The organism is uncultured Xylophilus sp. (genome assembly GCA_913776965.1).
Lineage (GTDB): Bacteria > Pseudomonadota > Gammaproteobacteria > Burkholderiales > Burkholderiaceae_C > Xylophilus.
The window spans coordinates 1-54,841 of record CAJYQL010000078.1; the positions used below are offsets into that span (position 1 = coordinate 1).

The 54,841-nt window shown below is 71.1% G+C and carries 52 protein-coding genes and 2 pseudogenes (1 of these 54 cut by a window edge); 22 read left to right on the plus strand and 32 right to left on the minus strand.

Annotated elements, in window-relative coordinates; genetic code table 11:
- A partial coding sequence (locus QZ500_RS19570) for a LysR family transcriptional regulator (RefSeq protein ID WP_366763060.1) occupies window positions 1–173 on the minus strand: 173 nt, incomplete at its 3' end.
- Between the two features lie 66 nt (window positions 174–239).
- Here QZ500_RS19570 and QZ500_RS11595 point away from each other — a divergent pair.
- Window positions 240–725 (plus strand): cupin domain-containing protein, encoded by a 486-nt coding sequence (locus tag QZ500_RS11595; RefSeq protein ID WP_295855403.1) that lies wholly within the window; start codon window positions 240–242, stop codon window positions 723–725.
- A gap of 32 nt (window positions 726–757) precedes the next feature.
- On the opposite strand, the gene QZ500_RS11600 is transcribed toward QZ500_RS11595, so the two are convergent.
- From QZ500_RS11600 to QZ500_RS11610, 3 genes are all read right to left on the minus strand, one after another.
- Window positions 758–967, minus strand: a complete 210-nt coding sequence (locus QZ500_RS11600) for a DUF3820 family protein (RefSeq protein WP_295855405.1) — start codon at window positions 965–967, stop codon at window positions 758–760.
- A gap of 40 nt (window positions 968–1,007) precedes the next feature.
- On the minus strand, window positions 1,008–1,379 hold the full coding sequence (locus tag QZ500_RS11605; protein WP_295855550.1) for a translation initiation factor Sui1: 372 nt from the start codon (window positions 1,377–1,379) through the stop codon (window positions 1,008–1,010).
- An 89-nt stretch (window positions 1,380–1,468) separates the two neighbouring features.
- Window positions 1,469–1,945, minus strand: a complete 477-nt coding sequence (locus QZ500_RS11610) for a peptidylprolyl isomerase (RefSeq protein ID WP_295855407.1) — start codon at window positions 1,943–1,945, stop codon at window positions 1,469–1,471.
- A 150-nt stretch (window positions 1,946–2,095) separates the two neighbouring features.
- Here QZ500_RS11610 and QZ500_RS11615 point away from each other — a divergent pair, with 150 nt between their 5' ends.
- Both QZ500_RS11615 and QZ500_RS11620 read left to right on the plus strand, forming a co-directional pair.
- A complete protein-coding gene (locus tag QZ500_RS11615) occupies window positions 2,096–2,554 on the plus strand; it encodes an Rrf2 family transcriptional regulator (protein WP_295855410.1) in 459 nt (152 codons plus the stop codon).
- Window positions 2,532–3,488, plus strand: coding sequence for an NAD(P)/FAD-dependent oxidoreductase (locus QZ500_RS11620; protein ID WP_295855412.1), 957 nt, complete (start codon window positions 2,532–2,534; stop codon window positions 3,486–3,488). The genes QZ500_RS11615 and QZ500_RS11620 overlap by 23 nt, the downstream gene beginning before the upstream one ends.
- A 68-nt stretch (window positions 3,489–3,556) precedes the next feature.
- Here QZ500_RS11620 and QZ500_RS11625 read toward each other — a convergent pair whose 3' ends face one another.
- Window positions 3,557–4,159, minus strand: coding sequence for a glutathione S-transferase family protein (locus QZ500_RS11625; protein WP_295855414.1), 603 nt, complete (start codon window positions 4,157–4,159; stop codon window positions 3,557–3,559).
- A 92-nt stretch (window positions 4,160–4,251) separates the two neighbouring features.
- Between QZ500_RS11625 and QZ500_RS11630 the strand changes: the two genes are divergently transcribed.
- Window positions 4,252–5,037 carry a YafY family protein gene (locus tag QZ500_RS11630; protein WP_295855416.1) on the plus strand — a complete coding sequence of 262 codons (786 nt, stop codon included), beginning with the start codon at window positions 4,252–4,254 and terminating at the stop codon, window positions 5,035–5,037.
- 4 nt (window positions 5,038–5,041) lie between these two features.
- On the opposite strand, the gene QZ500_RS11635 is transcribed toward QZ500_RS11630, so the two are convergent.
- Window positions 5,042–6,082, minus strand: a complete 1,041-nt coding sequence (locus QZ500_RS11635; protein WP_295855417.1) for a pirin family protein — start codon at window positions 6,080–6,082, stop codon at window positions 5,042–5,044.
- A gap of 126 nt (window positions 6,083–6,208) precedes the next feature.
- On the opposite strand from QZ500_RS11635, the gene QZ500_RS11640 reads away from it, so the two are divergent.
- Entirely contained in the window at window positions 6,209–7,660 is a 1,452-nt protein-coding gene (locus QZ500_RS11640) for a sensor histidine kinase (protein ID WP_295855418.1), read from the plus strand.
- Here QZ500_RS11640 and QZ500_RS11645 read toward each other — a convergent pair.
- From QZ500_RS11645 to QZ500_RS11680, 8 genes are all read right to left on the minus strand, one after another.
- Window positions 7,612–8,247: a hypothetical protein gene (locus QZ500_RS11645; RefSeq protein WP_295855421.1), complete on the minus strand. Its 636-nt coding sequence runs from the start codon at window positions 8,245–8,247 to the stop codon at window positions 7,612–7,614. The two genes, QZ500_RS11640 and QZ500_RS11645, sit on opposite strands and share 49 nt — an antisense overlap.
- 127 nt (window positions 8,248–8,374) lie before the next feature.
- Window positions 8,375–8,692, minus strand: a complete 318-nt coding sequence (locus QZ500_RS11650) for a hypothetical protein (RefSeq protein ID WP_295855426.1) — start codon at window positions 8,690–8,692, stop codon at window positions 8,375–8,377.
- A 283-nt stretch (window positions 8,693–8,975) separates the two neighbouring features.
- Window positions 8,976–9,662, minus strand: coding sequence for a response regulator transcription factor (locus QZ500_RS11655; protein WP_295855428.1), 687 nt, complete (start codon window positions 9,660–9,662; stop codon window positions 8,976–8,978).
- 310 nt (window positions 9,663–9,972) lie between these two features.
- Complete coding sequence (locus QZ500_RS11660) at window positions 9,973–10,728, minus strand: nitroreductase (RefSeq protein ID WP_295855431.1); 756 nt, start codon at window positions 10,726–10,728, stop codon at window positions 9,973–9,975.
- Window positions 10,725–12,023 carry a DUF2254 domain-containing protein gene (locus QZ500_RS11665; protein ID WP_295855432.1) on the minus strand — a complete coding sequence of 433 codons (1,299 nt, stop codon included), beginning with the start codon at window positions 12,021–12,023 and terminating at the stop codon, window positions 10,725–10,727. Before QZ500_RS11665 ends, QZ500_RS11660 begins: the two co-directional genes overlap by 4 nt.
- Before the next feature lie 25 nt (window positions 12,024–12,048).
- Window positions 12,049–13,047 (minus strand): SDR family oxidoreductase, encoded by a 999-nt coding sequence (locus tag QZ500_RS11670; protein WP_295855435.1) that lies wholly within the window; start codon window positions 13,045–13,047, stop codon window positions 12,049–12,051.
- 141 nt (window positions 13,048–13,188) lie between these two features.
- Complete coding sequence (locus QZ500_RS11675) at window positions 13,189–13,893, minus strand: glutathione S-transferase N-terminal domain-containing protein (protein WP_295855438.1); 705 nt, start codon at window positions 13,891–13,893, stop codon at window positions 13,189–13,191.
- A 53-nt stretch (window positions 13,894–13,946) separates the two neighbouring features.
- Complete coding sequence (locus tag QZ500_RS11680) at window positions 13,947–14,510, minus strand: ATP-dependent Clp protease proteolytic subunit (RefSeq protein ID WP_295855441.1); 564 nt, start codon at window positions 14,508–14,510, stop codon at window positions 13,947–13,949.
- Between the two features lie 217 nt (window positions 14,511–14,727).
- Between QZ500_RS11680 and QZ500_RS11685 the strand changes: the two genes are divergently transcribed.
- Window positions 14,728–15,810 carry an ROK family protein gene (locus tag QZ500_RS11685; protein ID WP_295855444.1) on the plus strand — a complete coding sequence of 361 codons (1,083 nt, stop codon included), beginning with the start codon at window positions 14,728–14,730 and terminating at the stop codon, window positions 15,808–15,810.
- Here the strand turns inward: QZ500_RS11685 and QZ500_RS11690 are convergent.
- Window positions 15,797–17,188 (minus strand): chloride channel protein, encoded by a 1,392-nt coding sequence (locus tag QZ500_RS11690; RefSeq protein ID WP_295855447.1) that lies wholly within the window; start codon window positions 17,186–17,188, stop codon window positions 15,797–15,799. The two genes, QZ500_RS11685 and QZ500_RS11690, sit on opposite strands and share 14 nt — an antisense overlap.
- Window positions 17,189–17,235: 47 nt before the next feature.
- Window positions 17,236–18,213: a tripartite tricarboxylate transporter substrate-binding protein gene (locus QZ500_RS11695; RefSeq protein WP_295855450.1), complete on the minus strand. Its 978-nt coding sequence runs from the start codon at window positions 18,211–18,213 to the stop codon at window positions 17,236–17,238.
- A gap of 137 nt (window positions 18,214–18,350) precedes the next feature.
- On the opposite strand from QZ500_RS11695, the gene QZ500_RS11700 reads away from it, so the two are divergent.
- The gene (locus tag QZ500_RS11700; protein ID WP_295855452.1) at window positions 18,351–19,112 is read left to right on the plus strand and encodes a GntR family transcriptional regulator; all 762 of its coding nucleotides are present in this window, start codon (window positions 18,351–18,353) and stop codon (window positions 19,110–19,112) included.
- A gap of 55 nt (window positions 19,113–19,167) precedes the next feature.
- On the opposite strand, the gene QZ500_RS11705 is transcribed toward QZ500_RS11700, so the two are convergent.
- Window positions 19,168–21,936 carry an excinuclease ABC subunit UvrA gene (locus QZ500_RS11705; RefSeq protein WP_295855453.1) on the minus strand — a complete coding sequence of 923 codons (2,769 nt, stop codon included), beginning with the start codon at window positions 21,934–21,936 and terminating at the stop codon, window positions 19,168–19,170.
- Between the two features lie 129 nt (window positions 21,937–22,065).
- Between QZ500_RS11705 and QZ500_RS11710 the strand changes: the two genes are divergently transcribed.
- From QZ500_RS11710 to QZ500_RS11725, 4 genes are all read left to right on the plus strand, one after another.
- Complete coding sequence (locus tag QZ500_RS11710; RefSeq protein WP_295855456.1) at window positions 22,066–22,659, plus strand: DNA-3-methyladenine glycosylase; 594 nt, start codon at window positions 22,066–22,068, stop codon at window positions 22,657–22,659.
- A gap of 109 nt (window positions 22,660–22,768) precedes the next feature.
- Complete coding sequence (locus tag QZ500_RS11715) at window positions 22,769–23,890, plus strand: catalase family protein (RefSeq protein ID WP_295855459.1); 1,122 nt, start codon at window positions 22,769–22,771, stop codon at window positions 23,888–23,890.
- A 27-nt stretch (window positions 23,891–23,917) separates the two neighbouring features.
- Complete coding sequence (locus QZ500_RS11720; RefSeq protein ID WP_295855461.1) at window positions 23,918–24,832, plus strand: gamma-glutamyl-gamma-aminobutyrate hydrolase family protein; 915 nt, start codon at window positions 23,918–23,920, stop codon at window positions 24,830–24,832.
- 152 nt (window positions 24,833–24,984) lie between these two features.
- Window positions 24,985–26,583 (plus strand): methyl-accepting chemotaxis protein, encoded by a 1,599-nt coding sequence (locus QZ500_RS11725; RefSeq protein WP_295855463.1) that lies wholly within the window; start codon window positions 24,985–24,987, stop codon window positions 26,581–26,583.
- A gap of 71 nt (window positions 26,584–26,654) precedes the next feature.
- On the opposite strand, the gene QZ500_RS11730 is transcribed toward QZ500_RS11725, so the two are convergent.
- From QZ500_RS11730 to QZ500_RS11750, 5 genes are all read right to left on the minus strand, one after another.
- Window positions 26,655–28,055: an MFS transporter gene (locus tag QZ500_RS11730; RefSeq protein WP_295855465.1), complete on the minus strand. Its 1,401-nt coding sequence runs from the start codon at window positions 28,053–28,055 to the stop codon at window positions 26,655–26,657.
- A gap of 346 nt (window positions 28,056–28,401) precedes the next feature.
- Complete coding sequence (locus QZ500_RS11735; protein WP_295855469.1) at window positions 28,402–29,604, minus strand: PHB depolymerase family esterase; 1,203 nt, start codon at window positions 29,602–29,604, stop codon at window positions 28,402–28,404.
- 59 nt (window positions 29,605–29,663) lie between these two features.
- Window positions 29,664–30,089, minus strand: a complete 426-nt coding sequence (locus tag QZ500_RS11740; RefSeq protein WP_295855472.1) for a CopG family transcriptional regulator — start codon at window positions 30,087–30,089, stop codon at window positions 29,664–29,666.
- A 63-nt stretch (window positions 30,090–30,152) separates the two neighbouring features.
- A complete protein-coding gene (locus QZ500_RS11745; protein WP_295855475.1) occupies window positions 30,153–32,135 on the minus strand; it encodes a hypothetical protein in 1,983 nt (660 codons plus the stop codon).
- A gap of 406 nt (window positions 32,136–32,541) precedes the next feature.
- Window positions 32,542–33,456, minus strand: coding sequence for a LysR family transcriptional regulator (locus tag QZ500_RS11750; RefSeq protein ID WP_295855478.1), 915 nt, complete (start codon window positions 33,454–33,456; stop codon window positions 32,542–32,544).
- Window positions 33,457–33,618: 162 nt separating this feature from the next.
- Between QZ500_RS11750 and QZ500_RS11755 the strand changes: the two genes are divergently transcribed.
- The 3 genes from QZ500_RS11755 to QZ500_RS11765 all read left to right on the plus strand — a co-directional run bounded on the left by QZ500_RS11755 (window position 33,619) and on the right by QZ500_RS11765 (window position 36,924).
- The gene (locus QZ500_RS11755; RefSeq protein WP_295855481.1) at window positions 33,619–34,848 is read left to right on the plus strand and encodes a CaiB/BaiF CoA-transferase family protein; all 1,230 of its coding nucleotides are present in this window, start codon (window positions 33,619–33,621) and stop codon (window positions 34,846–34,848) included.
- Window positions 34,845–35,858 (plus strand): hydroxymethylglutaryl-CoA lyase, encoded by a 1,014-nt coding sequence (locus QZ500_RS11760; RefSeq protein WP_295855484.1) that lies wholly within the window; start codon window positions 34,845–34,847, stop codon window positions 35,856–35,858. Before QZ500_RS11755 ends, QZ500_RS11760 begins: the two co-directional genes overlap by 4 nt.
- Before the next feature lie 61 nt (window positions 35,859–35,919).
- The gene (locus QZ500_RS11765; RefSeq protein ID WP_295855488.1) at window positions 35,920–36,924 is read left to right on the plus strand and encodes a tripartite tricarboxylate transporter substrate binding protein; all 1,005 of its coding nucleotides are present in this window, start codon (window positions 35,920–35,922) and stop codon (window positions 36,922–36,924) included.
- Window positions 36,925–37,332: 408 nt separating this feature from the next.
- On the opposite strand, the gene QZ500_RS11770 is transcribed toward QZ500_RS11765, so the two are convergent.
- From QZ500_RS11770 to QZ500_RS11805, 8 genes and pseudogenes are all read right to left on the minus strand, one after another.
- Window positions 37,333–39,000 (minus strand): UdgX family uracil-DNA binding protein, encoded by a 1,668-nt coding sequence (locus tag QZ500_RS11770; RefSeq protein ID WP_295855491.1) that lies wholly within the window; start codon window positions 38,998–39,000, stop codon window positions 37,333–37,335.
- Between the two features lie 86 nt (window positions 39,001–39,086).
- Window positions 39,087–40,391, minus strand: a pseudogene (locus QZ500_RS11775) (putative DNA modification/repair radical SAM protein).
- 67 nt (window positions 40,392–40,458) lie between these two features.
- Window positions 40,459–41,454 (minus strand): tripartite tricarboxylate transporter substrate binding protein, encoded by a 996-nt coding sequence (locus QZ500_RS11780; protein ID WP_295855494.1) that lies wholly within the window; start codon window positions 41,452–41,454, stop codon window positions 40,459–40,461.
- Window positions 41,455–41,507: 53 nt separating this feature from the next.
- A complete protein-coding gene (locus tag QZ500_RS11785; RefSeq protein ID WP_295855498.1) occupies window positions 41,508–42,239 on the minus strand; it encodes a Sua5/YciO/YrdC/YwlC family protein in 732 nt (243 codons plus the stop codon).
- A 220-nt stretch (window positions 42,240–42,459) separates the two neighbouring features.
- Complete coding sequence (locus QZ500_RS11790; RefSeq protein ID WP_295855500.1) at window positions 42,460–43,455, minus strand: lysylphosphatidylglycerol synthase domain-containing protein; 996 nt, start codon at window positions 43,453–43,455, stop codon at window positions 42,460–42,462.
- Between the two features lie 11 nt (window positions 43,456–43,466).
- Window positions 43,467–44,717: a cardiolipin synthase ClsB gene (clsB, locus tag QZ500_RS11795; protein WP_295855504.1), complete on the minus strand. Its 1,251-nt coding sequence runs from the start codon at window positions 44,715–44,717 to the stop codon at window positions 43,467–43,469.
- Between the two features lie 14 nt (window positions 44,718–44,731).
- Window positions 44,732–45,496 (minus strand): endonuclease/exonuclease/phosphatase family protein, encoded by a 765-nt coding sequence (locus QZ500_RS11800; protein ID WP_295855508.1) that lies wholly within the window; start codon window positions 45,494–45,496, stop codon window positions 44,732–44,734.
- Window positions 45,497–45,619: 123 nt separating this feature from the next.
- Window positions 45,620–46,180 carry an acyloxyacyl hydrolase gene (locus QZ500_RS11805; RefSeq protein ID WP_295855511.1) on the minus strand — a complete coding sequence of 187 codons (561 nt, stop codon included), beginning with the start codon at window positions 46,178–46,180 and terminating at the stop codon, window positions 45,620–45,622.
- Between the two features lie 238 nt (window positions 46,181–46,418).
- On the opposite strand from QZ500_RS11805, the gene QZ500_RS11810 reads away from it, so the two are divergent.
- Window positions 46,419–46,805 carry a DUF4148 domain-containing protein gene (locus QZ500_RS11810; protein ID WP_295855514.1) on the plus strand — a complete coding sequence of 129 codons (387 nt, stop codon included), beginning with the start codon at window positions 46,419–46,421 and terminating at the stop codon, window positions 46,803–46,805.
- Window positions 46,806–46,898: 93 nt separating this feature from the next.
- Here the strand turns inward: QZ500_RS11810 and QZ500_RS11815 are convergent, their stop codons facing one another.
- On the minus strand, window positions 46,899–47,465 hold the full coding sequence (locus QZ500_RS11815; RefSeq protein ID WP_295855515.1) for a Spy/CpxP family protein refolding chaperone: 567 nt from the start codon (window positions 47,463–47,465) through the stop codon (window positions 46,899–46,901).
- Window positions 47,466–47,713: 248 nt separating this feature from the next.
- On the opposite strand from QZ500_RS11815, the gene QZ500_RS11820 reads away from it, so the two are divergent.
- The 5 genes from QZ500_RS11820 (at window position 47,714) to QZ500_RS11840 (ending at window position 52,766) form a co-directional block, all read left to right on the plus strand.
- Window positions 47,714–48,703 carry a recombination-associated protein RdgC gene (locus tag QZ500_RS11820; RefSeq protein WP_295855518.1) on the plus strand — a complete coding sequence of 330 codons (990 nt, stop codon included), beginning with the start codon at window positions 47,714–47,716 and terminating at the stop codon, window positions 48,701–48,703.
- Between the two features lie 186 nt (window positions 48,704–48,889).
- Complete coding sequence (locus tag QZ500_RS11825) at window positions 48,890–51,148, plus strand: TonB-dependent siderophore receptor (RefSeq protein ID WP_295855520.1); 2,259 nt, start codon at window positions 48,890–48,892, stop codon at window positions 51,146–51,148.
- Between the two features lie 22 nt (window positions 51,149–51,170).
- On the plus strand, window positions 51,171–51,863 hold the full coding sequence (locus tag QZ500_RS11830; RefSeq protein WP_295855522.1) for a Fe2+-dependent dioxygenase: 693 nt from the start codon (window positions 51,171–51,173) through the stop codon (window positions 51,861–51,863).
- Window positions 51,864–51,885: 22 nt separating this feature from the next.
- Complete coding sequence (locus QZ500_RS11835) at window positions 51,886–52,185, plus strand: PepSY domain-containing protein (protein ID WP_295855525.1); 300 nt, start codon at window positions 51,886–51,888, stop codon at window positions 52,183–52,185.
- Between the two features lie 2 nt (window positions 52,186–52,187).
- The gene (locus tag QZ500_RS11840) at window positions 52,188–52,766 is read left to right on the plus strand and encodes a cytochrome b/b6 domain-containing protein (RefSeq protein WP_295855528.1); all 579 of its coding nucleotides are present in this window, start codon (window positions 52,188–52,190) and stop codon (window positions 52,764–52,766) included.
- A gap of 58 nt (window positions 52,767–52,824) precedes the next feature.
- On the opposite strand, the gene QZ500_RS11845 is transcribed toward QZ500_RS11840, so the two are convergent.
- On the minus strand, window positions 52,825–53,226 hold the full coding sequence (locus tag QZ500_RS11845) for an HPF/RaiA family ribosome-associated protein (protein ID WP_295855531.1): 402 nt from the start codon (window positions 53,224–53,226) through the stop codon (window positions 52,825–52,827).
- 195 nt (window positions 53,227–53,421) lie between these two features.
- Here QZ500_RS11845 and QZ500_RS11850 point away from each other — a divergent pair.
- Window positions 53,422–54,003: pseudogene (locus QZ500_RS11850) on the plus strand (DUF502 domain-containing protein); the annotation flags it as partial.
- A gap of 392 nt (window positions 54,004–54,395) precedes the next feature.
- Window positions 54,396–54,841, plus strand: the 5' portion of a protein-coding gene (locus QZ500_RS11855) for a 5'-3'-deoxyribonucleotidase (protein WP_295855534.1). It continues 136 nt past the right edge of the window; only the first 446 of its 582 coding nucleotides appear in the window; the start codon lies at window positions 54,396–54,398; the stop codon falls past the right edge of the window.

The following is a 54,841-nucleotide window of genomic DNA, read 5'->3' on the forward strand; positions in this document are numbered from 1 at the left end:
GCGCGGGTGGAGCGCTGCAATAGCCGCACGCCCAGCCGCGCCTCCAACGCCGCCACCTGCGCACCGACGGTCGCGCGGCCGATGCCCAGCGCGTCCGCCGCGGCGGTGAAGCTCGACCGCTCGGCGACCGCCAGGAATGCGGCCACGCCGGCCATCGCGTCGAGTGTCTTCATCAGCACGATCTTCGGTACAACGATGCGCGATTCTCGGGCTTCCGGCCGCGCGGGCCGGCGCGAAGAATGGCGATCTTCTCCACTCGCTCTCCTGCCCGCTTCACCATGGCCGACCACCTCTGGTTCACCACCGCCCGTCTCTCCATCCTGCTGTCGAAGACGCAGAACACCGGCGGCATCTCGCTGATCGAACACCGCATGCCACGGGATTTCGCCGTGCCGCTCCATGTGCACGTCGACGAGGAGGAGAGTTTCTGCATGCTTGACGGCGAGGTGCGCATCCGCGTGGGCGAGGAGATCCGCCTGCTCACGCCGGGCGAGTCGCTGGCGGTGCCGGCCGGGCTGCCGCATTCGTTCCGGGTGGTGTCGGGCGAAGCCCGTTTCCTCACCGTCACCACCGGCCGGTTCGAGGACATGGTGCGCAGCCTCGCACGGCCTGCCCAGGGCCCCGGCCTGCCGCCGCAGGAGGCGCCGACGGCCGATCAGATCGACGCGCTGGTGGCGGCCTGCGCGCGACACGGCATCGAATTCCGCGGCCCGGCGGTGGACTGACGGGCGCCTTGCAGGGCCCCGGTAAGCGGCGGTCAGCGACGCAAGGGCGCCAGCAGCGGCCGCAGGCCGTTGTGGTCGATCTCGAACATCAGCGCGAGCAGCCGTCCGGTCTCGCCCGGCGGGAATCCCTCGCGGGCGAACCAGTGCAGGTAGTTCGCCGGCAGGTCGGCGATGACGCGTCCCTGGTGTTTGCCGAAGGGCATTTCGCGGGTGACGAGCTTCTGCAGGTCGTCGGGGTTCATCGCGGCATTCTGCAGGGCCGGACGGAGGCGTCCGGCATGCTCAGCCCCCGGCCCGCTTCGGCGCGTAGCCCTGCTGCTCCAGCAGCGCCATCACCGTGTCGCGGTGGTCGCCCTGGATCTCCAGCACGCCGTCCTTCGCGGTGCCGCCGGCGCCGCAGGCGGTGCGCAGGCGCTTGCCGAGCGCGGCCAGGTCGTCGGGCGCCAGCGGCAGGCCTCGCACCACCGTCACGCCCTTGCCGCCGCGGCCCTTGGTCTCGTGCAGCACCCGCACCCGGCCGTCGCCGCGCACGGCGGCCGCGGCCTGCGCGCGGCAGGTGCAGCCGGCCACCGGCTGGCGGCAGTCGGGGCACATGCGGCCGGCCTCGGTCGAATAGACCAGGCCGCCGCCACCGGTGCTGCTGCGGTCACGCATCGCCATGGTGTCGTCTTGTCAGGTTTTTCGGAAGGAAATCGGCCTCCTGCGCAGGCGGGACCTGCGCAGACTGCTATCGAAACGGGAGCTCAGTGGTGGTGGCCGTGTTCGCCGTGCACGTGGCGATGGGCGATCTCATCGGCCGAGGCGGCGCGCACGTCGGCCACCTTGAAGCTGAAGCGCAGCGCCTTGCCGGCCAGCGGATGGTTGCCGTCCAGGTGCACCTCCGGTCCCTTGATCTTCACCACGTTGAAGACCTGCGGCTGGCCGTCGGCGCCGGTGCCCTGCAGCTGACCGCCGACCTTCACGCCCGGCGGGAATTCGCTCTTGGGGATGACGCGCACCAGGCTCTCGTCGCGGGCGCCGAAGGCCTCCTCGGCGCTCAGCTCCAGCGTGCCGGCATGGCCGGGCTCCTGGCCTTCCAGCGCTTCCTCGACCTTCGGGAAGATGTTCTCGTAGCCGCCGTGCAGGTAGACCAGCGGGGTCTTGCCCTCGTCGAGCGTGCGGCCGTCCGCGCCGGCGATCTTGTAGCGGAGGGTGACGGCGGTGTCCTTGGCGATTTTCATGGTGTGCTGGGGTGCGGCGGCGCAGCGCGGCGCGATGGGCAAAGCGCCGATTCTCGCCGTGCGGATCGGCGCCTGCAGCCGCCGCCGCGAAAACGCCCCCGGCCAGCAGGCTGCGTCCGATCCTGCTAATCTCGCAACATGCAGAGTTACATGAAATCCGGAAGCCGGTTGTCGGCGGTGCTGCACGCGCTGCTGCACATGGCCGAGCATGCGGGCCCGATGACGTCGGAGGCGCTGGCCGCCTGCATGCGCACCCATCCGGTGGTCGTGCGCCGCACCATGGCCGGGCTGCGCGAGGCCGGCTTCGTTGTGTCGGAGCGCGGCCACGGCGGCGGCTGGGTGCTGGCGCGCGACCTCGCCTCGGTCACCCTGCTCGACGTGCAGCTGGCGGCGGGCGACGCCGCGTCGCCCACCGCCGCGCCACCGCAGCCGGACTGCCTGGTCGAGCAGGCGGTGCAGCATGCGCTGCACGACAGCCTGCAGGCGGCCGAGGCACTGCTCGCAGCCCGCCTCTCCCAGGTCACGCTGGCCGACCTGTCGGCCGATTTCCACCGGCGCCTGCAGCGCCATCCCGACTGGAGCATCCATGCCCCCCACGCCTCTTCATGACGCCATCGTCGTCGGCGGCAGCTATGCCGGCCTGTCGGCTGCCCTGCAACTCGGCCGCGCACGGCGGCGGGTGCTGGTGATCGACGCCGGGCAACCGCGCAACCGCTTCGCGTCCCACGCCCACGGCGTGTTCGCCCAGGACGGCCGGCCCGGCCGCGAAATGCTGGACGAGGCCCGGGCGCAGCTCGCCCGCTATGCCACCGTCACGCTGCTGCAGGCGACCGCGACCGACGCGCAGCCGCTCGACGACGACGCGGCAGACGGCTTCGTCGTGCAGACCGACGACGGTGGCCGCCCTGCCGGCCGGCGGCTGCTGCTCGCCACCGGCTACCGCGACCAGCCGCCCGCCCTGCCGGGCGTGGCCGAGCGCTGGGGCCGTTCGGTGCTGCACTGCCCGTACTGCCACGGCTACGAGATCGGCGGCGGCCCGATCGGCGTGCTGGCGGCGATGGGACCGATGGCCGCGCAGTACGCGATGCTGGTGGCCGACTGGGGCCCGGTCACCCTCTTCACCCACGGCCAGTTCGTGCCCGACGCCGAGACGCATGCCCTCCTCGCCGCGCGCGGCGTAGCCGTCGAACCGGTGCCGGTCGCGGCGGTCGAGGGTCCCGGCGACACCCTGCGCCACGTGCTGCTGCAGGACGGCCGGCGGGTCGCCGTCGACGCGCTGTTCGTCGGCCAGCAGCCGGTGTTCGCGAGCCCGCTCGCCGCCCGGCTGGGCTGCGCGATCGACGACACGCCCGGCGGTCCGCTGGTGCGCACCGATCCCCAGCGCATGACGACCGTGCCCGGCGTCTACGCCGCGGGGGACATCGCGCAGGCGCCTTCCAACATCAGCATGTCCGTCGCCAGCGGCGTGCTGGCCGGGGCGATGCTGCACCACAGCCTCGTGGCGGAGGATGCGGCGCGCGGTGCGGCTGCACGGGCGCCATGAATGCGGGATCCGGTGCGTAACCCGGCGCGGGCCGCCCGCCGTACCCGCACCCTGCATGCCCCGCCGGATCAGCCCGCCACGTGCCGCTCGTCGAAGGCCGCCGCGAACGCCATCGACGGCCGCGCCCTGCAGCGCTCCACCCAGGCGTCGATCGCCGGCACGCCGGGCAGGCCGAAGAACGCATAGGGCGAATGCAGCAGCAGGTCGGCGGATGTGAAACGGTCGCCGCACAGGTAGGGCTGCCGCGCCAGCACTGCGAGCAGCTGTGCCTCCATCTCGGCCTTGCCGCGGAAGGTGGCGGCGAGCGCCGGGTGCTGCAGGCCGGTCGCCTGCAGCACCATCACCGGCTCCATCACGCCTGCGTACCAGGCGAACCACGACAGGTAGGCGCCGCGCTGCGGGTCGCCCGGCGGCACCTGCAGGCCGGCTTCGGGGAAACGCTCGGCCAGATAGGGCACGATCGCCGCGGATTCGCGGATCGCCACGCCGTCCTCCATCAGCAGCGGCACCTTGCCCTCGGGATGCGGGTTGCGCGGGTCGGTGCGGCCGCTGCCGTCCATGCGCGGGATGTCGACGATCTCGATGCGGACCGCGTCGAGCGCGCCGAGTTCGTGCAGCAGCGCGACGATGCGGGTGGAACGGCTGCGGGGGCTGTGGAAAAGGGTCAGCATGGAAGCTCCTGAAAACAAATGGAAGGGTCGGCGACGGCTGCTACTCTAGGCACCCCAACTGCCAGTTCCTGTCAGCTGCAGCGCTCCCCGCCATGGCCCGCCCCGACCGCCTCTTCCGTTTGCTCGACGCCCTGCGCCGGCTGCCCGCGCCCGTCACCGCCCGCCGACTGGCGGAGGAGACCGGCGTGTCGGTGCGCTCGGTCTACCGCGACATCGACAGCTTGCGCGCCGCCGGCGCCGAGATCGGCGGCGAGCGCGGCTTCGGCTACTGCCTGGTGGAGGACGGCAGCCTGCCGCCGCAGATGTTCGACCGGCTGGAGATCGAGGCGCTGGTGCTCGGCATGGGTCGGGTCGCGCATGCCGGCGACCCGGCGCTGGTGGGCGCCGCGGCCTCGGTGCTCGCCAAGCTGGCGGCCACGCTGCCGCAGGCGCGCCAGCAGCAGCTGGTGCATGCGGTGTCGATGGTCCACCGCTTCGACGACGAGCCCGCGCCGCCGCTGCCCGACATGGCGCTGCTGCGGGAAGCCTGCTGGCGCGAGGAGGCGGTGGCGATCCGCTACGTACGCGACGGCGAGACCACCGAGCGCACCATCTGGCCGCTGGCGATCGTCTACCTGAGCCGCTCGCTGATGGTGCTGTCGCGCTGCTGCCTGCGCAACGATTTCCGCATGTTCCGCGCCGACCGCATCCACGCGGTGAAGCGCACCGGCGAGAGCTTCCGGCCCCGGCGGGTGGCGCTGCTGCGCGCCTACATCGCCGAGATGGCGGCGCGGCGCCAGATCCCGCCGTGCGACGCGACGACCGCTCTGGCGTCGGAGGCCGCGGCGTGCGCGACGGCCGCACGCGCGGCGCTTTCGCGTACCCCGCCGACCCGCTGACCGCTCAGCCCGCCGGCCGCTCCTCGCGGCCGTCCGGATGCCGCGCGAAGCGTGCCGGATCGCGGCCGTGGACCGGTGCCGGATCGTCGAACGGCCAGCCGCCGAAGCCGGTGCGGCGGTAGTCCTCCAGCGTCTGGCGGATGTCGGCCTCGCTGTTCATCACGAACGGGCCGTACTGCACCACCGGCTCGGCGATCGGCCGGCCTTGCAGCAGCAGGAACTCCGCTTCGGTCTCGCCAGTGTTGGCGATCTCCACCGCCGCGCCCGGGCGCAGGGCGATCGCGGCGTGCTGCGCCACCGCCTGGCCTGCCACGGCGACCTGCGCGCCCTTGAAGAAATACAGCCGGCGGCCGGTGTCCGCGCCCGCCGCGGCCGGCAGCGTCCAGCGTGCGCCGGGGGCCATGCGCAGCGTCCAGATCGCCACGTCGGCATCGGCCTGCGCGGCCCAGGAATCCGGCGGCGGCGCGAGCGGCTCCAGCATCTCGGCGCCGGCGGCGCAGCGGCCGGCGATCACCGTGACTTCGGTGGTGCGGCCCTCGGCGTCGGCGACCACCGTGCGCGGCAGGTTCCCCGACCAGAGCATCGTGAAATGCGGCGGCGCGGTTTTGCTGCGCGCCGGCAGGTTGAGCCAGATCTGGAACAGCTCCAGCGGATTGCCGGCATCCTGGCGCAGCAGCGGAAACATCTCGGCATGCACGATGCCCTGGCCGGCGGTGAGCCACTGCACGTCGCCCTCGCCGAAGCGCGCAGCCGCGCCAAGCGAGTCCGCATGGTCCACCAGGCCGCGGCGCACGATGGTCACCGTCTCGAAGCCGCGGTGCGGATGCGCCGGGAAGCCGGGCACCGTCTCGCCGTGGTACATGCTCCAGCCGTCCCGGCGGCTGAAGTCGCTGCCGAGCGTGCGGCCCGCGAGCGAGGCGGCCGGCCGCATCTGCGCGTCGGCGGCCGGATAGGCGTCGTCGTGGTAGACGCAGAACAGGAACGGGTCGGCGGTCTCCCAGGGAAAACCGAGTGGGCGGACGTCGAGTACGGGATGGTCGGGCATGGGCGGGGATCTTCCGGAAAGGGGAGCAGGGCGGCAACCCTGCAGATGCGGCCGGCTCGCGCCGCTTCAACCGCGGCGGCACAATCCCCGCGGAGCGCCAGCCCGGCCGCACCGCATGGAGGAGATGTGCTGAACAACTACCAGACGATCACCGTCTTCGCATCGCTGCTGTACGTGGCGCTGCCGCTCATGACCTGGACCATCCTGCGCCGCCGGCACCGGCGCCGCACGGTCGTGCTGTGGTGCGCCGGCAGCCTGCTGTACGGCGCGAGCGTGCTGCTGATCGGCCTGCGCGACATGCTGCCGGCATGGCTCTTCGTTTGGATCGCAGGCCCGATGTTCTTCGCCTCGTATCCGCTGCGCGCCGCCGCGCTGCGGGACGAGGCCCGTCTGCCGACGCCGCAAGGCCTGTACGTCGTGTGCTGGGCGGTGAGCGCGCTGGTCCACGTGCTCGCGACCCACGACTCCGACGACCCGCTGCACATCGTGACCACGTCGCTGATGCACTTCCTCGGCAGCATCTGGCTGTGCCACGAGGCGCACCTGCTGCACCGTGCGACCGGCTATCACTTCGCCCGGGTGCTGCGCAACGTCTACGGTGTGTTCGCCCTGGTGCTGGCGGTGCGCTTCATCACGGTGGCGCTGTTCCTGGGCGCCGCGGCGCCCGCGCTCGACCACCAGATCTTCATCCTGATGGTCGCGTTCGCGATCTTCGCGGCGCTCTACGGCAACATGGGCTACATCGGCATGGCGCTGGAAGCGGCGCGGCGGGAGGAACTCGCGCTCGCCAGCGACCGCGCCCGCGAGCAGGAACGCCGGTTGCAGACCGAGCTGCGCATGGAGGAGCAAAGCCGCCTGCTGGTCGAGCGCGGCCGCTTGCTCGCGCACCGCGAGGAGATGCTCGCCACGCTGGCGCACGAGGTGCGGCAGCCGCTCAACAATGCCTCGGCGGCGTTGGAGAGCGCCACGCAGGCGATCGCCGACGGCGGCTCGCCGACCGACCGCGACAACGCCGCAGCTAGGCTGCAGCGCGCCCGCAGCGTGCTGACCCAGGTCGCCTCGGCGGTCGACAACACGCTAGCCGACGCGGTGCTGCTCGCCGGCACCGAGCCGATCCGCTGCCAGGACACCGACGTGGACACGCTGGTCGAGCTGGCCATCGCCGACATCGACGGGTGCGAGCGCGGCCGGGTACAGGTGCAGCGCGCCACCGCGACCCGCACCGCCTCGATGAACATCGGCCTGATGCGGCTGGCGCTGCGCAACCTGATCGGCAACGCCCTCGCCTATTCGCCGCCCGGCACGCCGGTGGTGGTGCGCATCGACGATTCGGACGAACCGCTGGCGCTGGTGATCGAGGTACGCGACCAGGGCCCGGGCATTCCCGACGACCTGATGCCGCGCCTCTTCAGCCGCGGCGCCCGCGGCACCCAGGCCCGCCACCGGGTCGGCCACGGGCTGGGGCTGTTCATCGTGCGGCGGGTGATGGACCTCCACCGCGGCACCGTGGAGGCGCTGCACGACACGCCTCAGGGTGCCTGCATGCGGCTGGTGCTGCCGCAGGGCATGCAGACCTGAACGGCCGCGGGCGCCACCGCTTCGCGCGTGTCGTCGGCACCGTCCTCGTAGGGCCGCCACCCCAGCGCCGTGGCGATGGCCTGCCGGTTCACCGTCGCGAGCGAGGGCGGCACCCGCCGTACGTAATCCTCGGCATGCGCACGCCGTTCGCCCGCGAGCCCGGCGAGGTAGGCCACCGCTTCCCCGGGCCCCGGACAGCGGCCGTTGCAGCCGTCGATGCGCGGCGGCAGCGCCGTCCAGACCACCGCCTGCAGCCCACGCTCCCGCCGCCAGGCCTCGATGGCCCGGCTGGCCGCATCGTCCGCCGCGCGGTCGGAACTGCCGACCCATTCCGGGTGCTCGCGGTCGATGGCTTCACGGATGCGCAGCTGCTCGCGGGCGGTCGCCAGGTCGTCGGTCGCGAGCAGCGCCCACCAGGTGGACTGCAGCGCGGCACCGGGACAGAGGGCCGTGGCCAGCTCGCCGCCGTCGCCGACCCGCGCGAATTCCACCGGCAGCCGCGGACCGTCGTCCTGCCAGGTCGATGCGAGCAGCAGCGCGCCGCTTTTCCAGAGAAGGGAGCCCCAGCCGAGGCAGGCGATGGTCATGGTGAATTAGCGGTAGGCACCGCAGGAGGGGACGAGGACGGGCGATGCTGGCGCGCGAAAGGCGATGGGCGCACCGGATAAAACAAAGGCCACCCGCAGGCGGCCTTCAGTCGGGCTGCAGCCGCGATCAGCAGTTTTCTTTCAGCCGCTTGTCGTGCGCGGGATCGGTGACCCGGCCCTGGCCATGGCTGGCGTGGGACTGGCCGCTCTTCTTGTCCATGTCCTTCGCCATGCCCTTGTCCATCGATTTGTCCGTGGACTTGGCCATGCCCTTGTCCATCTTGCTGTCCATCGCCTTGCCGCTGTCGCGCTGCATGGACATGCCGGCTTCGGCGCGGTCGCTGCCCTTGTGGGCCTGGGCCTTTCCGCCCTGGTTTTCCTTCAGACGGCCGTCGGTCGACGGATCTGTGACGCGGCCCTGACCGTGGTTGTCGTTCTTCTTCATGGTGTGCTCCTGAGGGTGTGTGTGGGTGAAAGAAGTGCCGGCGATCTGCCTGTGCACTGGGGTCATCTTTCACGTCGCTACCCAGCCGGATGTGTCGAGCCGTTCTGCCGATTTGCCCGCCTTCCACGGTGCGGCGCCTGCGCGTTTGCACAACCCGCAACATCCGCAACCTCCGGAGGCAAACGCATCCTGCGCGCCTCTTGCGTACCCACACACCTCGCCCGAAAACGCCTACACCGCAGCGTTTTCGCACCCTGCTGAAAACGCTGCAGTGACGCGCCTATCAGGCCAGCGACAGTTGCGCACGGAACAGGTAGCCGACCCGCGACTGCGACTGCAACGGCACCACCACCGGCGTCGCCCGTTCGATGCGGCGGCGCAGCCGGTAGATCGTGGCGTGCAGGGTGTTGTCGGACTCCGCTTCGTCGGTGTGGCCGAGCCGCTGGCGCAGCGTGGCCCGCGCCACGGTGCCGCCGGCGGCTTCGACGAAGCACTCCATCACCGCGAGGTCCTTGTCGCTCAGCGAGATGCGGGTGCCGTCGGGCGCGACCAGTTCGCTCGCATGCCGGTCGAGCTTCCAGCTGTTGTGCTGTTCGCGGGCGGCCACCACGCGGCGGTACACCGCCTCGACCGCCAGCGCGACCTGCTCGAAGCGCACCGGCTTAGCGAGGTACATGTCGGCACCCGCGGTCAGCACTTCCTCGAACACCGCCGGCGCCAGCCGGCCGGACACGACCAGCACGCCCGCGGTACTGCGGCGGCGCAGGATCTTGATCAGGTCCAGGCCGTCCACGCCGGGCAGCATCAGGTCGAAGATGTAGAAGTCGAAGCTGTAGGGCGTCTGGGCCGCCAGCAGGTCGTTGCTGTCGCCGAAGACCTGCACCGCGATGCCGCGCTGGCGAAGATACTGGCTCAGGAATTCGGAAAACTCGGCATCGTCGTCGACGAGCGCCAGGGTCGAAGGCATCATGCCGCGCGCCCTCCTGCAGCGCGTTGCGCCGCAAGGTGTCCGCCGTCGGCGTGGGGGTGGATCTCCTCCTGCATATCAACTTTCCTCGGTACCTGTGTCATTAATGATCGAATAGGTCACATGCCGCGAAGCCATGATGCGAAAAGCGAATAAAACTGCTTTTCTGACCTGCAACAGCGGCCAAAACCTGTCTTTTGACGTGGACTGATTGTCGGGCAACCCGACAGGACCGTGCACCATCATGTACCGAGATGCGATGCCGCAGCATTCCGGGCGGATGCTGTGCGGACAGGGCCCGGATGGCCCTCGGTCAGCCGAGCCAGCGGGTGAAGTCGGCAACCGTCTCGCGCGGCGTGCGCAGCGTGTTCACCGGCGCATCCCCATCCGCATGACCCAGCGCCATGCCGCAGACGAGCATCTCGTGGTCCCCGGCGCCCACCTGCGGCAGCACCACGGTCTCGAAGCGGTTCCAGGCGGCCTGCGGACAGGTGTGCAGTCCGCGGGCCCGCGCGGCCAGCATGATGCTCTGCAGGAACATGCCGTAGTCGAGCAGCGCGCCGCGGCCGAGCGCCCGGTCGACGGTGAAGATCAGCCCGACCGGGGCGTCGAAGAACCGGAAGTTGCGGCCGTGCTGCGCATGCATCGCCTGCTTGTCGCCGCGGCCGATGCCGAGCAGGCCGTACAGGCTCCAGCCATTCTGCCGCCGCCGGTCCAGATATGGCGAGAACCACTGCTCCGGGTAGTAGTCGTAGGCCGGCCGGTAGGCCTCGCCCAACGCCGGGTCGGCCGCGATCGCGTCGTGCAGGGCGCACACCGTATCCACCAGCCGGTCGCGGCTCGCGCCCTGCAGCACGTAGACCTTCCACGGCTGGATGTTGCTGCCGGAGCCGGCGCGCGCGGCGACCGCCAGGATCTGCTCCAGCACCGCCTGCGGCACCGGGTCCGGTCGAAAGGCGCGCACCGACTGGCGGCTGAGCAGGGCGGCATCGACGCTCGCCGGATCGGCGATGACGGTGCCGACGGGCAGGGGTCCGGCGGGGGGATCGGGCAGGGCGGCGGCGGTCATGGCACGGCAGTGTGCCCGGAGGGCTGCGGCTCCGCTGCCGCCGACGCGGCAGCACCGGCCGCCGCCTGCAGCAGCGACAGCTCTTCCGGCAGCAGCCCCGCCTGGCCGGCGCGGGCGAGCGCATAACGCGCCATCGCCTCGGCCGCGGCCGCGAACGGCGGATGGCCCAGGCGCCGGACCGAGCCGAGCGCCCGCTGCAGCGCGATGCCCACCTCCACCGCCGGAGCGCCGTAACGGGCCAGCGGCGCGAACACGTCCTCGACCAGCCCGGCATCACGCAGCGCGGGCGCACTGACGCGGTCGAACAGCACTTCCGGCGGCGCGGCCGCCTGCGCACGGCGGCCTTCGGCCCAGACCGCCAGCGTGCGGACCGCCGCGGCCGTCACGTCGAGCGCGGTGCCCGGATCGTTCACCGACGCCGACATCGCCCGCGCCGCGATCTCGCCCATCACCACCATGCCGAAGCGCGGATCGTGGTCGAAGCTGCGGCTGGTGCCGACCAGCACCGCATCGGCAATCGCCTGGCGGGCGGCGTCGTCGAACGGCCGGTCGCCGGTCACCAGCACCACCGACGGCTCGACGAACGCGCCCGGCAGCACATGCAGGTGCAGCCTGCAACCGGCGGCCTCGGCATGCCGCTGCAGCAGGTCCATCGACACATGCTGGACGAAGCCGGTGGCGGCGGCCTGCAGCGCATGGGCGCCGCGCTCGCCCTCGGCCTGCGGACGTCCGCCGAGATGGGGCTTGTCGAGGCGCTGGCGCATCGCATCGGCGGTGGCGAGCTCCACCCGCCGGATCGTCTCGCCCAGCCGGCCGAGCACCGACAGGTAGTCGATCCAGCGCAGCAGCACCACGACCACCACCGCCAGCATCACCAGGGTAAAGCCGAACAGCACCAGCCGGCCGCCGTCGCCGTAGACATGGGCATGCAGCCCGACCAGCGCGATCACGCTGTAGAGAAAAGCGCCGACGAAGGCGGCGAGCGTGTTCTGGATCGTCGTGTCCTCGATCAGCAGCTGCGCCGCGCGCGGCGTGGCGGTGCTGCTGACGGCAGAAAACGACGACACCATGGTGGTGGCCGAGAAGATCGCCACCGTCAGCATGCTGGAAGCGAGGATGTTGAGCAGGCTGTCGATCGAATCGGAGCCTAGCTGGGTCGCCACGTCTCGCGGGATGGCCGGGCCGAGAAGGGCTGCCAGCGCGACCGCCAGCACTGCGAACAGCGAAAACAGCGCGCAGCGCCACCAGGTCTTGCGGACCAGCTTCTGCAGCAGGTAGCGGAATTTTTCGGACACGGCGCCTTCCGCGGGGCGGTGCCGTTCAGCGGCCCCGGCGCTGCCAGGCCCAGAGCGCGCAGGCCAAACCGACCGCGGCTAGGCCGGCACCCGCCGCGGTCAGGCCGGCCTGGCCCTCGCGGTGCCCGCCGTCGACCGCATTGCCGCGCGAGGCGCCGTAGAGGTTGCCGTCGGTGATCGGCGCCGGCGTGCTGCGGCGCAGAGCCCAGTCGATGAACGCGCGCATCGTGCGGCCGACCAGCCGGGGTGCCAGCGCGTAGGCGATACGGCCGGGCAGGGCCGGCGCCCCGATCCAGGTCACGTCGCGCGGGCGGTCGCACAGCCGCACAATCGCTTCGGCTACGCGGCGTGGGTCGATCAGCGGTGGCGGCGGACGCAGCGTGCGGCCGGTGTAGTTGGCCCCGTGCGCCAGGCCCGGCGTATCGACGAAGGTGGGCGCGACGTCGCAGATGTGCACGTCGCGCAGGTCCGACACCTCGCTGCGCAGCGCTTCGGACAGGCCCCGCACGCCGAACTTGCTCGCCACGTACGCAGCGGCGTACGGGGTGGGGATCCAGCCGCCGAGCGAGATCATGTTGACCAGCAGACCGTGCCGCTGCGCGCGGAAATGCGGCATCGCTGCATGGCAGCCGTTCAGGTGGCCGAGCAGGTTGCATTCCAGCACCCGCTTGTGCGCCTCGGCAGGCGTGTCCTCGAAGCGGCCGACGGCGCCCACGCCGACACCGTTGACCCAGACGTCGATACGGCCGAAGCGCGCCAGTGCTGCATCGGCCAGCGCCTTCATCGCACCGGCATCGGCCACGTCCGTCGGCACCGCGAGCACCGGCACGCCGGCGCGTTCGCAGGCCATCGACACCGGCTCGAGCGATTCGGCTGACCGCGAAGCCAACACCAGTGCGGCGCCGTGCCGCGCGAAAGCCAGCGCCGTGGCCCGCCCGATGCCGCTGGACGCGCCGGTCAGCACGACCACGCGGCGCGGCGAGGCGGTGGAGAGGGGGGCGTCGTCGGACGGAGCGGGACTCATGGATCGGATCCTTCGTGTGGAATGAGTTGATGGATCCGTCGTTGTAGGACGGCGCGTGCACGCCGCGGCGTAGGACGATGCCTTGCGGGGCAGTGCGCGCGGCCCGCCACCCCGGGGCGCGCACTTCGCGCAGGACGGGCTTCAGCCGCGGTGCGGGATGTCCAGGCCGCGCACCACGGCCGGCCGCGCGACGAAGGCGTCGAGCACCCGCTGCACGTTCGCGAAGGCATCGAAGCCGACCAGCTCGTGCGCGCCGTAGAAGCCCACCAGGTTGCGCACCCAGGGGAACACGGCGATGTCGGCGATGGTGTATTCCGCGCCCATGATCCAGTCGCGACCCTCCAGCCGGCGGTCGAGCACGCCGAGCAGGCGGCGGGATTCGTCCACGTAGCGGTCGCGCGGGCGCTTGTCCTCGAAGTCCTTGCCGGCAAACTTGTGGAAGAAGCCGAGCTGGCCGAACATCGGCCCGACCCCGCCCATCTGCCACATCAGCCATTGCAGCGTCTCGTAGCGGGCGGCCGGGTCGGCGGGCAGCAGCCGGCCGGTCTTCTCGGCGAGGTACACCAGGATCGCGCCGGATTCGAACAGCGCCAGCGGCGCGCCGCCCGGACCGGCGGGATCGAGGATCGCCGGGATCTTGTTGTTCGGATTGAGCGACAGGAATTCGGGCGAAGTCTGGTCGTTGCGGCCGAAGTCGACGAGGTGCACCTCGTAGGGCAGCCCGATCTCTTCCAGCGCGATGGACACCTTCACGCCGTTGGGCGTGGGCAGGGAGTACAGCTGCAGCCGGTCCGGATGCTGCGCAGGCCACTTGGCGGTGATCGAAAAGGCGGACAGGTCGTTCATGGTCGTCGGTTCCTCGAAAAAAGGGGGATGCGGAAGGGCAGTCGGTGCGCCGATCAGACCACGCCCTGGACCAGCCCGAGCGCCCGGGCTTCCTGCGCCTCCAGATACCAGTCGGACTGGCCGATGCGGGCCATCAGTTCGTCGATCGTCAGCTGGGTGCCCTCCACCAGCACGGCGAAGGCGCGGCGCTCCATCTCGCGGGCGCTCTCGATCTCGGCCAGCGTGTCGCGCACCAGCGCCTCCATGCCGCGCATCGCGCCCTTGAGTTCCAGCGTCTTGTCGAGCCGGCGCTCGTGGATCAGCAGCATGCAGTGCTCGGTGAGCCAGCGACGGTCGGGTGCGAAGGCCGACATGATGGTCACGCCGGCGGAATAGACGACCGACTTGCCGACGAAGTGCAGATCGGCGCCGAAACGCTCGCGCGCCAGGATCAGGTCGGTGGCGATGCGGCGGCCGGTCTCGGCATCGCCGCCGGTGGTGGTCAGCTCGACCAGCACCGGGCCGGCTGGGCTGCCGAGGGCGGTGTCGAGCTGCTGCAGGAAGTTGTTCAGCATCGCATCGTCGACCTTGCCGTGGAGGCGGATCTGCGGCTGTCGGAGGAGGTTGGCGGGAAGCATGGCAGGGCCCATCGGTGGAGGAAAGACGCGGAGTATTTGATGCAGTGGGCGGACACTACCGTCATTAATCGAAATTCCGCTCTCGTCCTACAGCACAGTCGTGGCGCGGGCCTTGCGCGGGCTGTCGGCTGACAGGCGTCTGCGTCGCAGCGCTGTGGCCGGGCGCGGCACCGTCGGCGATGCTCGGTAGTCTCTGCCAATGCCGCACCGAACCGCCATGCCCGTTGCTTCCGCCACCGTGCCGACCGACGCCGACGACGCCCCGCCGCCGCCGCTGCACGGTGTGCGGGAGCTGCCGGGGGTGACGGTCGAGAGCTACAGCCTGCCGGTCCTCGACCATGCGGACGGCTCCTTCTTCGGCGACCGCGCGAGCCGGCGCGCCTTCGGCTGGATGCTCGATGCGTGGCGGGGCGTATTTGCCGACATCGCCGGCAAGGACGCGCTCGGCGTCCGGCCGACCGCCGACATTCCGAAGGACCGGCTCGATGCGCTGCTGGCCGCCAACGGGCCGGCCGCCGCCACGATCCGCGCTGCCTGCGAGGACTATGCGCTGCAGCTGGTGGCGGTCGTGCGGCGCTTCCAGCGGCAGAAGAGCTGGAAGCAGGTCGAGCGGGTGGTGATCGGCGGCGGTTTCCAGGAAAGTGCGGTCGGCGAGCATGCGATCGGCCGCGCCGCCGAACTGCTGGCCGAGGCGCGGGCCGGCGTGTCGCTGCGCACGCTGCACCACCATGCGGACGAGGGTGGCCTGATCGGCTGGCTGCACATCGCGCCGCCGGAGGTGCTGCAGGACCACGACGGCCTGCTGGCGGTGGACATCGGCGGCACCAACGTGCGCTGCGGCATCGTGCGGGTGCGCGGCCACGGCCCCGACCTAACCCGGGCCGAGGTGCTGGCCCACGACAAGTGGACCCATGCTGACGACGAGGACGTGCAGCGCCGCCACCATGTGGTGGAAGGGATCGCCGACATGCTGGAGCGCACGATCCGCGAAGCCCGCGGCGACGGCGTGACGCTTGCGCCGTACGTCGGCATCGGCTGCCCGGGCACGGTCGAGCCCGACGGCACGCTGTCGGCCGGCGCGCAGAACCTGCCGGGCAATTGGGAGAGCAGCCGTTTCCACCTGCCGCGCGAGCTGTGCGCCCTGCTGCCGAAGATCGCCGGCCGGACCACGCAGGTCCGGCTGCACAACGACGCAGTGGTGCAGGGCCTGTCCGAGCTGCCCTACATGCGCGACGTGAAACGCTGGGGCGTGCTGACCGTCGGCACCGGCCTGGGCAACGCGAGCTTCACGAACCGCTGACCGGCGGTGTCCGCGGTGGTGCCGGTGTATCCGACGGAGCCGCGTGCGGCGCCGCGGCGGCCCCGGGCGGCGGAGCGAGCGCCGCCAGCATGTGCGCGGCCAGCGCTTCGTACAGCGGCCGGCTGATCATGCGCGACACCAGGCTGGCCAGCATCGCACAGGCCATCAGGCTCAGCACCATCGCATGGCCGTCGACCATCTCCATCACGATGATGAAGGCGGTCAGCGGCGCCTGCGTCACCGCCGCCAGGAAGCCGGCCATGCCCATCGCGATGAGGGCGGGGCCGAGCGCGGGGCCGGCGAACTGCGCGATGCCGTCGCCGATGCCCGCACCGATCGACAGCGACGGCGCGAAGATGCCACCGGGCACGCCGCACCAGGCGGTGAGCCAGGTCGCGACGAACTTGAGCAGGGTGTAGAGCGGCGTGAGTTCGTCGTGGCCGGCCAGCATCCGCTTGACCGCCTCGGAGCCGGCGCCGAAGGTGGCGCCGTCGGTCGCCAGGCCGATCACCGCCAGCGCCAGGCCGCCGGCGGCAGCGAAACGGACCGGCCAGCGGGCGCGCCAGCGGTTGAAGCGCTGCGGCGAGCCGGTGAGCGAGGCGATCATCAGCCGCGCGAACAGGCCGCCCGCCACGCCGCTGGCCAGCGCCACCAGCAGCCCCGGCCCGACCAGCGACCAGCCGAGCGGCGGCACGCGGATGATCCCGAAATAGCTCAGGTTGCCGAAGGCCGACACCGCCCCCAGACCGGCCAGCACGATGCCGGTGATGATCACGCCGCTGGCGCGCGCCTCCAGCCGGCCGGCGAGTTCCTCGATCGCGAATACCACGCCGGCCAGCGGCGCGTTGAAGGCCGCGGCGATGCCGGCGGCGCCGCCGGCGATCAGCAATGCGCGGTGGTCGATCGTGCTGCCCGGCGACAGCCAGCGGCGCGCATGCTGCATCACCCCCGCGGCCACCTGCACCGACGGGCCTTCGCGGCCGATCGACAGGCCGCCCGCGAACCCTGCGGTGCACAGCCCGATCTTGGCGAAGCCGAGCCGCAGCGACACGAAGGCGCCGCGCCGCCCGGCCGGCATGTCCGAATCCAGCGCGGCCTTCACCTGCGGAATGCCGGAGCCGCCCGCGCCGGGGAACCAGCGCCGGGTGCACCAGACGATGCCCGCGGTCAGCAGCGGCGTCCAGAGCAGCACCGCCCAGGGCGCGCCGTGGTGCAGCTGCTCGAAGCCGGCGAAGGCCCATTCGGCCAGCAGCGTGAACGCCACCACGCACAGGCCCGACGCCACCGCGTAGCCGAGCACGATCGCGCGGTCGAGCCAGACGCGCACGCTGGAAAACTCGGCGCGCAGGTTCTGGAAGAAATTGGGTTCCTGGTGCATCTGCCGGGATTCTCCGCCCGGCGTAGGCGATCCAGGCAACTGAATGGTCAGTCCAGCACGATCCGCGCCTGCGTCACCACCCGGCGCCAGGACCGGACCTCCGCCGCGGTATGGCGGGCCAGCGCGTCCGGGGCGTACTGCGCATCGGGCAGCAGCCGGATGCCCTGGTCGGCCAATTGCCGCTTCCAGGCGACGTCCTCCATCGCACGGGCGTAGGCCCGGTACAGCCGCTGCACCACGTCCGGCGGCGTGCCCCGGGGTGCGTAGACGCCGTACCAGGTCGCCATCTCGAAATCCGGCAGCAGCCGCCGGCCCAGCGCCGGCACGCCGGGGAACTGCGGCAGGTCCTGCGCCGAGGTCAGGCCGATCGCGCGCAGCCTGCCGCCGGCCAGGGCCGACAGTGCGGTATTGCTCTGGTCGAACACCGCATCGATCTGCCCGGCCATCAGGTCGGTCAGCGCCTGCGCGGTGCCTTTGTACGGCACCGACGTGGCCTCGATGCCGGCGCGCTGGGCGAACAGCGCCGCCGCCAGGTGCGAGGTGGAGCCGAGGCCCGCATTCCCGATGTTGAGCCGGCCCGGATGCCGCCGGGCGAAGGCGATCAGGGCCTCGGCGTTGCCGAACGGGGACTGGCGCGCGACCAGCAGCACCAGCGGCGTGTCGGGGAAGCGGAACACCGGGTCGAAGTCCTGCAGCGGGTCGTAGCCGAGGGTCCGGTACAGCGACGGCGCAGCCGCCATGAAGCCCAGGTGGCCGACCAGCAGGGTGTAGCCGTCGGGCGCCGCCTGGGCGGCCCGCGCGGCGCCGACGGTGCCGCCCGCTCCTGCGACGTTCTCGATCAGGATCGTCTGGCCGAGCGCGGCGCCGACGTGCGCGGCGACATCGCGGGCCAGCGCATCGGTCGGGCCGCCGGCGGGAAAAGGCACGATCCACACGACCGGCCGGGTGGAGTAGCCCTGGGCCCGCGCGCCCGCCGCCAGCGCGGCGCCGGCCAGCGCGACGACGGTACGGCGGTGCAGGGACATGAAATCTCCGGGAAGGAAAGGAAGGGAAGGTTCGGGCGCGTAGAGCACATGCCGCGGCCCGGTCCGACCTACCGAACTGTCGGTCTCCGACAGCGACCGGTCAGCGGGGCAAACCCGCCCCGGGATAATCGACCGCCATGCAACGCCCCGATTACGCAGACATCGCACGGCACCTGACCGAGGCGATCACCAGCGGGCATTTTGCCGTCGGCAGTCTGCTGCCGACCGAGCTGGAGCTGTGCGCCCACTACGGCGCGAGCCGCCACACGATCCGCGCGGCGCTGACCGAGCTGCAGGCGCAGGGGCTGGTGTCGCGCCGCAAGAACATCGGCACCCGGGTCGAATCGGCCGAAATCCGCTCCGGCTTCCGACCGACACTGGCTTCGGTGGACGATCTGGTGCAGTTCAGCAGCCACCAGATCCGCCGGGTGGAGACGGTCGGGGAAGTGGCGCTCGACGAGGCCGTCGCCCGTGACCTGCGCTGCGCTGCCGGCTCACGCTGGTTGCGGCTGTCCAGCCTGCGGGTCGATGCCGAGGGCGACCGCCTGCCGGTCGGCTGGACCGACGTGTATGTGGAACCGGCCTATGCCGAGGTGGCCGAGATGGTGCGTCAGGAGCCGGGCACTTTGGTCTGCGCGCTGATCGAGTCCCGCTGGGGCCGGCGCGTCGCCGAGATCCGGCAGGACATCCACGCTGCCCTCAACACCGATCCGGTCATGGCCGAGCGGCTGCAGCTCGCGCCGGATGCGGTGGTGCTGAAGGTGATCCGGCACTACCTGGATGCCGACGGCATCGCCTACGAGATGTCGGTCTCGATCCACCCGGCCGACCGGTACTGGGTGTCGCTGCGGCTGCAGCAGCCGCCGGTGCCGGAAGTGCCGCAATCGCCGGAACCCTGAGCCCGGCTTTGCGAGCCCTGGACGGCACGGGCGCCCACTGCACCGACGCATTCAGCTATCGATAACATAGCATGGAGCCCCCGGCGGTGCCGGTCAGCACTTCCGCCAGATACGGCGCCGTGCGGCTGCCGGCCGCCCACGCCACCTGCTCCGGCGGCCCGCAGGCCACCACGGTGCCGCCGGCATCGCCCGCGCCTGGGCCCATGTCGATCACCCAGTCGCTGGCGGCGACCAGCCGCATCTCGTGCTCGACGACCACGACCGTGTTGCCGGCCTGCACCAGCCGGTCGAGCTGCGCGAGCAGCCGGTCCACGTCGGCGGGGTGCAGTCCGGTGGTCGGCTCGTCCAGCACGTAGAGCGTGTCGCCCTTCTGGGTGCGCTGCAGCTCGGTCGCGAGCTTGATGTGCTGGGCCTCGCCGCCGCTCAGTTCGGTGGCGGGCTGGCCGAGGCGCAGGTAGCCCAGGCCGATGTCGCGCAGCACGGCGAGCGGCCGCAGCACCGCGGGCTCGTTGGTGAAAGCGTCGCAGGCCGCCTCGACCGTCAGGCCGAGCACGTCGGCGATGGTCAGGCCGTTCCAGGTGACGGCGAGCGTCTCGGGGTTGTAGCGGGCGCCGTGGCAGGCGGGGCAGGGCGCATAAACGCTCGGCAGGAACAGCAGCTCGACGCTGACGAAACCCTCGCCCTCGCAGGTCGGGCAGCGGCCCTTGGCGACGTTGAACGAGAAGCGGCCGGCGTCGTAGCGGCGGCGCTTCGCGTTGGGCGTGGCGGCGAAGATCTTCCTCACCGCGTCGAACAGGCCGGTGTAGGTCGCGAGGTTGGACCGCGGCGTGCGGCCGATCGGCTTCTGGTCCACCTGCACCAGTCGGCGGATGCGAGCCATGCCGCCCGCGATGCGGCCCGCCGTGCGTTCCGTGGGCAGGGCCGGAGCGCCGGCGCCCGGGTCGTCGTCGCCCGCCGCGGCGTCGGGCGGGCCGTCGTCGGCAGGCGGCTCCACTGCCACCGGCTGGCCGAGCGCGGCGCCGACCAGTTCCAGCAGCGCCTGGCTCACCAGGCTCGATTTGCCGGAGCCCGAGACACCGGTCACCGCGGTCAGGCAGCCGACCGGAAAAGCCGCATCGATGTCGCGCAGGTTGTGGCGAGCGACGCCCTCCAGCCGCAGCCAAGCATCGGTTTTTTCGATGCTTTCAGGTGTTTTGCGCAGGCGGGACGTGCGCAAGGCGCTATCGAACAGATAGCGCCGTGTTTGCGACGCTTCGACCTGCGACAGCCCGTCCGGCGGGCCGCTGTAGAGCACCCGGCCGCCGCGGCTGCCGGCCTCGGGGCCGACGTCCACCAGCCAATCGGCGCGACGCATCGTGGCGATGTCGTGCTCCACCACGAAGAGCGAGTTGCCGGCGGCCTTCAGTCGCTGCAGCGCGTCGAGCAGCGCCTCGCTGTCAGCCGGGTGCAGGCCGGCCGACGGTTCGTCGAGCACGTAGACCACGCCGAACAGCTGCGAGGCCAACTGCGTCGCGAGCCGCAGCCGCTGCAGCTCGCCCGGCGACAGCGTCGGGGTCGCGCGGTCGAGCGACAGGTAGCCGAGGCCGAGCGCCGTCAGCTGCCGCACCCGGCCGAGCAGCTCGGCCGACAGGCGCTGGGCGGCGATGCGTTTTTCGACGGACAGGTGGGGCGTGCGGCGCACGTCGGGTGCCGCGGCATGGGCCGAGCCGCCCGCGGCGACGCGGCGGGCGATGTGGGCGCGGTGCCGTTCCTTCGACGCCGACGGTGCGTCGTCGCCCGCGCCATCCGCATCGTCCTCGTCGGCGAAGCGACCTTCGGCGGCCGGTTGAAGCAGCGCCGCCAGCGCATCCAGCGGCAGCCGCTGCAGCGCCCCGATGTCGTGGCCGCAGAAGGTGACCGACAGGGATTCGCGCTTCAACCGCTTGCCGTCGCACACCGGGCAGACGGTGCCGACCATGAACTGCGACACCCGCTTCTTCATCAGCGCGCTCTGGCTGGTGGCGAAGGTCTGCAGCACGTAGCGCCGCGCGCCGGTGAAGGTGCCCATGTAGCTCGGCGACTGCTTCGCCTGGATCGCGGCCCGCACCTCGGCGCGGTCGAAGCCGGCGTAGACCGGCACGGTCGGCTGCTCGTCGGTGAAGAGGATCCAGTCGCGCGTCTTCTTCGGCAGGTCCTGCCAGGGCAGGTCCACGTCGTGGCCGAGGGTGGTAAGGATGTCGCGCAGGTTCTGGCCCTGCCAGGCGGTCGGCCAGGCGGCGACGGCGCGTTCGCGGATGGTGAGGGTCGGGTCCGGCACCATCGACTGCTCGGTCACTTCGTAGAGCCGGCCCAGGCCGTGGCATTCCGGGCAGGCGCCCTGCGGCGTGTTGGGCGAGAAATCTTCGGCATACAGCATCGGCTGCTGCGCCGGATAGCGGCCGGCGCGCGAATACAGCAGCCGTACCAGGCTGGAGATCGTGGTCACGCTGCCGACCGACGAACGCGCGGTGGGCGTGCCGCGCTGCTGCTGCAAGGCGACGGCGGGCGGCAGGCCGTCGATCCGGTCCACCTGCGGCACGCCGACCTGGTCGATCAGCCGCCGCGCATAGGGCGCGACCGATTCGAAATACCGGCGCTGCGCCTCGGCGTACAGCGTGCCGAAGGCGAGCGACGACTTCCCCGAGCCCGACACGCCGGTGAAGACGACCAGCGCATCGCGCGGGAGGTCGACGTCGACGTTCTGCAGGTTGTGCTCGCGGGCGCCGCGCACCTGGACGAACCCGGGGCGGCTGCCGGGCGCAGGCGGCGAAGGCGTCGGGGAAGAAGGTACTGGAGAGGAGGGCATGCGTGACCGAAGCGTCGCCAGCCACCGGTGGTCGCCCGGTCGGACCGCGGAATTCTCCGGTGTAGGCCGACAGCGGTTTCGGTCGCTTCGCCCGCCGCAGACGAAGCGCCGCCCCGCCACACTGCGGCGATGGACGCATCTTCCGCCACCGCCCGTACCGCCCATGTCGTTGCCGGTGTCGATTTCGGCGCCGATTCCGCCGCCGTCGCGCAGGCGTTGATCGGCGTCGGCGTGTGGGTCGGGGGTGTCGGCGGCCGGATCGTCGAGACCGAGGCCTACGACCGCGACGATCCGGCCTCGCACAGCTTCGCCGGGCCCACTGCGCGCAATGCGGCGATGTTCGGCCCGCCCGGCCGGGCGGACGTCTCCCGCTCCTACGGCATCCACTGGTGCCTGAATTTCGTCTGCCGCGAGGCGGGCCACGGCGCCGGGGTGCTGATCCGGGCGCTGGAGCCGACCGACGGGCTCGACACGATGCGGGCGCGCCGCGGCGTGGACGACCCGCGACTGCTGTGTTCCGGGCCCGGCCGGGTGGGACAGGCGCTCGGCATCGATGCATCGTTCAACGGTTTCGCGCTCGACGCGCCGCCGTTCGCACTGGCGCCGCGCGGCGCGAACGCGGTAGTGCTGACCGGCCCGCGCATCGGCATCAGCCGGGCCGCCGACGTGCCGTGGCGTTTCGGCGCGGCGGGGTCGCGGTTCCTGAGCCGGCCGTTCCGCTGACCGGCCGGCTTCATCGGCACCTACACCATTCGACAGGCCGGCGGCCTACAAGGGCAATGCGGGCGGCGTGTGCCCTCCGCCATCCTGCCCATCACCCCCACGACGACCCATGGCCCCCACGACCACCGCCTCCGCGCCGCCCGTGCGCTACACCCCCAATGTCGAGACACCGAAGGACGACGAGGCGAAGACCTCGGCCGAACTGGTCGAGACGCTGCTCGAGATCGCCCGGACGATGCAGGAGCACACCGGCCACGGCCTGCGCAGCGTGCATGCCAAGAGCTTCGGCCTGCTGCGCGGCACGCTCACCGTACTGGACGGCCTGCCGCCTGAACTGGCGCAGGGCGTGTTCGCCCGGCCCGGCAGCCACGAGGTGATCGCCCGCATGTCCACCCCGCCGGCCGAGGAGCTGGATGACCGCGTCTCGCTGCCGCGCGGCCTGGCGCTCAAGGTGCTCGGCGTGGAAGGCGAGCGGCTGCCCGGCAGCGAGGCCAGCACCACCCAGGACTGGCTGATGGTCAACGGCCCGGTGTTCAACGCCCCCGACGCCGAGAGCTTCCTGCGGTCGCTGAAGCTGCTCGCCGCCACCACCGACCGGGTGCCGACCGGCAAGCGCATGCTGTCGGTGGTGCTGCGCGGCACCGCCAAGGCGCTGGATGCGGTCGGGGTGGAAAGCCCCAAGCTGATGGCGATGGGCGGCCATCCCGAGACCCATCCGCTCGGCGAGACCTTCTTCACCCAGCTGCCGATCCGCTACGGCGACTACATCGCCAAGCTGCAGGTCGCGCCGGTGGCGGCCTCGCTCACCGCACTGACCGACCAGCCGCTCGAGGTGCAGGACGAGGCCAACGGCCTGCGGGAGGCGGTCAACAACTATTTCGCCGCGCACGACGACGCCGAGTGGGAACTGCGGGTGCAGCTCTGCACCGACCTGGAATCGATGCCGATCGAGGACGCCTCGGTCGAATGGCCCGAGGCGCAGAGCCCCTACCGCACCGTGGCCCGGCTGCGCATCCCGCGCCAGACCGGCTGGAGCGAGGAGCGCTCGCGCGCGGTGGATGACGGCCTGGCCTTTGATCCGTGGAACGGCATCGCCGCGCACCAGCCACTCGGCAACGTGATGCGGGCCCGCCGCGAAGCCTACAAGCCGTCGGCCGCGTTCCGCGCGCAGGCCAACGGCTGCCCGATGCACCAGCCGCGCGCGGCCGACGCCGTGCTGCCCCGCGCCTGAGTGGCAGGACGGTGTAGGCTGGCGCCCATGGCTTCCTCCGCTGCTTCCTCTGCACTTTCCTCCGCAGCACCCGGCACCCCGGTGGACCGGCGCCTGAAGATCGGCCTGTCGGCCTGCTTCCAGCATGCCGACCCGGACCGCTCGCTGTTCACCGGCAAGACGCTGCAGTACGTCGAGCAGTCGATCGCGCACTGGCTGATGTCGGCCGGCGCGATGGTGGTGATGGTGCCGTGCCCGACCGGCGAGACGGCGCGCGGCGACGTGACGCTCGCGCACTATGCCCAGTGGCTCGACGGCGTGGTGATGCACGGCGGCGCCGACGTCTGGCCCGGCAGCTACGGCGAGGAGCCGCTGCAGCCGGCCTGGATCGGCGACCGCATCCGCGACCTGTACGACCTGGCGGTGGTCGAAGCCTTCGACCAGGTCGGCAAGCCGATCTTCGGCGTCTGCCGGGGGCTGCAGCTGATCAACGTCGCCTTCGGCGGCACGCTCTACCAGGACATCGAGACCCAGAAGGCCGGCGCGCTGCGGCACCGCGACCCGGTGACCTACGACCAGAACTTCCACGAGATCGACCTGGTGGAAGGCACCCGGCTCGCGCAGCTCTATCCGGGCGTGCTGCGGGCGCGGGTCAACAGCATCCACCACCAGGGCATCAAGCAGCTGGCCCCGGATTTCACGGTCGAGGCCTGGAGTGCGCCCGACCGGGTGCCCGAGTCGATCCGCCGCACCGGCGGCATGCAGAAGGGCTACATCGCCGCGACCCAGTGGCACCCGGAATTCCACCGGTCGGGCTCCAACACGCTGGACGACACGGCGATCCTGCACGACTTCCTGGCGGCCTGCACCGCCGCCCGTGACCGGCCGCGCACCCCGGCACCGGTGCCGGGGCGCATCCGCGACCGCGCTGCGCGGCTGCTGCGCCAGGCGCTGCTGCGCTGAAGAAAAAGCCGCCGCCCTCCGCGGGCGCGCAGCCCGGCGGCCGCTTCAGTTCGACCCCCGGCTGCCGATAATGCGGCGCGGCCCGACGGGCCGTCCGCCTCCCGGCTGCGGCCGGGAGGCCGGGGCATCGCGCAACCACCGGTCCTTCCTGCATGACTCTCTCGAACTTCCGTTTCGGCGCCAAGCTGGGCGCCGCGTTCTTCGCCACGCTGCTGGCGAGCCTGGCCATCGGCGCGATCGCGCTGGTCAACTTCCAGCGGCTCGGCGCCCGGGCCACCGAGCTGGCCGAGGTCTCCCTTCCGAGCGTGATCGCGATCGGCGAGATGCGCGGGCTGGCGAGCGACATGCGGCGACTCGAGCCGCAGCTGCTGCTACCGACGGCGCCCGGCGAGCGCGAACGGCTGACCGAGCGGCTCGCGACCACGAAGGCGCAGTTGCGCGAGTCGGCGCAACGCTTCCGCCAGACGATCCAGGCCGACGACCAGGAACTGCGCATGCTCGGCCTGGTGGAACAAACAGAGGAGCAGTACTTCTCCGCCAACGAACGGCTGCTGATATTCGCGATGGCCGACACCGACGACGCCCGCCGGGACGGCACGGACTTCCTGCAGGGCGAGTCGCGCACCCTGTACCAGTCGCTCACCAAGGCGATCGACGGCCTGCAGGAGGCCACCCGCAGCCACGCCCGGAACGCCGTGCAGGCCGCCGAGGACGCACGCCATGCGGGCCAGCGCAACGTCGTCATCGCGCTGGTCGTCGCGGTGCTGCTGTCGGCCGGCCTCGCGGTCTGGATCACCCGCATGCTGACCCGGCCGCTGGCCCGGGCGGTGGCGGCCTCCGACGCGATCGCCGAAGGCCGGCTCGATACCGACGTGAAGGCCGAAGGCCGCGACGAGACGGCCCAGCTGCTGGGCGCGCTGGCGCGGATGCAGGACCGGCTCGCCCACGTGGTGGAGGACGTGCGCCGCAATGCCGAAGGCGTGGCCACCGCCAGCGCGCAGATCGCGCAGGGCAACCAGGACCTGTCCTCGCGCACCGAGAGCCAGGCCTCGGCGCTGGAGGAAACCGCCGCGTCGATGGAGCAGCTCGGCTCGACCGTGCGCCAGAACGCCGACAGCGCCCGGCAGGCCAACCAGCTTGCGGTGCAGGCGTCGGACATCGCCGGCCGCGGCGGCGAGGCGGTGCACCGGGTGGTGGAGACGATGCGCGCCATCCAGGACAGCTCGCGCCGCATCGCCGACATCATCGGCACCATCGACGGCATCGCCTTCCAGACCAACATCCTGGCGCTGAACGCGGCGGTCGAAGCCGCCCGCGCCGGCGAGCAGGGCCGCGGCTTCGCGGTCGTGGCGTCGGAAGTCCGCAGCCTGGCGCAGCGCAGCGCCGACGCCGCCCGCCAGATCAAGACGCTGATCGGCAGCAGCGTGGAGCGGGTCGAGCAGGGCACCGCGCAGGTCGACGACGCCGGCGCGACGATGACCGAGGTGGTGGCCGCGATCCGGCGCGTCACCGACATCGTGGGCGAGATCAGCGCGGCGAGCGCCGAGCAGAGCGCCGGGGTGGAGCAGGTGGGCGAGGCCGTCACCCAGATGGACCAGGCGACGCAGCAGAATGCCGCGCTGGTGGAGGAATCGGCGGCTGCGGCGGCGAGCCTGCGTGCGCAGGCCGACCTGCTGGTGCAGGCGGTCGCCTTCTTCCGGCTGGGCGCCGCAGGATCGCCGTCGGCCGGCACGCCGCTGCGGATCGGATAGGAATCGACCCCTGGCGCCCGCCGGTACTGCGCAGCCCGCTATCGTATCGATAGCATCCGGCAAAACAGCGGTCAGCCCCGGCGGTGGCGCACCCGCAGGGTGCTGAACACCGCGGCCAGCAGCGCGAATCCCGCTGCCGCGCCGAGCGCGATCAGTGGCCCGCGCACCTCGTGCGCGCGGGCGAAGAAGCTGAACACGACCGCCAGCAGCACCGCGCCCAGCGTCTGGCCGGTCAGCCGGGCCGAGCCCAGCATGCCGCTGGCGGCGCCGGCCCGGTGCACCGGCGGCGCGGTCACGATGGTGTGGTTGTTGGGCGACTGGAACAGCCCGAAGCCGACGCCGCAGAGCACCAGCCGCCAGGCGATGTCGATGTTCGACGGCTGGGCCGGCAGCGCCGCCAGCAGCGCCAGGCCGCAGGCCATCGCCACCATGCCGATGCCGCCGAGCGTGCCGTCGGCCACCCGGCCGATCAGCCGGCCCGCGAGCGGCGCGGTGGCGACGATCGCGAGCGGCCAAGCGGTGATCAGCAGCCCCGCCTCGCCGTGCGAGCGGCCGTAGCCGTCGAGCAGCAGGAAGGGCAGGGCGATGTAGGCGAGCATCTGCGCGGCGAAGGCGCAGACCGAGGCGCCCATCGACAGCCGGAACACCGGGATGCGCAGCAGGTCGATCGGAAACAGCGGCAGTGCCAGTCCGCGCTGGCGCCGCAGGTAGACCGCCCCGACCGCGAGGCCCGCCACCAGCAGCCCTGCCGCGGCCGCCAGAGCACCGGCGCCGGCCTGGCTGCCGGCCCGCACGCCGAGCGCGTCGGCACCCAGGAACACCAGCGCGAACATCAGCACGTTGAGCGCCACGTCGAGCGGCGACAGCCGCACACCCGCCGGTGCCGGCGCCGCATTGGCCGGCAGCGCGCGCCGGCCCATCCACAGCACCGCGAGGCCCATCGGCAGGTTGATCGCGAACAGCGCCGGCCAAGGCGCGACCGACAGCACCGCCGCCGCCACCGACGGCCCGGCGACCGAGGCGATCGCCACCGTCATCGAGTTGAGCGCCACCCCGCGGCCGAGCAGCCGCTGCGGGAAGATGCGCCGCACCAGCGCCGCATTCACCGCCATGATCCCCGCCGCGCCGACCCCCTGCACCGCCCGGAAGCCCGCCAGCCAGCCGAGCGACGGCGCCAGGATGCAGCCCAGCGAGGCGGCGGTGAACAGCGCGAGGCCCGCCAAGTAGACCCGCCGGTAGCCGACGAGATCGCCGAGCGTGGCCGCCGGCAGCAGCAGCCCGAGCGTCGCGACCTGGTAGGCATTGACCACCCAGATCGCATGCGCCGGCTGCGCCTGCAGGTCGCGTGCGATCGCCGGCAGCGCCAGGTTGACGATGGTGCCGTCGAGCACCGCGAGCACGATGCCGAGCAGGATCACTGCCATCGCACGGCGGCGTTCGGGGGCGGGCAGGCCGTCGTCGGTAGGGGACATGGGGTGGGGCCGGGGCGGAATCCGGCGGGAGCGGAGCGAAGGGGCGTACGGGACTAGCAGCGGCGGAGAAGCATGCGGCGCGGGAGCACAGCCCAGCCGGCGATCAGCCGCTGGCGGTGTCGGTCAGGCCTGCCGCAGGCAGCGGACAGCGGACAGCGGACAGCGGACAGCGGACAGCGGTCGATTGTGAACCGCTGCGCCGATGCGTGCAGGCGGTGGCAGGCAGTGGCGTTTCGGGCGTCCGATACCCGTCCGCCCGTGGCGTGCGGTCGCTGGCGCTCGGGCGGCAGGCGATGGTCGCCCGCCCTCCGACGGCGAGGCAGGGCCGTGACCGGTCCGCGGACGCTCAGGCCTGCCGGCGGCCGTGCGCGAGGAAGAAGCGCAGCATTTCGGCGCTCGCATCGGGCCCGGCCGGGTCGGTGTAGCTGCCCGCCGCAAGGCCGCCGGACCAGGCATGGCCGCCGCCGTGCAACTGCCAGGACTCCGCCTGCACGCCACGGCCGTCGCCGCGCGGCACGACGCTGCGGCTCCAGCGGCGGCCGCGGGCCGTCGTGCCGCGCTCGACGGGCCCGGCAGCCAAGCCCGGCGCCGCGGCCGCGAGCACATGGTCGCCGTGGCCCGGATGCACAGTGGTGTCGGCGTCGCCGTGGAAGACGATGGTCGGCGCGGCCGCGGCAGTGCCCGCCGCCGGTGCCCCCGGCCCCTGGCCGCTGCGCATCGCGTTGAGCGCCGCCATCGCATCACGGGCGGTGCCGGGCGCCAGGCCGGAATGCACGCCGGCCGCGGCGAACACGTCGGGGTAGGTGCGCGCCAGGATCGCCGCCATCGCACCGCCGGCCGACAGGCCCGCCACGTAGATCCGCTCCGGATCGGCGCCTTCCTGCCGCGCCACCGCCTGGGCCAGCGCCGCCAGCAGCGCCGGCTCGCCGCGGCCGCGCTGCTGGTGGGAATGCTTGAACCAGTTCCAGCAGCGCTGCGGATTCGCATCCTGCGCCTGCGCGGGGTAGAGCACGATCGCACCCTGCTCCCGCGCCCGGTCGTTCATGCCGGTGCCGGCCGCGAAATCGTCCGGATGCTGGGTGCAGCCGTGCAGCATCAGGACCAACGGCGGCCGGGTGCCCGCGGGCGCCGATGCGGCCGAGGCGGGCACGAACAGCTTGTAGGCGAGCGTGCGGCCGCCGTGCGTGAAGCTGCCGGCGACGAAGCGGTCGGCCGCCGGGCGGGCGGCGGCACCGGGCGGAGCGACAGGCGCCGTGGACGGCGCGGCCGCGGGCGAGGTGGGTGCCGGTTCGGCGCGACCAGCAGCGCCGGCGGCGGGGGCCGTGTCGTCCGGCCGTTCGGTGACGCAGCCGTCGATCACCCAGCCGGCGGGGGCCGCCGATGCCGCCGGTGCGGCCGGCGAACGGGCGGCGCCTGCCCCAGGCGCGGCGCCGCCCGGCATCGGCGGCAGGCCGAGGGCCTGCTGCAGCGCGGTCGTCGCCTCCTGCAGCCGCCCCGCGCGGGTCAGCCGGGTGGCGTCCCGCAGGATGTCGTGGAGATCGTGGCGCATGGGCACTTTCGGTGGGGAGGAGGGAATGAACGCAGAGTGCGATGACAACAGCGACGGCTTCAGCCGATCCGGTCGGCCAGCGCCTGCCGCACCGCCGGGCTCGCCTGCAGCGCGCCCAGCACTTGGATCGAGGCGATCGTGGCGCGGGCCAGTTCCGGCGACACGTCCGCGGCGATGCTCGCCAGCCCCAGCACCCGGATCTGCAGCTGCTCGCCGGCGGCGCGCACGGCCTCCAGCTCGGCCACGCCGACGTGCTGCAGCCCCATCACCAGCATCCGGCGCGCGGTGACCTGCCGCACCGCGTCGCCCTGGGCGGCGAGCTGGTTGCGGATCGCAGTGCGTATGAAGTCCGTCCGGTTGGAATAGAAGCCCTCGGCCACCAGCAGATCGATCTGGCCCAGATCGACGTAGCCGAGGTTGATGGTGATCTTCTCCGCCTCGGGCAGGCGGGGCGGAGTGCGGGCGGGGAGGGGTGCGTCAGCCATGCGCCATCCTAACACCATCCAATCGGATGGCATGAGGATGGCAAAGCACAAAGATGCGGAGGATCAGTAGTTGACGATGCGCCGCTTGGGCACGCCCGGCTGCTGTCCGGCGTCGTAGCAGGTGCTGGACGACAGGGGCGAGTTCTTTTCTTTGCAGGCACAGCTGCCGCACTTCCAGCCCAGGTAGTGGAGCGACGCCTTCTGCACCACCGCCCACAGCTGCGGCTCCAGCGCGTTCCACTCGGTCACCCGCGCGCTCATGTGGTGCACCAGCTGCAGGGCCTGATCGAGCCGCTCGATGGACTTCTTCAGGTGCCAGACGAATTCGCCGGTCAGCTTGCCGAAGGCGAGCGCGTCTTCGCAGGTGCGCAGGGTGTGCGACTGCTTGGTGAGTTTTTCGTAGGCCTCCTCGGCCTGTAGCAGATGGCGGACCGACTTCTTGAAGATGTTGTCGCCGATGTCCTTGCCGGAGGCGGTGATGCCGACGTCGCTCACCTCCTTCGGCGCCTTGTCGACCGTCTTGTTCGCGATGAAGGGCGTCGCGAGCTTGACGCCGATGCCGGCGAGCTTGACCGATCCGGTCACGCTGCTGTTGACCAGCGCACCCGTGCCCTTGGACACCACAGTCGCGGTGGCATCGGTGATCACGTCGTTGATCACGTTCTGCAGCAGCATCACCAGGCCGTTCTGGGCGCTGTTCTGCAGCTGCACCACCACCATCTGCGATGCCTGGATCGCCCCGTTGATCGGCGTGGTGACGAACGGCGTGACCACATGCGTGCCGAAGGCCGAGCCGCCGCCGGAGGTGCCGACGCCCACCACCAGGTTCACGCCGCGGGTGACGCCACCGGAGATCAGCTCGCCCTTGGTGCGCCGGGTCCAGGCGTTGCTGATGTAGTGGGCGGTGCGCCGCACCTGGCCGGGCTTGTCGTAATAGGCGGCCGCATCTTGCAGCAGCTGGTCGAAGCGCTGCTTCGCCGCGGTGTTGACATCCTCCGGCACCGCGAAGTCGCCGGTCAGGTCGGCGGTCAGCACCTCGCGCAACTCGATCAGCCCTTCGAGCTGCAGCTGGAGTTTTTCGGCGTGTTCGCCGAACCGCATGATGCCGTTCGGGATCGTGTTCGGACCTTCGGCGAGCGGCCGGCACGGCTCCGGCACGCCGCCGCCCTTGGACGCGTAGCAGATGTCGCCGCAGGACGAATGGTCGCCGTTGAACAGGTAGGCCGCCATCTGGTCGCGGTAGGCCGGCATCAACTGCGCCCACGAGTCGCACAGCTTCGCCTGGGTGTTCTTCAGCAGGATGGCCAGGTCGATCGCGGGCACCAGGTAGCGCTCGGTCTTCTGCACCTCGTGGATCCACTTCATCTGGCGCTTGACCACCGCGGTGAGTTCGGAGCAGTTAGTGAAGTCGCAGTATTTCGACTCCTGGATCTCGTGGGCGATGTCGCGGGCAGCGTCGCAGGCCTTGCGGTAGTGGTCCACCGCCCGGCGGATCGCGTCGCAGCTGTCCTGGATCAGCATCAGCTTGTCGGCTTCCTTGTCGATCGTCTGGCGCACCTTCGGGTATTTCTCCAGCCAGCCGCGCATGCGCTTCTGCCGGTACTGGTTGCGCACCAGATCCACCACCACGTCGGCCACCTGGTTGGCCGCCCACGTCCCGGCCGCGAGGCCCGCCAGCGCCAGCGGGGTGGCGATGCCCTTGGTGCCGGCCGTGATCGCCAGCCCGCCCGCCGCGCTGACCACCACGATGCTGCCGCTGATCCCCATCTGCAGCGCCGTCAGGCCTTTCTCGTTGTAGAGCTTGTGCTTGACGTTGTACTGGACCTGGTTGTGGACCATGTGCCCGACCGTGTGGCCGAACCGGACGTACCACTTGCCGTGGGTCGAGGCCACCTTGCCGTAGGCGTCTTCCAGCAAGCGCGAGGCGAGGCTCAGCTCCATGCCCTCGGGGCCGGTCTTGAACACACCGTTCGAACGGCCACGGGTCGGACGCTGGTATTGCGGTGCGCTGCCGGGCAGCAGGGCTTGGGAACGTTGGCGGGTCATGGCGCAGCACGAAGAAAAGTCGCGTGAATGCGACGGTCATACATCTTGTCACGCTCCCGGCGCCGATGCGCATCGGCGGTGCGGACACCCGTCAAAACGGGACGTTCCGCTGTCGGCCGACTTCTTCCCTAAAGTCTTCTAATTCAATAGCAGTAGTAGTAGAGGGCCGGCCCCCGCTGGGGACAACCGTCTTTTGCCGTGCCGGATCAAGGACTTGCGTCGTGCCGAACCGTGTGCGGCACCGCGCCGGAACGGCGGGAGGGCGAGACAACAACCGGCGCCAAGACGCACCGGCTGTGGACAAGTATGCGCTTGCGCGCAAACCGTCACCAAGGTTGTCCACAGGCGGAAACGGATGACGACCCGCTGCCCATCAGCGAACCCGCCGAGGCGGGTTGCGGCCCGGTCAGGACGCCGGCAGGGCGCTGCCGCCGTCGCCCGGCTGCAGGTGCTCGACCAAGAGCCGGGTCGCCGGCGGAAGGTCGCCGCCGGACCGCACGCATAGCACCAACTCGCGCCGGGCCCAGGGGTCGTCGAGCGCCAGGGCCGCCAGCGGCAGCGCCCGCAGGTAGAGCGCCGCACTGCCGCGCGGCAGCACGCCGAAGCCCAGTCCGTTCGCGACCATCAGGCACAGCGCGTCGTAGCCGGTCACCTGCATGCGGATGCGCAGCGCCAAGCCGTTCTCGGCGGCGGCCTGGGTGATGCGCTGGTTGATCGCGCTGCCCGGGTGCATGCCGACGAAGTCGTAGGGCAGCGCCTCGCGCAGCGCCACCCGGCGGCGGCGGGCCAGCGCATGGCCGCGCGGCACGATCAGCACCAGTTCGTCCTGGCGGTACGGCCAGAAGGCGACGCGCGGTTCGCCGTAGTGGCCGGCGTTCAGGATGCCGACATCGGCGGTGTTCTCGGCCACTTCGCGCACCACCGCGGAACTGATGCGTTCCTGCAGGTGCACCTGGACCTGGGGATAGCGGTCCATGAAGCCGCGCAACTCGGCCGGCAGGAACTGGGTGATCGCCGAGATGTTGGCGGCCACCCGGACCTGGCCGCGCACGCCGTCGGCGTATCCCTGCATCTGCGCAGCGATGTCGTCCAGGCCGTTCAGCACGCCGCGCGCCAAGCCGAGCAGCGCATAGGCCGCGGCGGTCGGCTCGGTGCCCTTGTTGCTGCGCGCGAAGAGGCGCGCCGCGAGCTGGCCTTCGAGTTCGCTGATCCGCCGGCTGACCGCCGCGGTGGCGATGTGCTCGCGCTGGGCGGCCGCGGCGATGGTGCCTTCCTCCATCACGGCGACGAAGAGGCGCAGGGAAACGGGGTCGAGTCGCATGGAGGTCGCGGGCTTTCGGCAGGAACGGGGACGGGACAGGAAGGGCAGGCGGACGGACGGATGCCGCCATCGCGTGCGGCGATGGTGCGCTCGCCAATGGCCGCTGTGCAAGGGCGGCCGGCCCCCGGATGATGCGCGGCTTACCCGAAGGAGATTTTCCGCATGACATCCGCTTCTTCCGCGGCAGCTACCGCAGCGCCGCCGGCCGGCGCCCTGCACGGCGTGCGCGTCGTCGAGATGGGCCAGCTGATCGCCGGGCCGTTCTGCGGCAAGACGCTCGGCGAGTTCGGCGCCGACGTGGTCAAGATCGAGACCCCCGGCGCCGGCGACCCGCTGCGCAACTGGCGCATGCTGCAGGACGGCACCTCCGTCTGGTGGCAGGTGCAGTCGCGCAACAAGCGCAGCATCGCGGTCGATCTGCGCAGCGCCGAAGGCCAGGACATCGCCCGCACCCTGATCGCCGAGGCCGACGTGCTGGTCGAGAACTTCCGCCCCGGCACGCTGGAGGGCTGGGGGATGTCGCCCGAGGCGCTGCATGCGATCAACCCCGGGCTGGTGATGCTGCGCATCTCGGGCTACGGCCAGACCGGCCCGTACCGCGACCTGCCCGGTTTCGGCGTGATCGGCGAGGCGATGGGCGGCCTGCGCCACCTGACCGGCGAGCCGGGCCGGGTGCCGGTGCGGGTGGGCGTGTCGATCGGCGACACGCTGGCGGCGCTGCACGGGACCATCGGCGTGCTGACCGCGCTGTACCACCGCAAGGTGAATGGCGGCCGGGGCCAGGTGATCGACGTGGCGCTGCACGAGGCGGTGTTCAACGTGATGGAGAGCCTGATCCCCGAGTACAGCGCGTTCGGCGCGGTGCGCGACGCCGCCGGCAGCGCGCTGCCGGGCATCGCGCCCAGCAACGCCTACCCGTGCACCGACGGCTGGGTGCTGGTGGCCGGCAACGGCGACAGCATCTTCCGCCGGCTGATGGAGACGATCGGCCGCGCCGACCTGGCTACCGCGCCCGACCTGCAGAGCAATGCCGGCCGCGTCGCGCGGGTGGACGAGCTCGACGCCGCGATCGGCGCCTGGACGCAGGGCCGGCCGATGGCCGAGGTGCTGGCGGTGCTCGGCGCGGCGAAGGTGCCGGCCGGCAAGGTCTATACCGCGAAGGACATCCACGAGGACCCGCACTACCGTGCCCGCGACATGATCCTGCAGCAGACCACCCGCGACGGCCATGTGCTCGACGTGCCGGGCATCGTGCCCAAGCTCTCGGCCACGCCGGGCAGCGTGCGCAGCGCCGCCCCCCACCTGGGCGGCGACACCGACGCGGTGCTGCGCGACGCCGGCCTGACCGACGACCAGATCGCGCAATTGCGCCAGAAAGGCATCGTGGCATGAACGCTTCCGCATCTTCTTCCCCCGCGACCGCTCCGGCCGGCGTCTGGCAGGGCGCCCGCCGCCGCCTGCACCTGCAGGAGGTCGGCCCGCGCGACGGCCTGCAGATGGAGCAGGCCTTCGTGCCGACGGCCGACAAGATCGCGCTGGTGGACCTGCTCTCCACCGCCGGCCTGGCGAAGATCGAGGTCACCTCCTTCGTCTCGCCGACCGCCATCCCCGCGCTGCGCGACGCGGAGATCGTGCTGCGCGAGATCCGCCGCGCGCCGGGCATCGTCTACACCTGCCTGGTGCCCAACCTGCGCGGTGCCGAGCGGGCGATCGAGGCCCGCGCCGACGAGCTCAACCTGGTGATGTCGTGCAGCGAGACGCACAACATCGCCAACCTGCGGATGACCCGCGAGCAGTCCTTCGCCGCCCTGACCGGCGTGGTGGCGCTGGCGCGGCAGGCGGGCACCGCCGTCAACGTGTCGCTGTCGTGCGCCTTCGGCTGCCCGATGGAGGGCGACGTGCCGTTCGACGTCGTGCTGGACTGGGCGGCGCGCTTCGTGGCGCTGGACGGCGTGCGCGGCATCACGCTGTGCGACACCACTGGCATGGCGTATCCGACCCAGGTCGAGGCACTGACCCGCGCGTTCCGGGCGCGCTTTCCCGCCACCGAGCTGACCCTGCATTTCCACAATACCCGCGGCATGGGCCTGGCCAACGTGCTGGCCGCGATCGCCGCCGGCGCCGACCGGTTCGACGCCTCGCTCGGCGGGCTCGGCGGCTGCCCCTATGCGCCGGGCGCCAGCGGGAACGTCTGCACCGAGGAGATCGTGCATGCGCTGGAACTGATGGACTACGACACCGGCTGCGACCTGCCGGTGCTGCTGCAGGCCGCCTGGCGACTGCCGGCGCTGATCGGCCATCCGGTTCCGAGCCAGATCGCCAAGGCCGGCCGCCGGCTGGACCTGCACGAGCCGCCGCCGGACTTCCGGGCCTGGCGCGAACGGGCGCTGGCCCGGGGCTGAGCCGCGGACCTGCCCGGCACCGACGACTTTTCCCCTTCCAACGACAGAGAGACAGACCTCCATGACCTTCCTCCCTAATCCCGCTGCCGGCCGCCGTGCCGCCCTGCGCGCCACCGGCGCCGCGCTGATCGCCCTGGCCGCGGGCGCCGCCTGCGCCCAGGCCGGCGGCTATCCGAACCGCCCGGTCACGCTGCTGGTGCCGACCGCCGCCGGCGGCACCACCGACATCTCCGCCCGCATGCTGGCGGTGCCGCTGGGCACCGCGCTCGGCCAGACGGTGGTGGTGGACAACCGCGGCGGCGCCAACGGCGGCATCGCGGCGACGGCCGTCAAGCGGGCCGAGCCGGACGGCTACACGCTCCTGATGCAGTACTCGGGCTACCACGTCATCACGCCGCTGGTGAGCAAGCAGGCGCCGCAATGGAACGCGGCCGACCTGACCGCGGTGGCCAACGTGATCTCGGCACCGCAGATCGTCGTGGTGCGGGCCGACCTGCCGTACAGGACGATGGCCGAGTTCATCGTCTACGCCAAGGCCAACCCCGGCAAGGTGAACTACGCCTCGTCCGGCAACGGCAGCCTGCAGCATGCGACCGGCGCGATGCTGGAGCAGCAGGCCGGCATCCAGATGACCCACATCCCCTACAAGGGCACCGGCCCGGCGCTGCAGGACCTGCTCGGCGGCCAGGTGGACATCACCTTCGGCACCGCGCCGCCCTTCATCCCGCACATCCAGAGCGGCAAGCTGCGGGTGCTGGCCACTACCGGCAAGACCCGGCTGCCCAGCCTGCCGAACGTGCCCACCACCGCCGAGGCGGGGTTGCCGAAGCTGGACGCGACCTCCTGGTTCGCCGTCTACGCGCCGGCGAAGACGCCGCGCGATGTGGTGGAGAAGCTCTCGGCCGAGATCGCCAAGGTGGTCGCCGCCCCGGCCTTCCAGCAGAAAGCCCAGGAGCAGGGCGCCAGCGCCGACTACCAGCCGCCGGCGCAGCTCGACGCCAAGGTGAAGAAGGAAACCGCCGACTGGACCGCGGTGGTGAAGGCGGCGCGGATCGAGGCGGACTGACCGCCTCCCGACGCGCTCCGGCGCGGCATGCAGGCACGAGGCCCCGGGAGACCGGGGCCTTTTTTCATGGCTTTTAGGCTTCTGCGCAGGCAGGACCTGCGCAACTAGCTATGAATTCGATAGCGAACCCGGCCGACATGCCGGGCGCACGGCGTGACACGGGCCCCGGTCGGCTGTTCTTCCTTATCTCTTCTATCTTTCAATAGCAGTAGTAGTAGAGCAGGCGACTTTCTGGGGACAAGCCGGTTTTTCCGTGGCGCGACAGGGACTTGGGTCGCCGCCAAGCCTGTGCGGCGGAGGCGGCGAAGGCACGGGCGGATCGATAACAACTGGCGGCCGCCGCAGGTTTCTGTGGACAACTCCGACTTCCGCCGGAAGTTGTCCCCAGGGTTTCGAGCCAAAAAAGGGTCAGGCGCCGGCGAGCACCCGTTCGGCCTGCCGCAGGTCGTCCAGCCAGCGGGCGAAGTTCTCCTCGCCGTGCGCCGGATCGGCCCGCAGCAGGGCCGACGGATGCAGCGTGACCAGCACCGGCAGGCCGCGCAAGCCGCCGTCGATCCAGACGCCGCGCTCCTGCGTCACCGCGACAGGGCGGCCCAGCACGGCGCGGGCCGCGGTGGCGCCGAGCGCCAGCAGGGCGCGGGGGGCGACCAGGTCGATCTCGTCCTCCAGCCAGTGCAGGCAGGCGGCGGCCTCGCGCTGGCCGGGGGTCTTGTGGATGCGGCGCTTGCCGCGCAGTTCGTATTTGAAGTGGCGCACCGCGTTGGTGACGAACAGGGTGTCGCGCGACCAGTCCAGTTCGGCCAGGGCCCGGTCGAACAGCCGGCCGGCGGGGCCGACGAACGGGCGGCCGTGCAGGTCCTCCTGGTCGCCGGGCTGCTCGCCGACCACCATCAGCCGCGCGCCGAGGGGGCCCACGCCGGCCACCGACTGGGTGGCGTGGGCGCCGATCGGGCATTCGCGGCAGCGGTCGGTGGCGGCCTTGAGCTGGGCGATGCTGCGGATCGGCACCGCGGCGGCGCCGTTCGGCGCGTCGTGCACCGCCTGGGCCGGATGGTCGGGATGGAGGGGCGCCCGCCCGGCGGCAGAAATGCGGCGGGCAGGGGTGGTGGATGCTTTCGCGATCATGGCGGCGCTGCGCTCCAGGGCCTGCGCCGAGAGCTCGCCGATCAGCCGCGCCTCCGGCAGGTTGTGCCAGTAGCGGCGCGGCATCTCCTTCTGCATCATGGCGAGCTTCAGGCGCGCGGGGTTGAAGATGTGCGCGTAGTAGGTGAGCCACAGGACTTCGCCGGCGTCGGCCGGCGGCGCATCCTCGCGCCGGCCACCCGGCCCCAGGGTGAGGCGGCGGCCGTCCCAGGCGATGCTGCGCCCGGGCGTCAGGATCGCCCAGCGCATGCCGGTGAAGCGCCGCTGGAAGAAGGCGGCGGTGGCCTCGACGATGTGGTGGCCCGGCTCGAACCAGGCGACATGCAGCGGGCCGGCGCCGCCGGATGCGCCGCCGCCGTCGTCCACTTCCCGGAAGCGCACGAAGGCATGCATCTTGTGGATGTCGCGCCGCACCGCCTTGGCCATCTGCTCGGCCTGCAGCATGTCGGGGTCGAGCGGGTCGTGGCGCAGGCCGGGCTCGTGCACCAGCCGCCAGAGCAGCCGGTAGAGCAGGCCGAAGCGGCCGGGGTCGGCGTGGAGGATCACCTGCTGGCACAGGGCGAGGAATTCCGGGGGGACGCGGGCAGTGGAGGCGGGGCGTTCGCTCGGACGGGATGCTTTTGCCGGTGCCGAACCCACGGTCCCTTCGGGACTCGCATCCGTATCCATGCCGGGATCCAGGTCCGTGAACAACGGCAGGTTGCGCGGCGTCGCCGGATCGGCGGCGGGCGGCCGAGGGCCCGGAAGGCCATCGTCCGCCGCAGGGTCCGACACGTCGGCGAACAGGTCGCCCGCCACCGCCCCGGCCACGTGCCATTCGACCGCCGCGGGCGGCACCCCCGCGGCCAGCAGGCGCCGCGCCTCGGTCCGGAAGGCGTCCAGGTCGGTCTCGGACGGCAGGATGACCGCGCGGTGGGACAGGCCGGTGTTCATGCGTCGATCATGAAGGAAATCGGCCTTTTGCGCAGGTGGGGCTTGCGCAAGCAGCTATCGAAAAAGGAGCAACGGCCCCGGACGCCTCAGAACAGGCTGGCCTGCGCGGGCGCCGGCAGCGCTGCCGGCCCCCGGACCGCCGCCAGCGGCGCGGCTTCCATGGCCCGGGTCGGCCGGTGGTCGTCGGTCGTCACGAACGGCCAGACCTTCTTCAGCGGCACATGCAGCCGCTTCAGGTCGTCGGCGCGCACCCGGCGCACCCGGCGGGCCATCAGCAGCCGGTCGACCGCCTTCACGCCCAGGCCCGGCACCCGCAGCAGCATTTCGCGCGGGGCGCGGTTCAGGTCGACCGGGAAACGGTCGCGGTGGGCGAGCGCCCAGGCCATCTTCGGATCGACATCCAGCGAGAGCATCTGCCGGCCGCTGCGGTCGGGCGCGACGATCTCGTCGTGGGCGAAGCCGTAGAAGCGCATCAGCTAGTCGGCCTGGTAGAGCCGGTGTTCGCGCACCAGCGGCGGCGCCTGCAGCGGCAGCGCGGCGGTGGCGTCGGGGATCGGGCTGAAGGCCGAGTAGTACACCCGCCGCAGCCGGTAGCTGCCGTACAGGGTGGCGCTGGTCGCAAGGATCGCGCCGTCGTCGGCCGCGTCGGCGCCGACGATCATCTGGGTGCTCTGGCCGGCCGGGGCGAAGCGCGGTGCGGTGGCCCGGCGCGGCGTGCCCCGCGGCAGCGAGGTCACCGGCGCGGCGGCGGCGTCGCGCGCCTCGCCCTTCGCGTCGTCGATGTGCAGCCGCAGCCGCGCCATCGACCGGCGGATCGCCGCGCTGTCCTTCTCGGGCGCGAGCGTCTCCAGGCCCTGGGTCGTCGGCAGCTCGATGTTGATGCTCAGCCGGTCGGCATAGCGGCCGGCGGCCTGCAGCAGTTCGGGCGAGGCGTCGGGGATCGTCTTCAGGTGGATGTAGCCGCGGAAGTCGTGCTCCTCGCGCAGCCGGCGCGCCACCTCGACCACCTGCTCCATCGTGTAGTCGGGGTTGCGGATGATGCCGCTCGACAGGAACAGCCCCTCGATGCAGTTGCGGCGGTAGAAGTCGAGGGTCAGTTGCACCACCTCGTCCACCGTGAAGCGGGCGCGCGGCACGTTGCTGCTGACCCGGTTGACGCAGTAGAGGCAGTCGTAGGTGCAGAAGTTGGTGAGCAGGATCTTCAGCAGCGAGATGCAGCGGCCGTCCGGCGCATAGCTGTGGCAGATGCCCGAGCCCTCGGTGGAACCGATGCCGCGGCCGGTGGTCGAGTCGCGCTTGGTGGTGCCGCTGGATGCGCACGACGCGTCGTACTTGGCCGCGTCGGCGAGGACGGCGAGCTTGCGCTGGAGGGCTTCGGAAGGTGGTGCCACTGGACGAATGTACAGTTTCGCCCCCCGCCCGTCCGGCGCGCGGGGGACAACCCGCCCCCCGCCGCGGTCATTCGACCTTGATGTTCGCCTTGCGGATCACCGGTCCGTACTGGGCCTGGTCGCGCTTGACCAGCGCACCGAGTGCCTCGGGGGTGCCGGGCGCCGGCTCGAAGCCCTGCTGGCGCAGCCCGTCCACCAGCGCCGGCACCGCGAGCGCCTTCGCCAGCGCGGCATTGAGCTGCCGGATCACCGGCGCCGGCGTGCCCGCCGGCGCGAAGAAGGCCAGCCAGCCGGTCGCCTGGAAGCCGGGCAGGCCGGATTCGGACACCGTCGGCACCTCGGGCAGCAGCGGCGAGCGCTGGGTGCCGCCGCTCGCCAGCGCCCGCACCTTGCCCGACTTCACGAAGGGCATCGCGGTCGAGACGCTGATGAAGAACATCTGCACCTCGTCGGCCGCCAGCGCCACGATCCCCGGGTTGCCGCCCTTGTACGGAACGTGGACGATGTCGGTGCCGGAGCTGTCCTTGATGACTTCCATCGCCAGGTGCTGCGGCGTGCCGACACCGGTGGAGGCGTAGTTCAGCTTGCCCGGCCGGCTCTTGGCCAGCGCGATCAGCTCGGTCACGTTGCGGGCGGGCAGCTGCGGGTTCACCAGCAGCACGTTGTCGAGCGTCGCGCCCAGCCCGACCGGCGCCAGGTCGCGGTTCACGTCGTACGGCGGCTTGGCGTAGAGCAGCGGGTTGGTGGCGATCGACGACTGGTCGACCAGCAGCGTGTAGCCGTCGGCCGGCGCCTGCGCCACCGCCGCGCCGCCGAGCAGGCCCGAGGCGCCCGGCCGGTTGTCGATGACGACCGACTGCCCGAGCTGCCGGCCCAGTTCCTGGCCGACCAGCCGGGCGAAGGTGTCGGTGCCGCCGCCGGCGGAGTACGGCACGACGATGCGCACCGGCCGGTCGGGATAAGCGGCCGCGGCCGGCAGCGCGGCCAGCGCCGCGAGCGTGCCGGCGGCCAGCGCGAGCGCGGTTCGGCGGGTGCCGCGGAGAGCGGAAACGAAGGAGGGCATGGTGGTTGTCTCGTGTTCTTGTCGGGTGAAGGGCGGCGCAGGCGGCCGGGCGGTCAGACCAGGCTCATCGGACCGGAGGTCGGCCGGTCGGGCAGGTCGAGCGCAAATTCCTTCTTCAGGATCTGCTGGATCTGCTCGTAGCAGCAGCCGAAGCGCAGCACGCGGCGGGTGCCCATCTCCAGGATGGTGCTGCCGACCAGGTGCTCGTTGGCATAGCGGCAGCGGCCGTAGTCCACGCCGATGTCGGACTGCGCCAGCACCTCGTCCTCGATGTCGCGCAGCGCGAACTTGTTGCCGGTGAGCGAGCGGTTGGCCGAGGAGCCCATCAGCGGCGTGGCCGCGTCGAGCGACATGCGGGCCAGCGCGCCGTGCAGGGCACCGGCGTTGAGCAGCAGGTCCATCGTCGGGCCCTTGGTCGACCGCCGCAGCGCGCCGAATTCGGTGGTGCGCAGGAAATCGTGGTCGGCCCGGTACGGCCCGACCACCGACAGCGGCAGGTCGTGGTCGCGGATCACGCAGGACACCAGGTCGCGGTCGGCCTGCGAGGCATCGATCAGTTCCTGGAAGATGTCCCAGTTGCCGATCACGCCGTTGGGCTTGGCGGAGCTGCGGTTCTTGATCTCGTAGATGCGCTCCACCGCGCGGGCGGTGTGGGCGAAGATCGCGTAGGACACGTCGAACGGGATGATGCCGACGCCGCCCGAGCGCAGGATGCCGAAGATGCGGCGGGCGTCGGTGGCGAGTTCCTCGGGCGTCGGCTCGCGGCCGCGGTCGATCAGTTGCATGGAGAAAAGTCCTGTTTGTCTCGTTGGTCGGAAGTCGCGGCCGGCCTGCGCAGGCCGACCGGCATCCGGTATGGGGCAGGAAGCGTGCCACTTCCGCGGCACGGCCAAACCCTTGATCGGCCACGGGATTTTCAGGAACGGCGGGCTGGACGAAGGCCGGGCGCGTCGCACTGCGACAGCCGGCTGTTTCAGTGCGACATCGCGACCGGGCGGACCGCCCTCAGCGCGGCGGGCGGCCCGCCGCCACCGACCGGCGGCGGCGCGACCGCAGTTCGGTCGCGAAGTACGCCACCGTCGCCACCGCCAGCGGCACCAGGTAGTACACCACCCGGTAGCCGAACAGCGCGGCCAGCAGCACGCCCGCCGGCGCCTGGTGCGACAGCAGCGCGACGAACACCGTCTCCAGCACGCCCAGGCCCGCCGGCACGTGGGCAATCACGCCGGCCACCGCGCCCACCAGCAGCGTGGCCAGCACCGCCGGATAGTCGAGCCGGCCCTGCAGCAGCACGTAGAGGATGCCGGCGTTCAGCGACCAGTGGGCGCAACCGAGCGCCAGCTGCACCAGCGCGACCGGCCAGGTCGGCAGCGGCAGGCGGCGGCCGCGCACCACCAGTTCGCGGCCGCGGCGCACGACGCAGGCGAGCAGATAGGCCAGGGCGACCGCGACCAGCCCGCCGCCGAGCCAGCGCAGGCCGCTGCTGTCGATCTTCCATTGCGGCGGCAGCGCCGGCGGCCAGGTCCAGAACACGATGCCGGCCAGCAGGCAGTAGCCGATCCAGTTGGTCAGCATGCTGAGCGCCAGCACCTTCGTCGTCTGCTCGGGCCGCAGCCCGAGGCGGGCGTAGAGCCGGTAGCGGAAGGCGACGCCGCCCACCAGCGAGCCGAGGTTGAGGTTGAAGGCGTAGCTGATCAGGGTGACGCCGACCACACGCCGGACGGGCAGACCGTGACGGATGCAGTAGCGGCCGACCAGGTCGAAGGTCGAATAGACGGCGTAGGTCAGCAGCGCCAGCCCGGCGGCACCGGCCAGCACGCTGCGCGGCATGGCGCGCAGGGCCTGCAGCACCTCGTTCCAGTCGATGGTGCCGGCCTGCCGCACCAGCAGCCAGGCCACCAGCCCGAAGAACAGCAGCGTGCCGAGCCGCTTGGCCCACGGCCACCACGGGCGGGCGGCGATGCCGCCGGACGGTGCGGGGGCGGCGGGCGGCGGCGGCATCGGCGCGGGCCTCAGGCGGTATCGGTGCGCGTCGGCCCCTCCGACACCAGGGTGCCGGTGGGCGGCAGCTGGACCGGATGCAGCTGCTTGCGCGCCTTGGGCAGCCAGCCGAACCAGGTCGGGTACCAGCGCAGGATGTGGAACACGAAAAAGCTGCGGACCAGCCGCCAGCCGCTCCATTCCTCTTCCAGTTGCTCCTTCTCGATGCGCTTGCAGCTGTGGCGCATCAGGTGGTCCAGCCGCTCGAACAGGTGGGCGTTGAAGGCTCGGTCGCGCACCACCACGTTGGCCTCGAGGTTGAGCGACAGGCTCAGCGGATCGAGGTTGCTGGAACCCACAGTCGACCAGTCGTCGTCCACCAGCGCGACCTTGCCGTGCAGCGGCCGGTCGCAGTATTCGTGGATCTGCACGCCGGCATGCAGCAGGTGGTGGTAGAGCATGCTCGCCGCCTTTTTCACGATCGGCATGTCGGGCTGGCCCTGCAGGATCAGCCGCACGTCCACCCCGCGGCGCGCGGCGCGCCGCATGTCCTGGATCAGCCGGTAGCCGGGGAAGAAATAGGCATTCGCGATCACCACCCGCTGGCGGGCCGCACGGATCGCCGCGCGGTACTGGCGCTCGATGTCGGTGGTGTGCCGATGGTTGTCGCGGGTGACGAAGAAGGCGTCCGCCTCGCCGGTGGCGGGCAGGTCGGGCACCACCGCCTTCGCACGGCGGCGCAGCCAGCGCCGGCCCTGGCCGCCGATCGCGATCGCATGCAGCACGAAGCGGTGGATGTGCGCGACCAGCGGTCCGGTCAGCTCGCAGGAGTAGTCCTGCTTGGCCTCGGGACCGAAGTCGCCCAGATGGTCGGCCGAATAGTTGATGCCGCCGACGAACGCCCGTTCGCCGTCGATCACCACGATCTTGCGGTGCATGCGCCGCAGCCAGCCGGTGCGGATGCCGAAGATGCGCGGCGTCGGATCGAACACCCGCAGCCGCACGCCCACGTCGGTGAGGGACCGCAGGAAGTCCTGCGACAGGTCGGGCGAGCCGAAGCCGTCGACCATCACATCGACCCGCGCGCCGTTGCGGGCGGCCTGCACCAGCGCGTCGCGCAGCGCGAGCCCTACCTTGTCCTCGAACAGGATGAAGGTCTCGAGCACCACCTCGCGGCGCGCGGCGGCGATGCATTCGAAGACGCGCGGAAAGAATTCCTCGCCGTTCTCGAGCAGCGTGACATGGTTGCCGGGGATCCAGCGGCCGGAGCGCAAGGGGAGCATGGCGGGGTCCGAGATCAGATCGACAGTTCCGCCGCGAGCGGCGCGTGGTCGGACAGGTGCGACCAGGGCTTCTTCGGCAGCACCAGCGGCGCATGGGCCGAGGCATTGCGCACGTAGATGCGGTCGAGCTGCAGCAGCGGCATCTTGGCAGGGAAGGTGCGGGCGGCCTGGCCGTGCGCACCGACGAAGATCTCGCGCACGCCCGCGCCCTTCTGCAGGATGTCGTGGGCGCGGCAGCGCCAGTCGTTGAAGTCGCCGGCGATGACCAGCGGCGCGTCGGCCGGGATCTCGGTGCGGATCAGGTCGCACATCAGCTGCAGCTGCTGGCGGCGGTGGTTCTCGGCCAGGCCCAGGTGTACGCAGAGCGCGTGCAGGTTCTGCTCGCGGCCGGGCAGCTGCATCACGCAATGCAGCATGCCGCGCCGTTCCGGGCCGGCGATCGACACGTCGTGGTTCTGGTAATGGACGATCGGGAATTTCGACAGCAGCGCGTTGCCGTGGTCGCCGTTGTCGTAGACCGCGTTGCGGCCGTAGGCGAACTGGTGCCAGATCTCGTCGGCCAGGAATTCGTAGTGCGGCGTCTGCGGGAAATTGGCATGCCGCTCGTGGTGCTTGATGTGGCTGCCCAGCACCTCCTGCAGGAACACCACATCGGCCGAGATCGCACGGACCGCATCGCGCAGCTCGTGCAGGATGAAGCGGCGGTTGAAGGAGGTGAAACCCTTGTGGATGTTGACCGTGAGCACCTTGAAGGTGAACGGCTGCAGGGGGGCGGTCATGGCGTGCAACTTTCTTCGTCTCGGGCCTGCCGCGGCAGGGCTGCCGGGGGCCCGGACATTGTCCCGAGACCGCCTTCCGGCGACCTGTAGGACGGAAGGCCGACGCCCTGCCGCCCGGCCACGTCAGAACGCGTGCGCGTAGCGCAGCTGCACGAAGGTATCGCCCGGATTGGGCTTCTTGATGCCGGCGTTGGAGAAGTGCTGCACGCGCAACGACACTTCCTGCGCGCGTTGCGCGCCGAAGGTGTAGCCGACCGCGACATGCGAGCCGAAGTTGAAACGGGTGCTGAACGCCTTTTCCTTGAAACGGTAGATCACGTCGGTCACCGATACGCCGACGCCGCCGTCGACGAACCACGGCGAGCGGCCTTCGTCGAAGCGCATGCGCAGCGTGGGTGTCAGGCCGATCAGCCAGGTGTGGTTGTCGCTCGCGTTGCGGAAGCCGTCGGACCGGATGAAGCTGCCGTACACGTCCCAATAGGCGCCGACCTGCGAACCCCAGACGCTGCTTTGCCAGGCGATCGGTGCAGTCGCGCCCAGGGTATAGATATCGGAGCCGCTGCGGCTGCCGGCGTGGCCGTACTGGCCGTAGACGGACGGAGCGACGAGCGGGTCGGCGTGGGCGGTGACGGAGAACAGGCCGGCGGCGATCAGCGCGGCGGCGGCAAGGGCAGAGGTCTTCATGGGTGGGAGCGGTCAGGTAGGGTGCCGGAAGAGGCAGGTCCAGTGTAGGGACGCACCCTCGACTTCGCGCACTCTGTACCCGCGGTCGCGCCGGCGTCCTACAGATCCGCGTTATGCGGTCCGATAAGGCCGCCGCCACAGTCATTTATGGTCAACCCGAGCCCGGAAAAGCACGGGCTTTCGGAACATCCACCCGAGCTTTTCCAGCGAACGAACCAACCTATCTGAAGGACCTGTCATGACGAAAGCCACGAACGCCCTGATCCTCACCGCCCTGCTCGCCGCTGCCGGCGTCGCCAGCGCCCAGGTGCCCACCACGACCCGCCCGGGCGAAGCCACCACGATGGTCGGCGGCCAGTCCAACCCGGTCGACAAGTCGCCGAAGACCAGCGACACGACCCGTGCCGAAGTGCGCGCGGAAGCCGCCGCAGCCAACCGCAACAAGGCGAACACGACCACCATGGGCGGTACCGCCAGCACGGTGGTGAACGGCAAGCCGAACGCCATTCCGACCGCACAGAACCCGACTACCAGCGGTCAATCCATGATCACCCGCGACGAAAAGCGCGCGGAAGGCCGTGCCGCAGCCAAGGTGTCCCCGACGGCTGCCGAAACCGCGAAGTGATGCATTCCGCCGGCTTCAGGGCTGGCTGAATGCGCACGATAAAAAAAGGCCCGCGTTGCGGGCCTTTTTGTTGGGGTCAGAGAATTGGCGTAATTAACGCGCTGCCGGTGCGGCCGGCGGCGGGGGCGGCATGCCGCCGCCATGATGGCGGTGACCCCCAGGGCCGCCCGGGCCGAAGCCGCGGTGCATCGGCTGCTGGTCGAAGGTCTGCTGCTGGGCAGGCGTCAGCGCCGCGTAGAAGGTTTTCACCGCCTCGCCGCGACGGTCGGCTTCGGCGGCATGGCGCGCCCGCATCTCGCGCATGCGGTCGATGCGCTGCGGCGTCGTCAGCTTGGCGAATTCCTCGCGGTCGAAGCGCGGCTTGCCGTTCGCACCCGGGCCGGACGGACGGGCACCGGCCACGAAGGCCGACCAGGCGCCTTCCTGCTGGGGCGTGATATGCAGCTTCTGCTTCAGCTGGGCGAAACGCTGGTCGATGCGCTGCTGGCGTGCGGCCGGGTCGTGGCGGATATCGCCGGCCGGGCCGGCCTTGCGCACGCTGGCGGCCGGCGGCGCCTGTTCGGCGACCGGTGCGGCGGGGGCCTGGGCGAAGGCCGAGAAACCGGCGGAGGCGAGCAGGCCGGCGAGGAGGAGCGAACGGGGATGGCGGTCGAGGCGCATGGGAGAACTTCCTTTTCAGAAAACCCCCGGTGCCGGTTGGCATCAGGTTGGGTGTCAGTGTCGGCCGTGCATGTAAGGGCCCGGTTCACCGTGCGTGAGGCGCAGGTAAAGATGGAAGGCGGTGCGGACACATGGCGCCGCGCCGACAGATGCCGCACGGCGGGCGCCGGCCATCGCCGACACCGGACAATCGCGGGTTTCGCCCGCTGCGGACCCCCGCGCCGCTGCATCTCAGGAAGGCAAGCATCGTGTTCAAGAACGTCATCGTCTACCGCATCGCGCCCGGCTGGTCGGCCACGCTGGAGCAACTGGAGGAAGGGTTGGACAAAGCCCGTTTCGCGCCCTGCGGCGCGTCGCAGGAACGCTCGGCCGGCTGGATCGAGCCGCGCGGCGAGGCGCACGGCCCGCTGGCCGAATCGGTCGGCGGCCAGTGGATCGCCAAGCACATGGTCGAGGCCAAGGTCGTGCCGGGCTCGGTGGTCAAGCGCAAGCTCGAAGAGCGCCGCGAGCGCATCGAAAAGGAGACCGGCCGCAAGCCCGGCAAGAAGGAGACGAAGGAGCTCAAGGAAGACGTGATGCTCGAACTCCTGCCGATGGCCTTCACCAAGCAGGGCGCGACGCTGGTCTGGATCGACCCGGAGGCGCGGCTGCTGGTGCTGGGCGCTTCCAGCCAGGGCCGGGCCGACGAGCTGGTCACGGCGTTGGTCGATGCGATGCCCGGCTTCGCGGTGGCGCAGATCGACACCCAGGTGACGGCGGTGGCGGCGATGTCGGAATGGCTGGTCAGCCAGGAACCGCCGGCCGGCTTCAGCGTGGACCGGGAGTGCGAACTGAAGGCTTCCGACGAATCAAAGGCGGTGGTGCGCTACGCCCGCCATCCGCTCGACATCGACGAGATCAAGGAACACATCGCGCAGGGGAAGCTTCCGACCAAGCTGGCGCTGACCTGGGACGAGCGGGTGTCCTTCCTGCTGACCGAGGGCATGCAGGTCAAGAAGATCACCTTCCTGGAGGGCGTGTTCGACGGCACGTCAGGTCAGAAGGAAGACGGCTTCGATGCCGATGCCGCGATCTCCACCGGCGAGTTGCAACAGATGATTCCGGACCTGCTGGAAGCGCTGGGCGGTGAAGTGGCGAACGGGACGCTGGCGGCGGCTGCGAATGCTGCATCCGCAGCGACTGCGGCGCCCAGTAAAGAAGCCGCTGCGTCAGATCAGGCGGTCAATGAAGACTTCTGATACAGATTTGTCGTATTCCTGCAACAAATTGCAGACTTGCCGCCGGATTGTCAGATCGAAAGGCAGTTGAGAGTCATTTTCGTTCGCGTTGATTTCTAGAATCGGGCCGCGCGTCGTCGTGGGGTCCGTTGCCGGGCTGGAGAGCGGGGGCGCCACCACCGCTTTTTCCCTTCCAGGAACAACAACGTGAACACCTCCCTGTGCAGCCGCGAAGCGCCGTCGCGTCCGGATGCTGCCGTTTCTTCTCCGTCGTCTGCCCTGTCCGACCACGCCCTGCTGCCGCTCGGCGCGCTGATGCTCGCCGCCTCGGTCGGCAGCTGGGCCCAGGCCCTGCCGGCCGAGCAGACGCTCAAGCCGGTGACCGTCACCGAGAAGGCCGACGCCACGCCCCAGGGCAAGGACTCCCTCAAGACCCGCAGCACCTCGGTCGGCAAGGGCAACCAGGACATCCGCGACGTGCCGCAGTCGATCACCGTGGTGACCGAGAAGCTGATCGACGACGTGAAGCTCGACACCCTGCGCGACGCGCTGCACTACACCGCCGGCATCACCTTCGCCGCCACCGAGAACGGCACCGACCAGGACATCCGGCTGCGCGGCTTCCCGATCGCCACCACCGGCGACCTGATGATCGACGGCATGCGCGACCCGTCGCAGTACGACCGCGATACCTTCAACCTCGACCGCGTGGAGATCCTGCGCGGTTCGGCCTCGATGCTGTACGGCCGCGGCTCGACCGCCGGCGTGGTCAACCAGGTGAGCAAGAAGCCGCTGCTGGCCGACCAGACCGACGTGGTGGGCACGGTGGGATCGCGCGGGTACTTCCGCACCACGGCCGACTTCAATCTGCGCACCGGCGAGACCACCGCGCTGCGCATCAACGCGATGGTCAACAACGCCGACAACGGCGGCGCCAAGATCGACAAGCACGGCATCGCGCCGAGCTTCAGCTGGGGCCTGGGCACGGCCGACGAATTCACCGTCGGCCTGTTCCACCTGCAGAACAACAACATACCGTTGTCCGCGGTGCGGTATTTCAACGGCAACCTGGCGCCGGTGAAGCCGAGCGTGTTCTACGGCACCACCGCCGACTTTGTCGACGGCGAGGCCAACTACCTGCACGGCAGCTGGAAGCACATCTTCGACAACGGCGGCGAGCTGCGCACCCAGCTGCGCAGCGGCGTGTTCGAGCGCGCGCAGTGGAGCACGGCGGTCGGCGCCGCGGCGGGCACCACCGCGTTCCGCGACACCACGGTGCTCACCCGCGCAGGCCTGACGCCGCGCAAGGACCGCTACAAGGCGACCTATTTCCAGAGCGACTACAGCCAGGCGTTCAATGCGCTCGGCATGCGCCACGAAGTGCTGACCGGCGTCGATGCCGCGCACGAGGAAGCGAACCGCTTCCAGAACAACGGCACCACGCTCGGCACCCGTCCCAACACGCTGGTCGGCACGCCCGACGACGGCGCGATCCTCGGCGGCACCGGCAACATGCCGCGCTGGCGCAATTCGAGCAACTACGAAGCTAAGGCTTTCGGCTTCTACGCGCAGGACCTGGTACAGGTCGCGCCGATGTGGAAGGTGCTCGGCGGTGTGCGCTACGACAGCTTCAAGGGCGACTTCCAGCAGCTGACCTACGGCACCGGCGTGCAGACCGTGCCGTCGGCCGTCGCCAACACCCGGCTGTCGAACTCGCCGTGGAGCTACCGCACTGGCGTGCTGTTCCAGCCGACGCCGACGCAGTCCTACCACGTGTCTTACGGCACCTCGTTCAGCACCTCGGCCGACACCTACCAGTACGTGACGCCGCAGAACGCCGCCACGCCGCCCGAGAAGAGCCGCAACTTCGAAATCGGCACCAAGCTCGACTGGCTGAACGGGGCCCTCTCGACCCGCGGCGCGATCTTCCGCACCGAGAAGTACAACGAGCGCACCACCGACGCCGACTTCGCCGGCACCGCCTACACCCTCTCCGGCAAGCGCCATACCGCCGGCCTGGAGCTCGACGTGGTCGGCCGCATCACCCCGCAGTGGGAGGTCTACGGCTCCTACACCTGGGTGCCGGTGGCGAAGATCGACGCCGCCGGCAGCGCGGCGAATGCACAGGCCTCGATCGGCCAGCGCGTGGGCCTGACGCCCAAGCAGTCGGGCGCGCTCTGGGTGACCTACCAGCCGATCCCCAAGCTGCGGGTCGGCCTGGGCGCCCGCGGCGCCACCGAGAACCGGCCGCTCACCGGCACCACCGGTGCGGCATCCGCCTCTGCCCGCGTCCCCGGCTACGTGGCGATCGATTCGCTGGTGGAATACAAGTTCACGCCCGACGTCTACGCCCAGCTCAACATCAACAACCTGACCAACAAGGCCTACGGCGACCAGCTGTACCCGGGCTTCACCATCTTCGGTCAGAAGCGCACCGTACTGGCTTCCATCGGGGTGCGGTTCTGACCGCACGCGTATCCTCGTCGCCATGCTGCTGCACATCCGTGAAGTCCTGACCCGCGACGAGGTGCGCCATGCGCGCGCGATCCTGGCCGACGCCCCCTGGGGCGACGGCCGGATCACTGCCGGCAGCCAGTCGGCCCAGGCCAAGAACAACGAGCAGCTACCGGAGAACTGCGAGGCGACCCGGCAGGTGCAGCAGCTGCTGCTGCGCGGGCTGGAGCGCCACCAGACCTTCTTCTCGGCAGCGCTGCCCAAGCAGATCTCGCCGCCGCTCTTCAACCGCTACGGCGGCGCGTCCAACCGTTTCGGCAACCATGTCGACAGCGCCGTGCGCTACCTGCAGGGCGGCGCCGGCCGGGTGCGCACCGACATCTCCTGCACCCTGTTCCTGGCCGAGCCGGACGAGTACGACGGCGGCGAGCTGATGGTGGAGGACACCTTCGGCGAGCACCGCGTCAAGCTGCCGGCGGGCGACCTGGTGCTGTACCCGGGCACCAGCGTGCACCGGGTCGAGCCGGTGACGCGCGGCCAGCGCATCGGCAGCTATTTCTGGATCCAGAGCATGGTGCGCAGCGACGAGCAGCGCCGCCTGCTGTTCGACATGGACAACCACCTGCGCCGGCTGCGCGCCGCCGCCCATCTGGGCGAGGCCGATCCGTCGGTGATCGGGCTCACCTCGACGTACCACAATCTGCTGCGCATGTGGCTGGACGTCTGACCTTCCGCCTTCGGATCTCCGCATGACCAAGACTTCGTTTTCCCTCGCCGTCGTGTGCGCGGCGCTCGCCTTCGCCGGCGCCGCATCGGCCCAGATCGTCAACCACGACACGGTGCGCTGCGCCCCGGTGCCGAAGGACGAGATGAAGCCGCAGATGGACCTGCAGAAGAAGCTGGTCGGCGAGGGCTGGAAGGTGCGGCAGGTGAAGAATTTCAACGGCTGCTACGAGGTCTATGGCTTCGATGCCGCCGGCAAGCGCACCGAAGCCTTCTTCCATCCCAAGACCTTCGAGAAGATCGGCGAAGTCGCGCAGCCGCAGTGACCGTGCCCACGCCGCCCGATGCGGCGCCGGTCCGGGTCTGGGACCTGCCGGTACGCCTGCTGCACTGGACGCTGGCCGCGGCCGTCGCGGCGGCCTGGTGCACCGGCGAGGAAACACTGCGCTGGCACGAGGCGGCAGGTTTCACCGCGGCCGGAGCCGTCGCGCTGCGCACCGCCTGGGGGTTCTGCGCACGGGGCGCGGTCCGTTTCGCCTCGTTCGTCCGGTCGCCCGCCGCCACCTGGGCCTACGCCCGCACGGTGCTGGGCGGCACCGAGGCCCGCTACCGCGGCCACAACCCGCTCGGCGGCTGGATGGTCGTGGCCTTGCTGGCGACGGTGGCCGCCGCGTGTATCACCGGCTGGCTCTACACCACCGACGCGTTCTGGGGGCTGGCCTGGCTGGACCTGCTGCACCGCGGGCTCGCCTGGGCGGTGCTGCTGCTGGTGCCGGTCCATGTGGCCGGCGTGGTGCTGACCGGCCGGCGCCACCGGGAGAACCTGGTGGCGGCGATGGTCATCGGACGCAAGCGCCGGGGCGGTGCCGAGACCGCCGATGCGGGCGACGACCCGGGCCGCACCTGAGATTCGATTTCAGGAGGTTTTCAGCCTCCAGCGCCCGTCCTGCCTGCGCAGGCAGCTCTCAATTCGGGAGCGTCGAGCCGGTCGGCGGCAGGTCGTCCACCGGGGTGTCGGTGTCGAAACGGATCGACTCGCGGTCGCGGTGCTTCTTCTGGCGGTCCAGGGTGCTTTCCAGCGCGTGCTTCAGCTTGTCGATGCTGCCGCGAAACGCCTCGTCGAGCGTCGGCGCATGGTGGCTCGCGGCGATCGGCGGATGGTTGGCGAGCCGTGCCTCGAGCAGGCTGCGCTTGTCGCCGGCGCCGGCCTTGCCGGTGCTGTTCTCGTCGCTCAGGTGCACCTCGATGCGGGTGACGTCGGCGCGGAAGCGCTGCAGCTGGGTCTGCAGTTCGCTGTCGGCCCAGCGGTCGAGCGCTTCGCGGTTCTGGCCCTGGAGGCTGCTGGTGGCGTTGACCTGGATCTGCATGCGGATGTCCCTTAGTTCGTGTGGTGGGGGGCGGAGCCGCCGACGGGCGGCCGGGACCAAGCAGTGTGCGGCGGCGTGTCGCGGCGCGCTGTAAGTGCGCGTCACGCGGTGCACCGGCGGTAACCGGCCCGCGGCGGCGCCCGACTACGATGCGTCACCGGCGCGGTGCCGGCGGAGTTCCCGATCCCCATGCTGATGAAACGCCTCACGCGCTATTTCCTGCGCGGCCTCGTCGCCATCCTTCCGGTGGTGCTGACGCTCTATTTGCTGGTCATGTTCCTGTCCTGGGCCGAAAGCTTCGCCTATGCGCTGCTGCGGCCGGTGATCGGCAGCTTCTACGTGCCGGGGCTGGGGCTGATCTTCGCGGTGCTGATCGTGCTGGGCGTCGGCTGGCTGCTGTCCAAGCGCGAAGTGCAGCGCCTGATGCGCTTCGTCGAGCTCCCGTTCACCAACATCCCGGTGATCAAGAGCATCTATTCGTCGCTGAAGAGCTTCGCCGACTACTTCACTCCGAGCGGCAACAAGGCCAAGGCCCAGCAGGTGGTGCTGCTGCGCTGGCCGGGTGGCGCGCTGGAGATGGTCGGCCTGGTCACCCGGCGCGGCATGCAGGGCCTGCCCGACGGCTTCACCCAGGGCGACCGGGTCGCGGTGTATCTGCCGATGGGCTACAACATCGGCGGCTACACGGTGTTCGTGCCGGCCGACTGGGTGACGCCGATCGACATGTCGGTCGAGGAGGCGATGCGCTCCTCGCTGATCGGCTGGATGGCCCGCAGCACGGACCCGCATCCGGCGAACGGCGGCGGTGCTGCGGCCGGCGTGCCGGGTGCGCCGGCCGGCGGCATGCCGCCCTTCGCAGCGCCTGCCGGACCGATGGCGGCACCGGCCGCCCGCACGGCTGCCGGTCCGGCCGGAGCCGCGGCGGCCACGACCGTGGCGACGTCCCACGGCGTCGCCGATCCGGGAATGGCGTCCGGGCCGGCCGCGATTCCGCCCGCGGCCGGCGTGCAGCCCTTCCCCCCGGCCGGCCCGACCGACCGGTTCTGAGCGCTGCCCCTCCCCGCGCGTGCGGCCGTGCGGGCGCACACGCGGGTTCGCCGATGCCGGCCGCCGCGCAGTGCCTGCCAGCGCGTCCGTGTCTTCCCCCTTTTTCTGACCCCCGACTGCCCATGATCGTCCTCGTCGACCAGGACGGCGTTCTCGCCGATTTCGAACAGGCCTTTTTCCAGGCGTGGTCCGCGGCCGGCCATCCGTGGCCCGCGATCCCGCCTGCGGCCCGGCGCAGCTTCTACGTGCGCGATGACTATCCGCTCGCGGCGCGGCCGCAGGTCGAGGCGATCTACACCGCCCCCGGCTTTTACCGTGGCCTGCCGCCGGTGGCGGGGGCGGTCGCGGCGCTGCAGCGCATGTTGGCGCTCGGCATCGACGTGCGCATCTGCACCTCGCCGCTCGGCGCGTACCGGCACTGCGTGCTCGAGAAGTACGAGTGGGTGGACGAACACCTCGGCCTCGACTTCGTCGCCCGCATGGTGGTCACCAAGGACAAGACGATCGTGCGCGGCGACGTGCTGATCGACGACAAGCCGACGATCGAGGGCGCCTGCGTGCCGGAATG

Excerpts from the sequence above, each read along its gene's own strand:
- QZ500_RS11595 (WP_295855403.1), top strand. The coding sequence starts at position 240 with ATGGCGATCTTCTCCACTCGCTCTCCTGCCCGCTTCACCATGGCCGAC.
- QZ500_RS11600 (WP_295855405.1), bottom strand. The coding sequence starts at position 967 with ATGAACCCCGACGACCTGCAGAAGCTCGTCACCCGCGAAATGCCCTTC.
- QZ500_RS11605 (WP_295855550.1), bottom strand. The coding sequence starts at position 1,379 with ATGCGTGACCGCAGCAGCACCGGTGGCGGCGGCCTGGTCTATTCGACC.
- QZ500_RS11610 (WP_295855407.1), bottom strand. The coding sequence starts at position 1,945 with ATGAAAATCGCCAAGGACACCGCCGTCACCCTCCGCTACAAGATCGCC.
- QZ500_RS11615 (WP_295855410.1), top strand. The coding sequence starts at position 2,096 with ATGAAATCCGGAAGCCGGTTGTCGGCGGTGCTGCACGCGCTGCTGCAC.
- QZ500_RS11620 (WP_295855412.1), top strand. The coding sequence starts at position 2,532 with ATGCCCCCCACGCCTCTTCATGACGCCATCGTCGTCGGCGGCAGCTAT.
- QZ500_RS11625 (WP_295855414.1), bottom strand. The coding sequence starts at position 4,159 with ATGCTGACCCTTTTCCACAGCCCCCGCAGCCGTTCCACCCGCATCGTC.
- QZ500_RS11630 (WP_295855416.1), top strand. The coding sequence starts at position 4,252 with ATGGCCCGCCCCGACCGCCTCTTCCGTTTGCTCGACGCCCTGCGCCGG.
- QZ500_RS11635 (WP_295855417.1), bottom strand. The coding sequence starts at position 6,082 with ATGCCCGACCATCCCGTACTCGACGTCCGCCCACTCGGTTTTCCCTGG.
- QZ500_RS11645 (WP_295855421.1), bottom strand. The coding sequence starts at position 8,247 with ATGACCATCGCCTGCCTCGGCTGGGGCTCCCTTCTCTGGAAAAGCGGC.
- QZ500_RS11650 (WP_295855426.1), bottom strand. The coding sequence starts at position 8,692 with ATGAAGAAGAACGACAACCACGGTCAGGGCCGCGTCACAGATCCGTCG.
- QZ500_RS11655 (WP_295855428.1), bottom strand. The coding sequence starts at position 9,662 with ATGATGCCTTCGACCCTGGCGCTCGTCGACGACGATGCCGAGTTTTCC.
- QZ500_RS11660 (WP_295855431.1), bottom strand. The coding sequence starts at position 10,728 with ATGACCGCCGCCGCCCTGCCCGATCCCCCCGCCGGACCCCTGCCCGTC.
- QZ500_RS11670 (WP_295855435.1), bottom strand. The coding sequence starts at position 13,047 with ATGAGTCCCGCTCCGTCCGACGACGCCCCCCTCTCCACCGCCTCGCCG.
- QZ500_RS11675 (WP_295855438.1), bottom strand. The coding sequence starts at position 13,893 with ATGAACGACCTGTCCGCCTTTTCGATCACCGCCAAGTGGCCTGCGCAG.
- QZ500_RS11680 (WP_295855441.1), bottom strand. The coding sequence starts at position 14,510 with ATGCTTCCCGCCAACCTCCTCCGACAGCCGCAGATCCGCCTCCACGGC.
- QZ500_RS11685 (WP_295855444.1), top strand. The coding sequence starts at position 14,728 with ATGCCCGTTGCTTCCGCCACCGTGCCGACCGACGCCGACGACGCCCCG.
- QZ500_RS11690 (WP_295855447.1), bottom strand. The coding sequence starts at position 17,188 with ATGCACCAGGAACCCAATTTCTTCCAGAACCTGCGCGCCGAGTTTTCC.
- QZ500_RS11695 (WP_295855450.1), bottom strand. The coding sequence starts at position 18,213 with ATGTCCCTGCACCGCCGTACCGTCGTCGCGCTGGCCGGCGCCGCGCTG.
- QZ500_RS11700 (WP_295855452.1), top strand. The coding sequence starts at position 18,351 with ATGCAACGCCCCGATTACGCAGACATCGCACGGCACCTGACCGAGGCG.
- QZ500_RS11705 (WP_295855453.1), bottom strand. The coding sequence starts at position 21,936 with ATGCCCTCCTCTCCAGTACCTTCTTCCCCGACGCCTTCGCCGCCTGCG.
- QZ500_RS11710 (WP_295855456.1), top strand. The coding sequence starts at position 22,066 with ATGGACGCATCTTCCGCCACCGCCCGTACCGCCCATGTCGTTGCCGGT.
- QZ500_RS11715 (WP_295855459.1), top strand. The coding sequence starts at position 22,769 with ATGGCCCCCACGACCACCGCCTCCGCGCCGCCCGTGCGCTACACCCCC.
- QZ500_RS11720 (WP_295855461.1), top strand. The coding sequence starts at position 23,918 with ATGGCTTCCTCCGCTGCTTCCTCTGCACTTTCCTCCGCAGCACCCGGC.
- QZ500_RS11725 (WP_295855463.1), top strand. The coding sequence starts at position 24,985 with ATGACTCTCTCGAACTTCCGTTTCGGCGCCAAGCTGGGCGCCGCGTTC.
- QZ500_RS11730 (WP_295855465.1), bottom strand. The coding sequence starts at position 28,055 with ATGTCCCCTACCGACGACGGCCTGCCCGCCCCCGAACGCCGCCGTGCG.
- QZ500_RS11735 (WP_295855469.1), bottom strand. The coding sequence starts at position 29,604 with ATGCGCCACGATCTCCACGACATCCTGCGGGACGCCACCCGGCTGACC.
- QZ500_RS11740 (WP_295855472.1), bottom strand. The coding sequence starts at position 30,089 with ATGGCTGACGCACCCCTCCCCGCCCGCACTCCGCCCCGCCTGCCCGAG.
- QZ500_RS11745 (WP_295855475.1), bottom strand. The coding sequence starts at position 32,135 with ATGACCCGCCAACGTTCCCAAGCCCTGCTGCCCGGCAGCGCACCGCAA.
- QZ500_RS11750 (WP_295855478.1), bottom strand. The coding sequence starts at position 33,456 with ATGCGACTCGACCCCGTTTCCCTGCGCCTCTTCGTCGCCGTGATGGAG.
- QZ500_RS11755 (WP_295855481.1), top strand. The coding sequence starts at position 33,619 with ATGACATCCGCTTCTTCCGCGGCAGCTACCGCAGCGCCGCCGGCCGGC.
- QZ500_RS11760 (WP_295855484.1), top strand. The coding sequence starts at position 34,845 with ATGAACGCTTCCGCATCTTCTTCCCCCGCGACCGCTCCGGCCGGCGTC.
- QZ500_RS11765 (WP_295855488.1), top strand. The coding sequence starts at position 35,920 with ATGACCTTCCTCCCTAATCCCGCTGCCGGCCGCCGTGCCGCCCTGCGC.
- QZ500_RS11770 (WP_295855491.1), bottom strand. The coding sequence starts at position 39,000 with ATGAACACCGGCCTGTCCCACCGCGCGGTCATCCTGCCGTCCGAGACC.
- QZ500_RS11780 (WP_295855494.1), bottom strand. The coding sequence starts at position 41,454 with ATGCCCTCCTTCGTTTCCGCTCTCCGCGGCACCCGCCGAACCGCGCTC.
- QZ500_RS11785 (WP_295855498.1), bottom strand. The coding sequence starts at position 42,239 with ATGCAACTGATCGACCGCGGCCGCGAGCCGACGCCCGAGGAACTCGCC.
- QZ500_RS11790 (WP_295855500.1), bottom strand. The coding sequence starts at position 43,455 with ATGCCGCCGCCGCCCGCCGCCCCCGCACCGTCCGGCGGCATCGCCGCC.
- clsB (WP_295855504.1), bottom strand. The coding sequence starts at position 44,717 with ATGCTCCCCTTGCGCTCCGGCCGCTGGATCCCCGGCAACCATGTCACG.
- QZ500_RS11800 (WP_295855508.1), bottom strand. The coding sequence starts at position 45,496 with ATGACCGCCCCCCTGCAGCCGTTCACCTTCAAGGTGCTCACGGTCAAC.
- QZ500_RS11805 (WP_295855511.1), bottom strand. The coding sequence starts at position 46,180 with ATGAAGACCTCTGCCCTTGCCGCCGCCGCGCTGATCGCCGCCGGCCTG.
- QZ500_RS11810 (WP_295855514.1), top strand. The coding sequence starts at position 46,419 with ATGACGAAAGCCACGAACGCCCTGATCCTCACCGCCCTGCTCGCCGCT.
- QZ500_RS11815 (WP_295855515.1), bottom strand. The coding sequence starts at position 47,465 with ATGCGCCTCGACCGCCATCCCCGTTCGCTCCTCCTCGCCGGCCTGCTC.
- QZ500_RS11830 (WP_295855522.1), top strand. The coding sequence starts at position 51,171 with ATGCTGCTGCACATCCGTGAAGTCCTGACCCGCGACGAGGTGCGCCAT.
- QZ500_RS11835 (WP_295855525.1), top strand. The coding sequence starts at position 51,886 with ATGACCAAGACTTCGTTTTCCCTCGCCGTCGTGTGCGCGGCGCTCGCC.
- QZ500_RS11845 (WP_295855531.1), bottom strand. The coding sequence starts at position 53,226 with ATGCAGATCCAGGTCAACGCCACCAGCAGCCTCCAGGGCCAGAACCGC.